Genomic DNA, 56,629 nt, shown 5'->3' with positions numbered 1-56,629 from the left:
GATCGCCTGCTGCGGGTCCAGCGAGGACAGGACCCGGCGGAGTTTCAGCATCACTGCCTGCTCCTCGGGGCTCATCATGAGCTCGTCCTTGCGGGTGCTCGACTGGTGGACGTCGATCGCGGGCCACGTGCGCTTCTCGGCGATCTTGCGGTCGAGCTTGAGCTCGGCGTTGCCGGTGCCCTTGAACTCTTCGAAGATCACCGTGTCGCCCATGGAGCCGGTCTCGACCAGCGCCGTGCCGATGATGGTCAGCGACCCGCCGTGCTCGATGTTCCGCGCCGCGCCGAGGAAGCGCTTCGGCGGGTACAGCGCCGTCGAGTCGATACCGCCGGAGAGGATCCGGCCGGACGCGGGCGACGAGTTGTTGTACGCGCGGCCCAGACGGGTGATCGAGTCGAGCAGCACGACCACGTCGTGGCCGAGCTCGACCAGGCGCTTGGCGCGCTCGATCGCGAGCTCGGCGACCGTGGTGTGGTCCGACGGCGGGCGGTCGAAGGTCGAGGCGATGACCTCGCCCTTCACCGAACGCTGCATGTCGGTGACCTCTTCGGGCCGCTCGTCCGCGAGGACCACCATGAGGTGGCACTCGGGGTTGTTCGTGGTGATCGCGTTGGCGATCGCCTGCAGCACCATCGTCTTACCGGCCTTCGGCGGCGAGACGATGAGGGCGCGCTGGCCCTTGCCGATCGGGGCCACGAGGTCTATCACCCGCGTGGTGATCGCGTTCGGCTCGGTCTCCAGACGCAGGCGCTCCTGCGGGTAGAGCGGCGTGAGCTTGTAGAACTCGTCGCGCTTCGTCGCGTCCTGCGGGCTCATGCCGTTGACGGTGTCGAGGCGCACCAGCGGGTTGTACTTCTCGCGGCGCTGCTGCTGCTTGCCACCCTGGCCGTTCGGCTCCTCGCCGCCGCCGCGGCTGGGCTTGACGGCGCCGGTGATGGCGTCGCCGCGGCGCAGACGGTGCTTGCGGACCTGCGACATCGAGACGTAGACGTCGTCGGGGCCGGCGAGGTAGCCGGTGGTGCGGATGAACGCGTAGTTGTCGAGGATGTCGAGGATCCCCGCGACGGGCACGAGCTGCTCGTCGTTCTGGACGCCGCCTCCGGCGCCGGCGCGCTCGGGAACCTCGTCGCGGCCGCCGCGCTGGCGGCGGTCGGAGCGGTCGCGGCGCTTGCGGCGGCGGTTCTCGCCGTCGCCGTCGCGCGGGCCGCGGTCGTCGTAACCGTCGTCCTCGTTGCGGCGCTCGCGGGTCTCGGTGCGGGCCTCGGACTGCTCCGAACGCTCGGCGCGCTCGGAACGCTCCGGGCGCTCGTCGCGGCGGCCGTTCTCACGGTTGCCCTCGCGGCCTTCACGGTTCTCGCGACCGTTCTCGCGGGAGCGGCGACGGCGCTGCGGGCGGTCCTCATCGGACTCGATCGTCGCGACGGAAGACGACTGGCCTTCGGACTCAACGGCTTCGGTCTGACGCTCTTCACGGCGGCGCGGCTGCGGCGGACCGGCCGGGCGGGTCGCCCGGCGGGCGGCGGTGCCGCCCTTGGCCTCTGCACCCTCGGAGCCGTTGTCGGCGGGGGCGGCGTCGACTGTGGTCGACGGGGCCTCGGCGATGGGCGTTTGGTCAGAGTCAGGCACTGGCGGGGCCTCCTTTTCCGCGCTGGCACCGCCGGGCTGCGAGCCCGCATCCTGCCGTTCCTGGATGGCGGCGATCAGCTCGCTCTTGCGCATCCGGCCAACGCCGGTGATGCCGAGCGATTGCGCCATCTGCTGGAGCTCGGGCATCAGCATAGAGGCCAGACCGGTTCCTGCCCGACGGCGCTTCTTGGTCTCCGGAATCTCTTCCGAAGCCGAAGCCGCATCGCTCATCCGGTCCGACGTCGTGCCGGTGGTGTCGCTCAATGGATTCCTTCCCTGGCGGAACTTCGAAGTGGATTCGAGGAGTTTCCGCGTCTTTCAAATAGCCGCAATGCCGATGTTCTGGTCTGCGTCCCGCCATCGCTTCGACCGCTTCCGGCCACACTGTGGCCTCGGCGGTTGGAAGACGACGGTTGACACTGGGTGCAACACCCCTGGGCTGTCCGCTGAGCAGACGGTCCTGATCGTGGTGACAGCCTCTGGGCCTGCGACTGGACAGCTTGCGATGAATGATCGTGCACGTTGAGACACGTGATTGCGATCTCCGCTGATTGCGATCCTCGCCTTTGCGATCCGATCCGGGCGGAGGCCCGGCGCCACAAGCGGACAGCGACTGTTCCTTGGTCGAAACCGTGCCATGCCACGCTGGAGCTATGCAAAGTCACAAATCCATGGTTGAGGGTGATGACCCAAACAAGAGATCAGGCGTGCGCTGGATGCGCCGCAGCTGTTGTGACCACAAGCATAAGCAAGGCTTCGAGCAGTCACGACACCGGGTGGTCGTCTAACTGGAATGGTAGCGCACTCTTCCCATTCACAACAACGGACCCGAGGATCACTCGTTCGGGGAGGTCGCGACCTGCACGGCGCCGTCGGCGACTTCCAAGCGCAAGGCCTCGAAGCCCGCGGGGACTTCGGGGACGCGCGTGTCGTCCACGGTCAGTGCGAGCACGGTCGGACCCGCACCGGAGATCGCGGCCGCGATTCCGGCGGAGCGCAATGCCCTCAACAAATGGGTGCTCTCCGGCATTCCCTTGGCCCGGTACGACTGGTGCAGCCGGTCGTCCGTGGCGTCGAAGAGGCGCGAGGGGTGGTGCGTGATCGCCGCGGCGAGCAGCGCGGCCCGGGAGAGGTTGAACACCGCGTCGGCGTGCGGGACCTTCTCGGGCAGGGCGGCGCGGGCGACCGAGGTCAGGCCCTTCGTCTGCGGCACGAACGCCCACGGGTGGACGCGCGGCGACGGCTCGAGACTGACCGCCTTCGCACCGTCCTCAGTGGTGTAGGCGATGGTGAAGCCGCCGAGGAGGCACGGCGCGACGTTGTCCGGGTGGCCCTCGATCTCACTGGCGAGCACGAGTTTCTCCGAACGGGTCATACCCGCGCCGGCGAGCGCGTCGGCGAGCATGATGCCCGCGACGATCGCGGCCGAGGAGGAGCCGAGCCCGCGGGCGTGCGGGATCCTGTTGCGGCACTTGATCTTCAAGCCCGGGGCCGAGAGGCCGAGGTGTTTGAAGGTGCGCAGCATCGTGGCGGCGACGAGGTGGCGTTCGTCGAGCGCGACGGTGCCCTCGCCTTCGCCCTGGACTTCGACGGCGACGGTGGTGCCGCTCGTGGCCTCGGCCGTGACCTCGTCGCAGAGGTCGAGCGCGAGGCCCAGCGAGTCGAACCCGGGGCCGAGGTTGGCGGAGGTGGCCGGGACGCGCACGGTGGCGCGGGGGCCAGTTGCGAAGGCCTCCAACTACAGGCCCAGGGCGGTGGCGGTCTTGACCACGTCGACCGGGACGGTCTGCGGCTGCGGCGCGGTGGAGACGGCCCAGTCGGGGTCCTTGAGGCCGTTGCCGGTCACAGTGCAGACGATCGTCTGTCCCTTCTCGACCCATCCGGCCTCGGCCTGCTTGAGCAGTCCGGCGACCGACGCGGCCGAGCCGAGCTCGACGAAGACGCCTTCGTTGCGGGCGAGCAGCATGTACGCGGAGTGGATCTCGCGGTCGGTGACGGCGATGATCTTCCCGCCGGACTCCTTCTCGGCGTCCAGGGCCTTCGTCCAGGACGCCGGGTTGCCGATGCGGATCGCGGTGGCGATGGTCTGCGGGTGCTCCACGACGTGGCCCTCGACGATCGGCGCGGCGCCGGCCGCCTGCACGCCGAGCATGCGGGGCCGCTTGGTGGCGTTGCCCTCGTTCGCGTCCTCGGTGTAGCCCATCCAGTAGGCGCTGATGTTGCCCGCGTTGCCGACCGGCAGCACGTGGAGGTCCGGAGCGTCACCGAGGACCTGCACGATCTCGAACGCGGCGGTCTTCTGGCCCTGGAGGCGCACCGGGTTGATCGAGTTGACGAGCGCCACCGGGTAGTCCTGCGAAAGCTTGTCCGCGACCATGAGGCAGTCGTCGAAGTTGCCTTCGAGCTGGATGAGCTTCGCGCCGTGCACGAGGGCCTGCGCGAGCTTGCCGAGGGCGATCTTCCCGGCCGGGACGAGCACGGCGCAGGTGATCCCGGCGCGCGCGGCGTACGCGGCCGCCGAAGCGGAGGTGTTGCCCGTGGAGGCGCAGATGACGGCCTTCGCACCGTCCTCGACGGCCTTCGAGACGGCGAGCGTCATGCCGCGGTCCTTGAAGGACCCGGTCGGGTTGAGGCCTTCGACCTTGAGGAAGACGTCGCAGCCGGTCTTCGCGGAGAGGATCGGGGCGGGCAGCAGGGGCGTGCCGCCCTCCTGCAGAGTGACGACGGGGGTGGCGTCGGTGACCGGGAGCCGGTCGCGGAATTCCTCGATGAGGCCGCGCCACCCCGGGCGCATCGGACTAACGGACATCTCGTCCTATTCTCCTTCGACGCGCATGACCGAGGTGACTTCGTGCACCGAGGTCAGTTGCGACAGTTCCGCTACGGTGTCCGACAACTGCTTGTCGGCCGCCGTGTGGGTGACGACCACGAGCCGGGCCTCATCGCCCTGGCCGGATTGATGGACGGTGGCGAGGCTGACGCCGTGGTGGGCGAAGGTGGCCGCCACGCGCGCGAGCACGCCGGGCTCGTCGACCACGTCGAGGCTGACGTGGTACCTGGTGCGGGCCTCGCCGATGGGTTTCACCGGCAGGTCCTGGTAGGCGGCCTCGGGCGGGAAGGCGGTGATGCCCCCGCGCTTGTTGCGCGCCACGGCCACGATATCGCCGAGCACCGCCGAGGCGGTCTCGGTGCCGCCCGCTCCCGCTCCGTAGAACATGAGGCGGCCGGCGGACTCGGCCTCGACGAACACCGCGTTGTACGCGCCGTTGACGTTCGCGAGCGGGTGCGTCGCCGGGATCATCGCCGGGTGGACGCGCACGGACACGCCGTCGGCCTCCCGGGTCGCGATGCAGAGGGGCTTGACGACGCGGCCCTGGGCGGCGGCCGACGCGATGTCCGCGGCGGAGACGTCCCGGATGCCCTCGCGGTAGACCTCGCCGAGATCGATGTGCGTGTGGAACGCGAGCGACGCGATGAGCGCGGCCTTCGCGGCGGCGTCGTAGTTGTCGACGTCGGCGGTCGGGTCGGCCTCGGCGTACCCGAGCTCGGTGGCCTCGCGCAGCGCCTCCTCGAAGGCGGCGCCGGTCTGCGACATCTGGCTGAGGATGTAGTTCGTGGTGCCGTTGACGATGCCGAGCACGCGGTTGATCGTGTCGCCGTGCAGCGACTCGCGCAGCGGGCGCATCAGCGGGATCGCGGCAGCGGCGGCGGCCTCGTAGTAGAGGTCCGCGCCCCCCGCCTTCGCGGCGGCCGACAGGGCCGGACCGTCCTCGGCGAGCAGGGCCTTGTTCGCGGTCACGACCGACTTGCCTTCGGCCAGCGCGGTGGTGATCCAGGTGCGGGCGGGCTCGATGCCCCCGGCGACCTCGACCACGATGTCCACGTCGTCGCGTTTGACGAGGCCCAGCGCGTCGGTGGTGAAGAGTTCCTTCTCGACCGGCAGGTGCGAGCGGTCGCGGTCGAGGCGGCGCACCGCGATCCCGACGATCTCGACGGGCTCCCCTACTCGGGACGCCAGCTCCTCCCCGCGCGTTCGCATGAGGCGCACGACTTCACTGCCGACGTTGCCGCATCCGAGTAGCGCGAGTTTCATCGCTGGTGTTCCTCTTCCTGTTGGGTTGGAGCCGTGTCTAGCCGACGTCGAGCCGGAGCAGGTCGTCGACGGTCTCACGCGCCAGGATCACACGCGCCTCGCCGTTCCGGACGGCGACGACCGGCGGGCGGGGCACGTGGTTGTAGTTCGAGCCCATGGAGCGGCAGTAGGCGCCGGTTCCAGGGACCGCGATCAGGTCGCCCGGCGCGACGTCGGCCGGGAGGAATTCATCTTTAACAACAATGTCGCCCGCTTCGCAATGCTTTCCCACTACTCGGGCGAGGGCGGGCGTGGCGTTCGAGGAACGTGACGCGAGCGTCGCCGAGTAGGTGGCGTCGTAGAGCGCGGTGCGGATGTTGTCGCTGATGCCGCCGTCGACCGAGACGTAGAGGCGCGCGGCGTCCCCGGCGAGGGTCACCGGCTTGACGGTGCCCACCTCGTAAAGGGTGAACATCGTGGGGCCGACGATGCTGCGGCCCGGTTCGATGGACAGGCGCGGGACCTCGATGCCGGCGGCCGCGCACTCCTCGTCGACGATCTTGCGCAGGGAAGCGGCGATATCCGCGGGCGGCTGCGGGTCGTCCTGGCTCGTGTAGGCCATGCCGAACCCGCCGCCGAGGTCCATCTCCGGGATCGCGATGCCGAAGTCGGTCTGGAGCTTCGCGTGGAGGCGGGCGACGCGGGCGGCGGAGATCTCGAACGCGGCGGTGTCGAAGATCTGCGAGCCGATGTGGGAGTGCAGGCCGAGCAGTTCGAGGTGCGGCGCCTCGATGACGCGGCGCGCGGCCTCATAGGCGGCGCCGCCGGCGAGGGAGAAGCCGAACTTCTGGTCCTCGTGGGCGGTCGCGATGAACTCGTGCGTGTGGGCCTCGACGCCGACGTTGACGCGGACCATCACGTTCGGGCGCTTGCCGAGCTCGGCGGCGATCGCCTCGATCCGCGCGATCTCGGTGAACGAGTCCGCGACGATGCGGCCGACGCCGATCTCGACGGCCTGGCGCAGCTCCGCGAGCGACTTGTTGTTGCCGTGGAGGCCGAGGCGAGCGGGCTCGAGTCCGGCGGCCAGCGCGACCGCGAGTTCGCCGGCGGTGCAGACGTCGACGAAGAGGCCTTCCTCGGCGGCGGCGCGCAGCACGGCCTTGGAGCAGAACGCCTTGGAGGCGTAGAAGACGTCGGCGCCGTCGAAGGCCTCGATCCAGGCGCGGCAGCGGGCGCGGAAGTCGTCCTCGTCGAAGACGTACGCGGGCGTGCCGAACTCGGCGGCGAGCCGCTCGACGGAGATCCCGCCGATGTGCAGGACGCCGTCGTCGGCGCGTGCCACGTTCTGCGCCCAGAGCTGCGGGAGCAGCGTGTTCACGTCCTCGGGGACGCCGAGCCAGCCGGGGCGCAGCGCGGAGTAGTCGAAGTCGCCGTGCAGTGCGCCGGCTTCGTGGGTCCGCATTACATCCGCTCCGGGGCCGAGACGCCGAGCAGGCCGAGCGCGTTGGCGAGCACGACGCGGGTGGCGTCGACGACCCACAGGCGCGCGGTGTTCACCGGGGTGGCCTCCTCGTCCGGGAACGGCAGGACGCGGCAGTCGTGCTGGAAGCGGTGGTAGGCCGCGGCCAGTTCCTCGGCGTAGCGGGCGACCCGGTGCGGTTCGCGCAGCGCGGCGGCGGTGGCGACGACGGCCGGGAACTCGGCGAGGGCCTTGAGCAGGTCCGATTCGCGCGGGTGGTCCAGGAGCGAGGCGTCGTAGGAGTCGCCCTTGTCGAAGCCGCGCTCGGCGGCGTTGCGGAGCACGCCGGAGGTGCGGGCGTGGGCGTACTGCACGTAGTAGACCGGGTTGTCGTTGCCGTGCTTCGTCCACAGGTCGATGTCGATGTCGATCGTCGAGTCCGAGGAGTAGCGCGCGAGCACGTACCGGGCGGCGTCCACGCCGATGGCCTCGACGATGTCGTTGAGGGTGATGACGTTGCCGTAGCGCTTGGCCATCCGGACGGGCTGGCCGTCCTTGAGGAGGTTCACCATCTGGCCGATGAGGATCTCGAGCGTGCCCGGCTTGTCGCCGAAGGCCTGGCTCATGGCCTGCATCCGGCCGATGTAGCCGTGGTGGTCGGCGCCGAGCATGAGCACGAGCTTGTCGAAGCCCCGCTCGCGCTTGTCGAGGTAGTAGGCGCAGTCGGCGGCGAAGTAGGTCCATTCGCCGTTCGACTTCTTGAGCGCCCGGTCCTTGTCGTCGCCGAACGTGGTGGTGCGCAGGAAGACCGCGCCTTCGGACTCGAAGATGTGGCCCTGCTGGTCGAGGCGCGCGACGGCGGCGTCGAGCTCGCCCTTGTCGTGCAGGTCCTTCTCGTTGAAGTACACGTCGAAGTGGGTGCCGAAGTTGTCGAGGTCCTGCTTGATCTCGGCGAACATCAGCTCGACGCCGACCTCGTGGAAGACCGCCTGCGGGTCGTCGGTCTCGAGCGCGTCGGGCCGGACCTTGAGGACCGCCTGGGCGATGTCGTCGATGTAACCGCCGGCGTAGCCGTTCTCCGGGGTCGGCTCGCCCTTGGCGCTGGCGAGGAGCGAGGCGGCGAAGTTGTTGACCTGCACGCCGGCGTCGTTGAAGTAGTACTCGGAGGTGACCTTCGCACCGGAGGCGCGCATGACCCGGGCCAGGGCGTCGCCGACGGCGGCCCAGCGGGTGCCGCCCACGTGGACGGGACCGGTCGGGTTCGCGGACACGAACTCGAGGTTGATGTGCTCGTCGGCCATCGAGGCGTTGTCGCCGTAGGACGGCCCGGCCGCGATGATCTTCCCGGCGATCTCCCCCGCGGCGGCCGCGTCCAGGGTGATGTTCAGGAAGCCGGGGCCGGCGATGTCGACCTTGGCGACGCCGTCGGCGGCGGCGAGGTTCTCGGCGATCTTCTCGGCGAGCGCGCGCGGGTTCGTGCCGGCCTTCTTGGCGGTCTGCAGCGCGATGTTGGAGGCGTAGTCGCCGTGCTTGGGGTCCCTGGGTCGCTCGACCGCCGTTCGGGCGGGGATCACGGCGGCGTCGAGGGCCAGGGCCTCGAACGCGGCGCGTGTCGCGGACAGCACTTTCTCTGCGAGCGTCTCAGGAGTCACCCGGTAATCGTAGACGCCGCGGATCGCGGCCCGCGAGTGATAAACCCCCGTGTGGGCTGCACCGGTAGGTTGCTTCTGTGCAACCTCGACGGAAGGCTTCGAACATGCGCCCGCTTCACTACCGCTGGACCGCCCTCGCCGCCGCCCTCGCGCTCGGCGCGCTGGCGGGATGCGCCTCCGATCCTGGTGGCGCCGACGGCGAGGCCGCGGCCGAGTCGACCGCCGCCTCTGCGCCGAGCGCGATGGACGGGGTGGAGAGCTTCTACGGGGAGTACGGCGACTACGTCTCGGTGATGACGGCGATCCAGGACGGGAAGGTCACGGCCGAGGAGCTCGAGTACCCGTTCGTGGCGCAGCAGGAGCACGTGGACACGCTGAACACCTGGGACGGCCAGAGCCCGGTGTACGAGCTGAAGCCGCCGGCCGGCGGGAGCCACCTCTCGGTCTGGCAGACGTGCACCGGCTCGGTGTACGACGGGCCGATCGCCGACGGGAACGCGGTGCACTCGATGGAGCACGGCGCGGTGTGGCTGACGTACGACCCGGAGCTGGTCGAGCCGGCGGACGTCGAGGCGCTGGCGCTGCTCATCGGCGCCCGCGACTACAGCCTGATGAGCCCGTATCCGGGCCAGGGGGTCGCGGTGTCGCTGCAGTCGTGGGGGAACCGGTACCAGACCGAGGACCCGTCCGATCCGAAGATCGGCGAGTACCTGGACACGTACGTGCTGAACGAGCGGTTCAACCCGGAGCCGAACGCGACCTGCTCGGGCGGTGTGACGGCGACCGCGCCGCAGTAGGGGCGGGGGTGCCCGTTTCGCAGCGCGCTCTAAGGGAGTGCCCTGGACCGACCAGGTAAGGTGGCGTACGCGAGTGGACTTCACACCGGGCCCTCCCCGGCTCCGCTCCGGCTCATCCCGACCTCGACGAATAAGGCTCTCCCCGCGATATGGCATCGAAGAAGCAGACCGCCAGCAAGGGCTCCGGCAAGAGCACCGGCAAAGGCGCAGTCGTTGAACAACGCTCGGCCGGCAGGAAAGACGCCGCCAAGGGCGAAAGCAAGGGCCTGAGCAAGTCCTCGGCGCCCGCGAACGCCCGGAAGGGCCGCGCCGTCCAGGTCAAGCAGCCGAAGCCGTGGGGTCTGATCGCCACGTTCACCGGCGTCGGCGTCGTGGCGCTCGGCCTGATCGGGGCCGCCGTGTTCGTCGTCTGGGACCGCAGCCAGCCGCCGGAAGGCATCACCTCCTACTACGGCGACTACAAGAACTACTCCGAGGTGACCGAGGCCCTCCAGGACGGCGACGTCAAGGAGGAGGACCTCAAGTACCCGTGGGTCGTGCAGCAGACCCACATCGACGGCGAGGACCCGACCGCGGTCCCCACGTACGAGATCACCCCGCCCGCGGGCGGCGACCACCTCAGCCAGTGGCAGACCTGCACCGGCTCGGTCTACGACGCGCAGATCGCGGACGGCAACGCCGTCCACTCCCTCGAGCACGGCGCTGTCTGGCTGACCTACGACCCGGCGCTCGTCGACGGCGACGGCATCAAGACCCTCGCCGCCAAGGTCGAGGGCCGCGACTTCTCGCTGATGAGCCCGTACCCGGAGATGGGCGTGGCCGTCTCGGTGCAGGCGTGGGGCGTCCAGTACAAGACGGACGACATCAACGACCCGAAGATCGACGAGTTCATGGACTTCTACATCCAGAACGCCGACAACGCGGCCGAGCCGGGCGCGCAGTGCGCCAACGGCCTGACCACGACCATGGCCGACCAGCAGATGCCCACAGGCTGACGACACGCGCGAACCTTTCGGGGCGACGCTCGTTAGGCAAGTGAGGGAACGGGCGCTCTCATTCGGGGAGCGCCCGCCGAGAGAGGACGACGAATGAGCCGCTTGTGGCGCAGGCCCGCATTGCTGATCGCGATCACGGCCGTGCTGATGCTCGCCGCGGGCTTCGGGGTCGGCTGGGTCTCCGGCACCTCGGCGCCGGGCAACGACTCGGTCGAGGCCGGCTTCGCGCGCGACATGCAGACGCACCACCAGCAGGCCGTCGAGATGGCCATGTACGAGTGGCAGAACGGCTCGGACCCGGCGATGACGACGGTCGCGTACGACATCGCCACCACGCAGAGCACCGAGATCGGCATGTACCGCACCTGGCTGCGCGACTGGGGCGTCCAGCTCTCCAGCGGCGAGCCGATGGCGTGGGCGGGCGACGAGCACTCGCACGACAGCGAGGAGACCGGCGGGCTCATGCCGGGCATGGCCACCCAGGAGCAGATGGACGAGTTCAAGTCCCTCACCGGGAACGAAGCCGACGTCATGTTCGCGGACCTCATGATCGCCCACCACATCGGCGGCGTCGACATGGCCAAGCTCGTGCTCGACCGCACCGACAACGACCTCGTCGCGACCGCGGCCCGGCGCACCATCAGCCAGCAGCAGGCCGAGATCGAGAACCTCGAGAACCACCGCGACAACATCCTGAACGCCGTCGAAGAGTAGGGACGCCGCTGTGAGCCAGGACCAGTGGGGACCTCGATACGGCGACCCGGCGCACCCGACCACGGGGGAACTCCCCCGGGTCGGCGACGGCCGCACCGACGAGCAGCGCACGATCCAGGTCGACACCGTCGCCGAGCCGCCGCCTCGCAGCGAGTCGCGCTCGCGGTACCGCTACAGCTGGGAGAGCTCCGCGCCGAGCGACGACGACACCCGCAGCGCGCACTCCGAACCCCGTTACGGCGCTTCGGAACCGCACCAGGCGTACTCCCAGCCGCACGGCGAGGGCTCGGCCCCGCGCCACGGCTCGGAACCGGGCTTCAACAACTGGTCGGTCCCCCGCGTCGGCCGCGAGAGCTCGGCCTCCGGCCTCACCGGCGAGCACTCCCGCCCCAGCCTCAGCGGCTACCGGCCGGGCGACACCGCCCAGTTCGCACGCGTCGGCGACGGCCTCCGCGGCTCGGTCGGCCCCGTCTCCGTCCAGGTCGACCACATCCGCGTCGACAACGGCGTCAACGGCGACACGCAGCTGCTCTCCACCGCGAACTTCATGCGGCCCAAGGTCGAAGAAGCACTCCCGCCCGCCGAGCAGGCCCCGCAGCCCGAACCCGGCACCGGCTCCATGCCCGCCATGCGCCACCAGATCGGCCCCGACTGGACCCAGACGCCCCTGCGACTCCTCGCCGCGGCCGTCGTCGCCACCGCCGTCCTCGGCGCCTCCGCCGCCAGCCTCATCTCGATCGGCAACTGGATCAACCCTTAGCGGCTGTCGCACCCGTGCGGGACCATGGTGGTGTCGAGAGGAGCCCACCATGCCGACCTGGGACGACGTCGTGACCATCGCCTCCCGCCTCTCCGAGGTCGAGGTGACCACGAGCTGGCACACCCCCTCCCTCAAGGTCAAGGGCCGATTCTTCGCCCGCCTCCGCACCGAGGCCGAAGGCGGCCTCGCCCTCGTCTGCGACCCCAGTGAGAAAGCCGCCCTCCTCGCCTCCGCCGACCCGGCGTTCTACACCACGCCCCACTACGACGGCTACGCGATGATCCTCGTCCACCTCGACAAGATCGACCCGGAGCGCCTCACCGAACTGATCGAGGACGCCTGGCACCTCAAGGCCCCCGTACGCGTCCGCAAGGCCTACGAACAACCGTGAACGCAATGGGCCCGAGCCGCATTGCGGCTCGGGCCCATAAAAGTCAAAGGCACGTACTCAGTCGAAGATCTCCTCCGCGCGGGAGGCACTGAAGGCGCTGGTGAACCAGCGCTCCGCCTGATCCGCATCGGTGCAGGCCAAAATCCGCTCCCGAACGGCCTCGGACACCTCGACGCCGCGGAGTTCGAACATCTCGAGCACGGCTCTCGCCATGCCGCGCGCCTCACCGCGAGCCTCGCCACGCGCTTCGCCGCGCGCCTCACCGCGTTGTTCGAGCTGACCGGCATAGGTCTCGCGGTACTCCTCGTACCTCAGGCTCATTTGGTCCTCCAGAATCTCGCAGGCAGCTGTTGAGAGCAGTTGGAACGCCCAACCAGTGTACTTCTTGCGGTCGGGCTCGGAAAGTTCGTTGAGGCGGCGGCCGAGGTCGCGGGCGATGGATTCGGTCCCCGGCCCCTTGTCCTTTGTCGCTGCGATCAGGATCAGCAGTTCGACCGCTTCCCTCGTGTCGAAATCAGCGATGAACCGAACCAAGTCCCCCGGCCCGATCACATCGGGGCGCAGAACGAACTCTGGCGGCCCGATCTTGATGAGCTGGCCGGCCCATTTCGCGGTCGCTTCATTGGTGCAGATGACCAGCAACTGCACCTGGCACCGGAGTCGAGACCGCAGGTTGGTCAGGTACATCGGCCAGGTGTAGGGCTTGTCCCTATCCTCGCTTCGCTGGATCTCGGTGATGATGGCGCAGACCGGCTTGCCGAAGGCGTCGCGAAACACTGCGACGTTGTCGCAGTTCAGTTCGAGCGGATCACAGTTCGTCAATGCTTCAGACTCTGACACCGCGCTGGAGTAGAACGGGACGGTTGATCCGACCGCCTTCGTCAGCAGTTCAGCCGCGATCTCGGGTCGATCTTGGAAGAGGCGGATGGGAATCTCATGGTTATGAGTGACCATGACATGAAACGGTATTGGGACTCAGCGCACGATTCGCGTTTCAACACTCCGGCACGAATCCAGTTCTACGTGACACCAGTCACCAAGCCCCACAATGAGTTCGGGCCCAACTGCTTTCGCGGTCGGGCCCGAATCCGTTGTGGGGCTTAGACGATGATGCCCGCGCCGACGGTGCGGTTGTCGGACTCATCGATGATGATGAAGCCGCCGGTCGCCCGGTTGCGGCGGTAGTCGTCACACAGGAGCGGCTTGGTCGTGCGGAGCGTGACGCGGCCGATCTCGTTGAGCCTCAACTCGGTCGCGGTCTCGTCGCGGTGGAGCGTGTTGACGTCGAGCTGGTACTGGACGTCCTTCACGATCGCGCGCACGTCGGCCGTGGTGTGCTTGACGGCGTACTTGCCGCGCAGCTTGAGCGGGCGCGCCTCGTCCATCCAGCAGACCATCGCCTCGATGTCCTGGGACACCCGCGCCTGGTTGCCGGGGCGGCAGAGCATGTCGCCGCGGGAGACGTCGAGCTCGTCCTCGAGACGCACGGTGACGCTCAAGGGCGGGAAGGCCTCGTCGAGCGGGCCGTCAGCGGTCTCGATCGACGCGATACGCGAGGTGAAGCCGCTGGGCAGCACCATGACCTCGTCGCCGGGCTTCATGACGCCGGAGGCGACCTGGCCCGCGTAGCCGCGGAAGTCGTGGTTGTCGTTGGAGTGCGGCCGGATCACGTGCTGGACCGGGAAGCGCACGTCCACGAGGTTGCGGTCCGAGGCGATGTGGACCTTCTCCAGGTGGTGGAGGAGGCTCGGGCCGTTGAACCACGGCATGTTCTCGGAGCGGTTGACCACGTTGTCGCCCTTGAGGGCCGAGATCGGGATGACCGTCAGGTCGGGGACCTCGAGCTTCGTGGCGAACGCGGAGAACTCGTTCTCGATCCGCTTGAAGACGGCCTCGTCGTAGTCCACGAGGTCCATCTTGTTGACGCACAGCACCATGTGCGGCACGCGCAGCAGCGAGCACAGGAACGCGTGGCGGCGGGACTGCTCCACGAGGCCCTTCCGGGCGTCGACCAGGATCAGCGCGAGGTCGGCGGTGGACGCACCGGTGACCATGTTGCGCGTGTACTGGATGTGGCCGGGCGTGTCCGCGATGATGAACTTGCGCTCGGGCGTGGAGAAGTAGCGGTACGCGACGTCGATCGTGATGCCCTGCTCGCGCTCGGAGCGGAGGCCGTCCGTGAGCAGCGCGAGGTCGGTGTACTCGTCGCCGCGGCCGGCGCTGACGGCCTCGACGGCGTCCCACTGGTCGTCGAAGAGCGCCTTCGAGTCGAACAGGAGGCGGCCGATGAGGGTCGACTTGCCGTCGTCCACCGAACCGGCCGTGGCGAAGCGCAGCAGTTCGTGCGTGTCCTCGCGGGAGGTCAGCGTGTCCGTCATTAGAAGTAGCCTTCCCGTTTCCGGTCTTCCATCGCGGCCTCGGAGGTCTTGTCGTCGCCGCGGGTCGCGCCGCGCTCGGTGATGCGCGTGACCTCGACCTCGGCGATGATCTCGTCGATCGTGGTCGCGTCCGAGCGCACGCCGGCCGTCAGGTTCGCGTCGCCGACGGTGCGGTAGCGGACCTTCTCGGAGAAGACCACCTCGCCCTCGCGCGGCTTGATGAACTCGTTGACGGCGTAGAGCATGCCGCCGCGGTCCACGACCTCGCGCTCGGAGGCGAAGTACACCTCAGGCAGCGGGATGTCCTCGGAGCCGATGTAGCGCCACACGTCGAGCTCGGTCCAGTTCGACAGCGGGAACACCCGGATCTGCTCGCCCGGGTGGACCCGGCCGTTGTACAGGTTCCACAACTCGGGGCGCTGGTTCTTGGGGTCCCACTGGCCGAAGTCGTCGCGGAAGGAGAACACGCGCTCCTTGGCGCGGGCCTTCTCTTCATCGCGGCGGGCGCCGCCGAACAGGGCGTCGAACTGGTACTTCTCGGCAGCTTCCAGGAGCACGGGGGTCTGGATGCGGTTGCGGGTGCCGTCCGGCGGCTCGACGACCATGCCACGGTCGATCGCGTCCTGCACGGAGGCGACGATGAGCTGCACGCCGGTCTCGGCGACGCGGCGGTCGCGGTAGTCGATGACCTCCGCGAAGTTCTGGCCGGTGTCGACGTGCATCACCGGGAACGGGATCGGCGCCGGCGCGAAGGCCTTCTGCGCCAGGTGCAGCATGACGATGGAGTCCTTGCCGCCGGAGAAGAGCAGCACGGGCCGCTGACAGGTGGCCGCGACTTCACGGAAGATGAAGATCGCCTCGGCCTCCAGCGCGGCGATGTGGCTGATGCGGTAGTCGCTCACCGGCGCAATGCTCCTCTCGGCTGACCCCGTTCGGGGTGTTCGTTTGTCGGGTCCGGTCGGGGACCGGGTGGTCAGTTCGTCCCTCGAATGGCCTCGAGCGCGGGCCCGGCCAGGTCGGGGCGGCAGACCAGCAGGTCCGGCAGGTACGGGTCGGCATTGTTGTACTGCAGCGGGGCGCCGTCGATCCGCGTCGCGTGCCAGCCGGAGGCGAGGGCCACCCCTACGGGAGCGGCGGAGTCCCACTCGAACTGCCCGCCGGCGTGCACATAAGCGTCAACTGTACCGGCGACCACGGCCATGACCTTGGCTCCGGCGGAGCCCATCGGCACGAGTTCCGCGCCCAACGCGGCGGCGACGGCCTCCACCTCGGCCGGTGGTCTGGTGCGCGACACGGCGATACGCGGCTTCCCCTCGCGAAGCGCGGGAACCGCGTACACCTCATCAGTGCGCAACGTCACAGATTGTGCCGGAAGCGCGACGGCGGAAGCGGTCAGTCCAAGGCCCCGCTGCCAGAGAGCAACGTGCACGGCCCAGTCGTCCCGCCCGGCCTCGGAGTACTCACGAGTCCCGTCAAGTGGATCGATGATCCAGACGCGATCAGCCCCGAGCCGCTCAGTCCCGACCCGCCCGGTCTCGCCCTTGCCTTCCTCGGAAAGCACGGCATCCCCGGGCCGCTCGGCGGCGACCCTTCCAAGCAGGTAGTCATTGGCCTGCTGATCCCCAGCGGCCTTGAGCGCCTTGGGATCCGAGAACCCCAACACATCCCTCAACTTCAGGAGCAACTCCCCGGCGCCGCTCGCCAACTCAGCCGCGAACGCGACGTCAGCAGCGGAAGCGGCCGCAGGCGTAGCGGTGGGAACTCCGGTAACCGAACCGGAACCAGGGGCGTCAGACATGCGCGCCAGTCTACGCTGCAGCCCAACCCCGCCCAAATATTGGGCCACCCGATCCCAACATCCAGAACCCCTCGCATTTCCTACCCATCCCGAGCTTCAGGCAGAGCGCGCAGAGCATCGTGTCAGCGCGCATTTCTTTCTTCGGAGGAGAAACCGGGAGGTCAGGAACTCTCACGCCAGGAGGCCGAGTACAGACCCGTCGTGGAACGCGATGCGGTGGTAGTCGGCTTTGACGCAGTTCATCGGCTTCTCCTTGTGCACTCCCTGGTAGGAAGCGATTGAGGCGGGGAACTCCGACACCGTCGAGCAGGCCATCGGGTATGGGGGGAATTCTTCCTTGCCTCTCAGCGTGCGCCCCAGGTCTCTGAGTCCGTCCATGAATGTCGACTCCTTCAAACTCGGGTCTGCGGGGACCAGTTTGAAGACTGCGAGACGACGATCGGTCAGGATGACACCGCTCTGAGGAGACGTCAGAGCGTCTGCGATTTGCACGGCCAGACCCGCCGGTGAGGCACTCGCGACGACCACGCCGACCCTCGGCTTCCCCTCCTCACCCGTCGGCTTGCCGCGAACGGCTCGACCGGGAACCTCGAAGCTGAAGGTGAAGGTCTCCCTCGCCGTGTACACGACGTTCGTTTCACCATGCACGAGATAGGTACTGCCCAGCAGCGACGGCAGGTCCCGCCCGATCTGGAAATCGCGGTACTTCATCTGGATTCACCGGCCAGCAGCTCGTAATGGAATTTGGGTGTCATGCCGAGTCCCGAACTTCCTCGAAAACCGGCGCGCGACGTTGGGCTGGAACCGGATCTGGTCATGCAGAGCCCCACCGGCTTTGCCAGAGCAAGCGACCTTGTGCGCCCGAAGGAGTCGGACAAAGAATCACCTCCGCCAATAGGTCGGTCGCCACCAGTACAGCACTTCGTAGTCACTCGGCCAATTACCGGATGCATCGCCTGAGGGCTCAAAGTTGTCGATCTCCGGGTCGGCATATCGGAAACCGGTGTCCCGTCCTTCGTTGGTGCGCGGCGCTCTGACTCGTGCGACGAACTCTTCGTTGACTGCCCCCAAGCGCTGGTAATTTCGTTGCGACTCAATCAGGCTCAATCTATTCGCCCCACCCTGGTAGTCAGGCCATCGAAGTTGAACGACGTCATCCTCCCACCGACATATCTCGCAGATCGCTGAAGAACCCACTGAATCATGGACCAGGAATCCGCAGCACGGGCAAGGGAATTTCTTGATATGTATCATTCAGCGACTTCCGTTCCAGGTTGACGCGTCCAGTAGCCTTCCGGATCAGGATGTGGGATGAAGAAGGTGATAATACCCCTCGGGCCAGATCTTCCGAACTCACCCGTAGCGGGATCGAAATAGTAAGCGGTGTCCCCAGTGACCTTGATCTTGACACCTGGACGTCGACCACCATCCGTTGTCATCAAATCGATTGCCGCATACTGGTAGTCCGCCATACTGTCCCATTCCGCGGTTGGGTCGTCCTTATGGCTGTCGTAATGAGATTCAAGGTTATTATCCGCCCACTTGTCAGGGTGGTTTGGATCAGTCGGCGGCGTCTGTCCATCCGCTGTGCCGTCGGACTCAGGCGAGTTTCCAGTTCCGTCCGAGCCACCCGAAGCTCCGGCTTCAGCTTGGTCGTAGTCAGTCCTGACCGCTTGCTTGCCGGAGGTGAACCCTTGGACCGGAGGTCTAGGGGCCGGCGGACGCCCGCCTGGGCCATGGCCGCCGGGTTTCGGAGGGCGAGCGAAAGCCAAGCCGATGGCGATTACGGCGAGGAGCTTGAAAAGACTGCGCATGGAAGTTCCCTCCTAACCGTCGAGGAGTGCTTGCAGAGCTTGGAAACTCTGCACAAGGGCCATGATCACGCCAGTGAGCAGAGCGACCAGGTTAAGGACCATGCCGGTCGCCTGGGTCGCCACGAGCGGAATACCGACCCCAGTGGCGATGAGACCCAGCCAGACAGGGAGCCTGACTAGGAGCGTGGCGATCAGCTCCGCGATAAGGTCCCGCACCAACTCCCGCGTGATGGTCACCAGCGTTGCTGCTCCCTCGGTGGCCGCCCGCATCGCCGAGCACAATCCCGCGAGTCCTTCAGTGCCAGAAACGTTGAGACTCATCATCGTTCGATAAGCGTCGGCCGCATCGCCGGTCCATGCCGAGGTGTCAGCTTCGATGTAGGAGTAGAGCTCATCCGCGATCGCTTGGACTTCGACGGCCATGTTGTCCCAGGTCTGCGCATGCGCCGTGAGGATGTCTGCGTCGCCAGTCAGGTCAGTGAGATAGTCGCGCAGCGGTTCGACGGCCTCGATCAGCCACGACACCCCGGTCGAAGCGATGGTTCCGATCGGGTCCAGGTACGCGCCCACCCCTTCCAGCCCGGTCATGAATCCGGCGAGGAGCGCATCGACCCAGCGGTCTTCGTCGATGGCGACCACGACGTCGGCGATGCTCTCGATGATCCCCGAGCCCTTGTACCAGGTATGCGAGTCCTGGACGTCAGCCACCAGGTTGTCGCTCATCTACAGCTCCTCTGCAAGGTCATCGATATCTGAGGCAACCGAGGAATCGGCGTCTTCGTAGAGGTCCGCAGAGGCGTTAAGAGCCGTCACGTGAGATTCCAGGTTGTGTTTGCCCTGGTCAATCAACTCATCGACATCGCCGTGTTTCTCTTCGAGCAACGGTGCAATCCAAGCGCACAAGGGCCCGAACGCGTCATCAGCTTGAGTAACCGCGGCCGAGGCCGAGCGAACGGCCTCAAACCGTTCGATCAGGCTGTTGATGTGGGCTGTGTGCGCGCGGAGGTCTTCAGGGTCGACAGCGTATCCGTCGCTCATTGGGGCCGGTCTTCCATGTCAGCAGCAAGCCGCTCCCTCAGGCTCGCAGCGACTGCCTTGCCCGTTTCGGAGTCGGCTCCCACAGTCGCGGCGATGACCTCCTGTGTCTGTTCCACAATGCGCAGCTTGGCTTCGGCGATCGTCTCCATGATGGTGCGTGAGACGAACTCGGGGTGCATGCGCTGAATTCGTGCGGAAAGCTCGATTGCGGAGAGTCCTCCGGTTGAGTCAACCGCGACCGTCACGATGCCGTTCGGGTCGGTCAAGATCACTGACAGTTGCTTCATCTGTTCGGCCATCTGCTGCGTCTGTTCAGCCATCCGCTCGAACTTCGCCTTGCGCTCCTCCAAGCGCTCCCGGGCGGCGGCAGGATCGAGGACACGACCAAGGGTTTGACGTAGGGCTGCGGGATCGGGGGTGGTCAAGCGACATTCCTTTCAGACGGAACCAGGGCAGGCGGTTCTTGCGGCGGATGAGACAGGCGAGTTCCGATGGTGAGGGTTTGGACGCTTGCGCACAATTTACCGAATGTACGCAAACGTTGGGGTACACGTCGCGAATCCTGAGACGTTGTCGTGCAACGAGTTCGGGAGAGAACCGCGTACAAGCATGCCCGCCCAGGTGAATTTGCGACGGGCTTGGGCGGGGACGGGGATTGGGTTGAGGGGTCGGCAAATAGCGCGGCGGCCGGGTCCTCTCGGGCTCGGCCGCCGCTGTTTGTCTATTGCGGATTAGGCGAGAGGGTCGTTCTCGTCGTTGAAGCGGGCGAGGCCCCAGACGTCTTCGTCTTCAGTGAGCCAGGTGCCGGTGTCGGCATCCTCGTCTTCGCCGAGTCCGTTGGCACCGCGGCCGCCGCCCATCATGCCTCCGGCGCCGGCCTTGCCGCCCGCTCCGGCGGTCTTGCCGAAGAGGCCCTGGCCCTTGCCGAGACCGCCCGCGCCGGCGCCACGCCCGGCGCCGCCCGCTCCGGTCATGCCGGACATGCCGCCCGTCCCGCCGGCTGCGGGACCGAAGAGGCCGGAACCCGGACCAAGGCCGCCACCGCCGAAGCCGCCGCCGCCACCTGCACCCATGCCGGTTCCGGTGCCGAGACCGGAGCCGGGCAGTGTGCTCGTGCCAAGGCCGCCGGAGGCGAGACCACCGGAGGTTTCGTCATCGTCCCCGGTGGTCGACTCCCAAGGGTTGGAGCCGATGTCGGTTCCCGTGTTCGAGCCGCTGCTGAGATTGCCGCCGCCGAAGTTGCTCGAACTGGCGGGAGGCGTGAGGCCGGCACTTCCGGAGCTGTTCACATTGCCGTTCCAGTCCCCGCCGCCGGGCGGTGAGTAGCCGGAGCCGGAGAGGTCGCCTGCAGAGTCGCGGAACGTCGTGTCGCCGGAAGGCTGGACCGTCGGAACGAATTCGGAGGTCGACGTCTCGGCATCCTGCCAGCGAGCGGTCACCGAGTCGTTCTGCTCGGTCGCCCGAGCTTCGTAGTCCTGCGATCCTTCCGAGTAGTCCTGCTGAGCCCGCTCGTTCGCGTCCTGTTCGGCCAGGCGCTCAGCCTCGGCCCGGAGAGATGTCTCCTGAGCAGGGGTCAGCGTGGTCGCTTCCGCCTTTTCGTTGGCGTCCATGCCCTTTGTGTCGATGCCGTTCACGTGCTCGGCCTTGAGCCGGGTGTAGTGGTACTCGGTCTGGTCGACAACGTACTGGTTCAGCTCGTTGGTGTACTCGCCGTCGAAGCCGCCCATCTCCATGGCGCCCTTGATGCCGTCGTCTTCTCCGTCGAATGAGCACCCGTCGGTGATCTCGCACTCGCCCGAGTGGAACGGAGGACGAACGTGGACCTTGGTGTCAGTGAACAGGCTGCCTTCGTCCTCGACCCAGTACTGCGGGGCCGGGTAAGGCAGCTCGCCGGAACCGGCACCCTGCAGGTTGTAGATCTCATCGCCCTTTTGGTTAAGCAGCCCGATCAAACCTGTTCTGTCCGTGCCGATGTCGGACGAGATCTGCTCGCAGTTGACGAAAACCGCCTCCATCTGCTCTGCAAAGGCATCGAAGTCGTTGCCCTGCCAGCCGTTCGAAAGCTCGGTCAGCTTCGACCGCAGAATCGGCTCGACTGCGGTCTCAGGATTGTCGGAGAACGAGATCCGGAAGAGATCCCAGCGCGAGGCGATCGCTTTGAGCGCGTATCTGTCCGGGTCGGCAGGTCGGATTTGCGCGACCAACGACTGGACTTCTTCTTGGCTTGGTGCGGCGGTGCCGGTAGCGACGCATTTGAGGTACGCCACCTGACCTTCAACCGGGATCGCCGAGACGAGCTTGACCCAGGCGTCTTCGGCAGGATTGTGTGTGTTCTGGCAGTCTCCGTTCGGGCATGGGTCGCCCCCGAGGTATGCCCCGTCGGCGCTGGCCTGCTGGCCATCGATGGCTTCCTGGCCTTCGAGGTCAGCGTTGCCTGCGTAGTCCTCGGTCTGGAATTCGATGTTGTCGCCCATGACTACTGGACCTCCGCAATCCGGTCGTTGATGGTCGTGTTGACCGCAGGCAGGTAGGTGTCGATGAACCATGCCCGCAGTTCTTCGTTGGTGAACGGGTAGTACGGATCCGATCCGCCGTAGACCCCGTAGTCCGTTGCGTAGTTCAGTTGGATGTGAAACACCCACTGCTCGTCGAGCGCGACGATTTCAAGCCAGTTCGCCTCAGCGCTACCCGTTCCCGCGACCAAAGCGCCCTTGTCCCAAGGGTCACCGAATTCCTGGTTGACGACGTCTGTCCACTTCGCTGAATTTGACTCAGCTGCGGAGAGACGGTCCTCGTAGGCGGTCGCAGCTTCGTCTTCACTCTCGGTGGGAACGATCTTGACCTTGATCTCCCCGTCCATCCCAAGGCCTTCCCAGCTACCCAGGTAGATAAGGTCGTTGCAGCCGATGGATTCAGGATCCAAGGTGTTCCCGATCTCTGAAACCGTCGGCTCACCACCAGTGGAAGTCGAGGAGCCGTATCCCTGGATCCCCATCTCATCGGTGATGGGCTGAAGGTTCCCGAGCACCTCGCATGCGTTCCACGTGGTCATCTCGTTGTACACGGGGTTGTCGCCGCCGTCTTCGCCGTTCGCGTCACCGGAGGTTTCGCTGCCTCGGTCCAAGAGGCTGCAGCCGCTCAAGAGCAGGGCGGCGGCGCCGGTCGCGGCGAAGGTCTTCAAGATTGTGCGCTTCATCAGTTCCGGGGTCCTAGGATTCGACGTCGGATTGGCTGGCGTTGAACTCGGCGAGGTTCAGTTCCTCGGAATCCGTGTGGACGCCAAGCGATTCGTTGATCGTGACGATCGCGCCGTAAAGGTCAGCACGCAGTTTCTGCAGGTTGTTCCACATCTCTTCGTGGGCGGCCGCGTAGTCGCTGCGGGCCTGCTGCGAAGAGTCGAGGAGACCGAAGCCGGGCTCGACGCCCAGCTCGTTGCCGGTGGCGAGCATCTGAAGCTTCTCGGTCACGAAGTTGAAGCGCGCCGCGAGTTCGTCGCGGTACGCCTCAAGGTAGGCAGGGTCGAGAATGCGCTGGGCCACGGCGGGGACCTCCGGGGTGTATTGGGCGAAACGTCTGCAAAACCATCTTGATTTTAACGGTCCGCTGCCACACCGTGTGATCGCGGTGTTCTCGCACAGTCGCCGAACGGGTGCAGACGCTTGCGGCGTGTCGTTGAAGATCAGTCGGCGGCCCGCAGTTCAGTCGCTGCACAGATTGGCGGGCCGCGCCTTCAAGCAGGAGAGAGGCATCGATCGCACCCTGCGGTGCCTTGAGTCAGTAGGCGCCTTGCGGGCGCAGGATTGCGGTCACTGTGCGGAGCAGGATGACGAAGTCCAGCGAGAGGTTCCAGTGCTCGACGTAGCGGAGGTCGAGGCGGACGGCCTCTTCCCAGGGGAGGTCGGAGCGGCCCGAGACCTGCCAGAGGCCGGTCATGCCGGGCTTGACCGCGAGGCGGCGGCGCATGTCGCTTTCGTAGGCGGCGACTTCGATGGCGAGCGGCGGGCGGGGGCCGACGAGGCTCATGTCTCCTCTGAGGACGTTGACGAGTTGGGGGAACTCGTCGATGGAGAAGCGGCGCAGGTACTTTCCGACCGTGGTGATGCGGGGGTCGTCCTTCATCTTGAAGAGGACGCCGTCGCCTTCGTTGAGGTGGGCGATCTCCGCGAGGCGCCGTTCGGCGTCGGTGTGCATCGTGCGGAACTTCCAGATGGTGAACGGCTGGCCGTCCTTGCCGATGCGTTCCTGCTTGAACAGGGCGGGACCCGCTGAGGTGCAGCGGATCAGGAGTGCGGCGGTGAGCAGGAGCGGCGACAGGGCCAGGAGGAGCATCGCGGCGCCGACGCGGTCGACGGCTTCCTTGGCGAGGCGGCGGACGCCGGTGAGGCGGGCGTGGTCGAGGTGGAGCATGGGGAGGCCGTCGACGGGGCGGACGGTGGTGCGGTCGCCGGCGACGTCGACGAGGGCGGAGGCGACGATGAGGTCGACTTCGCTGCGTTCGAGCTTCCAGGCGAGGCGGCGCAGGGCTTGGCCGTCGATCTCGGGGCAGCCCAGGACGATCACGGTGTCGGCGCGTTCGGCGGCGACGGCTTCGGCGATGCGGTCGAAGCTGCCGCGGACGCGGGTGTCGAAGTCCAGCAGGGCGCCTTGGGGTTCGTCGGTGGGCAGACAGGCGGCGACGACCTTGAGGCCGTGATAGTGCTCGCGGCGGAGCTGGACGATGAGGGCGGCGACGGAGGACTCGTGGCCGACGAGGACGACGCGTTTCATGCAGCGGCCGTCACGGCGCATGTGGTGGAGCCATTTGCGCCAGCCGAAGCGGGCGACGATGGAACAGGCTGCGGCGGTGGGGATCGCGATAAGGACGAAGACCCGGGAGGTCGGAAGTTCGAATCCATAAGAGACGATCGCCACGGCTGCGGTGAGCGCGACGGCGGCGTGGACGGTGCGCTGGTACTCCTCGGTGCCGACGAAGAGGTAGCGCTTCTCAAAGGCCCGGGAGAGTCCGAGTACCGCGATCCATACGGCGGGCAAGGCGATCAGGGCGAGGGCGTAGACGCGGGAGCCGTCGTTGACGTGGCCGAAGCGCGCGAAGAAGGCCAAGGCCGCGCCGATGAGGCCGGCGGCGATGTCGGAGCCGATGATGCCCGCGAAGTACTTGCGCTGCCAGGCAGGTGGGCCGCCGTAGGGCCGGGTCGCTTGGGGTCCTATGGAATAGACGCGGCCCTTTGCGGGGCTGTCCTGCGCGCCTTCGAAAGCCGAGTCCGCAACCACTGTCATGACCGGATAACGAACGACTCGACAATGAGTGACGGGAATGTCACCCTTCGGAGTAGATGAATTTCGTCCGCTTTGGAGGGACGGCGCTGAGCCGGCGGTGCATTACTGCGCTTCCGGTTCAACTCGCTTCGCAGCGTTGAACGCGTTCTGGGCCAGGACGAAGCCCTTTTCGATGATCGCCTCGACCGCGTCGGCGGCGAGTTCGATGTTGAGATCGACCTCGGGCCGTTCGGCTTTGGCGAAGTCCTTGAGGACGTAGTCGGCGGCGTCCTGGCGGCCCGGCGGGCGGCCGATGCCGAAGCGGACGCGGGCGTAGTCCTTGGTGCCCAGCACCTTCGTGAGCGAGCGGAGGCCGTTGTGGCCGCCCTCGCCGCCGCCGCGCTTGAGGCGGAGTTCGCCGAAGGGGACGTCGAGTTCGTCGTGGACCGCGATCACCGATTCCGGGGCGACCCCGAAGTACTGGGCGAGCGGGCCGACGGCCTCGCCGGAGAGGTTCATGAACGTCAAGGGTTTGACGAGAATGACGCGAGGCCCGCCTACCCCCAAGCGGGCCTCGCAGACTTCGGCGCGGGCCTTGCGGGCCACGGCGAAACGGCCGCCGACGCGCCGGGCGAGCGCGTCGACGACCATGAAACCGACATTGTGGCGGTTCGCGGCGTACTTCGGCCCGGGGTTGCCCAGGCCGACCACGAGCGTCGGGGTGTCGGTCATGTTCTGGTCTTACTCGGCGGCGGCGGCGGCTTCGGCCGGGGCGGCTTCTTCGCCTTCGGCGGCTTCGGCCTCGTCCTCGGTGGCCTCGCCGCGCGGCTCGCTCACGGTGGCGACGGTCTGGTCGCCGTCGGTGAGGATGACGATGCCGTCGGGCACGGCGATCTCGGAGACGAGACGCTGCGAGCCGATGGCCAGGCCCTCGAGGTCGACCTCGATGGACTCGGGGATGTGGGTGGCCTCGGCCTCGACCGACACGGCGGTGAGCTCGTGCACGACCAGGCCGCCCTTCTCCACCTCGCCGGTGAAGGAAAGCTGGATGTCGGTGGTGATCTTCTCGCCGCGGCGGACGATCAGCAGGTCGGCGTGGACGATCTCGTCACGCAGCGGGTCGCGCTGGATGTCCTTGGGGATCACCAGCTCGCGGGTGCCGTCGGTGACCTCGATCGCGATGAGCTGGTTGGCGCCGCCCTTGCGGATGGCGGCGGCGAGCTCGAGCGAGGGAAGGGAAATGTGGAGCGGCTTCTCGCCGTGGCCGTAGACCACCGCGGGAACCTTTCCAGCCCGGCGCGTACGGCGGGCACCGCCCTTCCCGAAGTCAGTGCGAGGCTCGGCGCTGATACGAACTTCGGACACGGAAATACTCCCCTGTTTTTTAAGCAACATTTCATGCGGCGCTCGACGCTCACGTCGGCATTCAGAAGGGCTCGCAGCCCTGAAAAAGACCTACGCCTTTGCGTCGATTACGGCGCCCTCTGGAGGACACCCTCGCCGTCGGCAACCCCACCAGAGTACTACGCGCATCAGATCAGGCTTGACACGGGCGTCGATGTGTGACTTACGAGAGACCGCCGAAGAGGGTGGTGACGGAGCCGTCGTTGAAGACCTCCCAGATGGCCTTCGCGACGAGCGGCGCGATGGACAGGGTGGTGATCTTCTCCAGGTCCTGGGCTTCCTTGGGGAGCGGGAGGGTGTTGGTGACGATGACTTCGCTGACGGGCGCCTTGGCGAGGCGCTCGACGGCGGGGCCGGACATGATCGCGTGGGTGGAGGCGATCACGATGTCCTCGACGCCGGACTCGGCGAGCATCTCGGCCGCGGAGCAGATGGTGCCGGCGGTGTCGATCATGTCGTCGATGAGAAGGCAGGTGCGCCCTTCGACGTCGCCGACGACCTTGTGGGCGACGACCTGGTTCGGTTTGAGCGGGTCGCGGGTCTTGTGCACGAACGCGATCGGGCAGCCGCCGAGGCGGTCGGACCAGCGCTCGGCGAGGCGCACGCGGCCGGTGTCGGGCGAGACGACGGCCATCTGGCGGTCGGCGTACTTCTCCTCGACGTAGCGCGCGAGCGTGCCCATGGCGAAGAGGTGGTCGACGGGGCCGTCGAAGAAGCCCTGGATCTGGGCGGTGTGAAGGTCCACGGTGAGGATGCGGTCGGCGCCGGCGGTCTTGAGCAGGTCGGCCATGAGCCGCGCGGAGATGGGCTCGCGGCCGCGGTGCTTCTTGTCCTGGCGCGCGTACGGGTAGAACGGCAGCACGACGGTGATGCGCTTGGCCGAGCCGCGCTTGAGCGCGTCGATCATGATGAGGGTCTCCATGACCCACTCGTTGATCGGCGCGGGCATGGACTGCACGACGAAGGCGTCGCAGCCGCGGACGGACTCCTGGTAGCGCACGAAGAGCTCGCCGTTGGCGAAGGAGTAGGCGCTCATCGGGGTCGGCGCGACCCCGAGGTGCTTCCCGATCTCCTCAGCCAGCTCCGGGTAGGCGCGCCCGGAGAACAGCATGAGCATCTTGGAGTTGACAGCGGACATGCTCGCCATGACGTGGGCTCCCCCAGTAGGTCGTCTCACCTGAACCTCGACGGTTCCAGTGTCCCCGACCCGGCCCCGAAGCGCGAGGGGACCGGGGGGTTTAGTGTCCCGTCACGCTTCCGACACTCCCGCCTCACCCTTCGCACGCCGCGCTGCCTTATCGGAGACGGTGCCGGGGCGCTTCTTGGCGACCCAGTCGGTGAGCGCGGTCTGGCGGGCGCGGGCGACGCCGAGGTCGCCGGGTTCGACGTCCTTGACGATGGTGGAGCCGGCGCCGACGTACGCGCCGTCGCCGATCGAGACGGGGGCGACCAGCGTTGAGTCGCAACCGATGAAGGCGCCTTCGCCGATCTCGGTGCGGTACTTCTTGACGCCGTCGTAGTTGGCGGTGATGACGCCGCAGCCGATGTTGGCGTCCGCGCCGACGGTGGCGTCGCCGAGGTAGGCGAGGTGGTTGGCCTTGGCTCCGGCGCCGATCTCGGCGTTCTTGGTCTCGACGAACGCGCCGATCTTGGCCTTCTCGGCGAGCTTCGAGGCGGGGCGCAGGTGGGCGAACGGGCCGACGTGGGCGCCTTCGCCGATGTGCGACTGGTCGGCGTGCGAGCGGACGACGACGGCGTCCGCGCCGACGATCGTGTCCGTGAGCGTCGTGTCCGGGCCGATCTCGGCGCCGGAGTCGACGGCGGTGGCGCCCTTGAGCTGCACGCCGGGGCGCAGGGTCACGTCGGGGGCGACCTTGGCGGTGGCGTCGATCCAGGTGGTGGCCGGGTCGTCCATGGTGACGCCGGACTTCATGAGCTCGGTGTTGATGCGGCCCTGGAGGATGCGGCGGAGGTCGGCGAGCTGCGCGCGGTCGTTGCAGCCGAGGGTCTCGGTCGGGTCGTCGACGACGACGGCGCCGACGGTGTGGCCGGCCTCGCGGGCGAGCTCGATGATGTCCGTGAGGTAGTACTCGCCCTGGTCGTTGGCGGTGGAGAGGCGCGCGAGCTGGGTGCGCAGCACCTCGGCGTCGCACGCGAAGGTGCCGGAGTTGATCTCGCGGATGGCGAGCTCTTCGGGGTCGGCGTCGCGGTGCTCGACGTTGCGGAGGACGTTGCCCTCGTTGTCGCGCACGATGCGGCCGAGGCCGTGGGGGTCGTCGACGACGGCGGTGAGGACCGTGACGCCGTTGCCCTTCTTCTCGTGCACCTCGACGAGCTCGGCGATGGAGCTGGAGCGCAGGAGCGGGGCGTCCCCGAAGGCGACCAGGATGGTGCCCTTGAGCTCCGGGTAGGCGGCCATGGCGATGCTCACGGCGTGGCCGGTGCCGAGCTGCTGGTCCTGGAAGACGGACTCGGCCTCGGGGGCGACCTCGGCGAGGTGGGCGCGCACCTGGTCGGCGGCGGCGCCGACGACCACGATCTGGCGCTCGGGCCGGATGGCCCTCACACTGCGGAGGACGTGGCCCACCAGGGAGCGGCCGAGCACTTCGTGCAGGACCTTCGGTTTGGTGGACTTCATGCGGGTGCCCAGGCCAGCGGCCAGGATGATCGCCGAACGCTCACTGCTCATGATGGGCCATGGTAGTCGGTGGCCGCGTGGTGAACGGCCCGGCCCGGACCCGCGCGCCGTCCGCCAGTCGTCACCGAATCGTTACGAATGGAACACGTTCTCCATCGCCCTGACACTTGTGCGAGCTGCGTCACTCATCATATGTTGCAGACAACAACAAACCTCGGAGGTACCTCTCATGCACCTTCTCAGCAGCTCCCGACCAAGGCTCGTGATCGCCGCCGCCACCGGCGCGGTCCTCGCCCTCACCCTCACCGCCTGCGGTTCCGACGGCGGCGGCTCCGACGACAAGCCGCTCATCGGCGTCATCCTCCCCGACTCCGCCTCCTCGGACCGGTGGGAGACCGCCGACCGCAAGTACCTCGAAGCCGCCTTCGAAGCGGCCGGTGTCGACTACGACATCCAGAACGCGCAAGGCAGCCGCGAGGACTTCCAGACCATCGCCGACCAGATGCTCACCAAGGGCGCGGACGTGCTGGTGACTGTGAACCTCGACTCGGGCACGGGCAAGACCGTGATCGAGAAGGCGAAGTCGCAGGGTGTGGCCACCATCGACTACGACCGGCTCACCGAGGACGGCGGCGCCGACTACTACGTGAGCTTCGACAACGAGCAGGTCGGCGTCCTCCAGGGCGAGGGCCTCGTCAACTGCCTTGAGGGCGTTGAGAAGCCGCTCGTCGCCGAACTCAACGGCTCCCCCACGGACAACAACGCGACCCTGTTCAAGAACGGCTACGACTCGGTCCTCCAGCCGCTCTACGACGCCGGGACCTTCGAGAAGGGCCCCGACGAATCGGTGCCCGACTGGGACAACGCCCAGGCCGGCACGCTCTTCGAGCAGATGCTCACCGACACCGGGACCCAGGTCGACGGCGTGCTCGCCGCCAACGACGGCCTCGCCCACGCCGTGATCACCGTGCTCGAGCGCAACAACCTCAACGGCACGGTTCCGGTCACCGGGCAGGACGCCACGATCCAGGGCCTGCAGAACATCCTCACCGGCGACCAGTGCATGACCGTGTACAAGGCCGTCGAGCAGGAGGCCAACGCGGCCGCCGACCTCGCCGTCGCGCTCGCCAACGGCGAGAAGCCCGAGACCGAGGCCAGCGTCACCGACCCGGTGAGCGGTGCCGAAGTGCCCTCCGTGCTCCTCGAACCGGTCGCCATCACCATCGAGAACATCCAGGACGTCGTCGACGACGGCTACGCCGACCCGGCCGAGCTGTGCGCCGGCGAGTACGCGGCGCTCTGCACCGAGCACGGCATCGGATAGGAGCTCACGTGCTGCTCGAACTCACCGGACTCTCGAAGCGCTTCGGACCGGTCGAGGTCCTCTCCGACGTCGATCTCGCGATCGACGCCGGAGAGGTCTGCGCCCTGGTCGGCGACAACGGCGCCGGAAAGTCCACACTGGTCAAATGCGTCGCCGGGATCCACGGCATCGACGGCGGCGCGATCACCGTGGACGGCGAGGCGCGCCACATCACTGGCCCGCGCGACGCGGCCGCCCTCGGCATCGAGGTCGTCTACCAGGACCTCGCCCTGTGCGACAACCTCGACGTCGTCGAGAACCTGTTCCTCGGCCGCGAGAAGATGCGCGGCATGATGCTCGACGACGACGCCATGGAGCAGTTGGCCGCCGAGACGCTCTCCTCGCTCGCCGTGCGCACCATCCGGAACCTGCGCCAGCCCGTGGCGAGCCTGTCGGGCGGCCAGCGCCAGACCGTCGCCATCGCCAAGGCCGTGCTGTGGAACTCGCGGCTCGTCATCCTCGACGAGCCGACCGCCGCGCTCGGCGTCGCCCAGACCCGGCAGGTCCTCGAACTCATTCGGCGCCTCGCCGACCAGGGCCTGGCCGTCCTCTACATCTCCCACAACCTCAACGACGTCTTCGCCGTCGCCGACCGGATCGCCGCTCTCTACTTGGGGCGCATGGCGGCCGTGCTCGACGCCGCCGACGCCACCCAGTCGCAGGTGGTCGAACTCATCACCAGCGGCCGGTCCGGGACCCTCGGGCTCGGCGCGGACACGAATGGAGCCCGGACGTGAGCACGACAGCGCAGGCGAACGACGCCGAGACCCGGCCCGGGGCCGGGACCGAGCCTGGCGCGGTGCGCGCCGTCGCCGATCATGTGCGCGGGTACTGGGCGGAGGTGCGCTCGGGCGAGGTCGGGGCGCTGCCGGCCGTCGCGGGGATCATCGCGCTGTGCGTGTTCTTCGGGATCTCGCAGCCCGTGTTCCTCTCCGTGGGGAACCTCGCGAACCTCTTCGGGCAGGGCGCGGCCGTCGCGTGCATCGCGATGGGGCTCGTGTTCGTGCTGGTCATCGGCGAGATCGACCTCTCGGCGGGGTTCGCTTCGGGCGTGTGCGCGGCGATCATGGCGGTGATCCTCACCGACTGGGGGATGCCGTGGCCGCTCGCGATCGCCGCGGCGATCGCGACGGGCGTCGTGATCGGGCTGCTGCTGGGGACGCTGGTGGTGAAGCTCGGCATCCCGTCGTTCGTGGTGACGCTCGCGGCGTTCCTGGCGTTCCAGGGGATCGTGCTGATGATCCTCGAAGAGGGCAGCAACATCACGATCCACAACGAGACGGTGAAGGCCGTCGCGGGCGGGAACCTGGAGCGCTGGCAGGGCTGGACGCTGCTGGTGCTGACGATCGCGGCTTACGCCGCGCTGCAGTTGAACCGGTGGCGGCGGCGGGTGGCGCGGTCGCTCGTGCACGAGCCGCTCGCGGTCGTCGTGGCGCGGGTCGCCTCGCTCGGGGCGCTGCTGACGGCGACGGTGTTCCTGCTCAACCTGGAGCGCTCGGCGAACCCGCAGATCATCTCGCTGACGGGCGTGCCGGTCGTGATCGTGCTCCTCGGGGTGCTGTTCGCGGTGTGGACGTTCGTGTTGCACCGCACCAGGTTCGGGCGGCACCTCTACGCGGTGGGCGGGAACCGGGAGGCGGCGGTGCGCGCGGGCGTGAACGTCGACCGGGTGCGCATCGCAGCGTTCGTCATCTGCTCGGGCATGGCCGCGATCGGCGGCATCGTCGCCGCCTCGCGCGCGGCCTCGGTCGACCCCAACACGGGAGGGTCCAATGTGCTCCTGCTTTCTGTCGGGGCGGCCGTCATCGGCGGTGCTAGCCTCTTCGGTGGCAAGGGCACGGTGCGGGCGGCCCTGCTGGGAGGAGCGGTGGTGGCGATCATCAACAACGGCATGGGCCTCATGGGCTTGAGCGCCGGCGTGCGGTTCGGCGTGACCGGCGCGGTGCTGCTGCTCGCGGCGGGCGTGGACGCCATGTCCCGGGGCCGGGGCAAGCTCTTCGGCAGGCACTGACCGGTGGCCCTGCCCCCGGCCGTGGAGCTGCGGCGGCGCAACCGCGCGGCGCTGCTCCAGCAGCTCCACCGGCACGGCCCCCAGACCCGCGCCGCGCTCACGGAGGCATTGGGGCTCAACCGCTCCACGATCGGCGCGCTCGCGACCGAGCTCGCCGAGTCCGGGCACATCGAGGAGACGACGGGGCAGTCGACCGGCTCGGCCGGCCGGCCCTCGACGCTCGTGGCGTGCGTGCCGCAGTCGATCACCGTGGCGGCGGTCGAGATCCGCGCGGACCGGCTGCGGTTCGCGCTGGTCGGACTCGGCGGTGAGGTGCTGGAGCGGTCGGAGACGGCGCTCGACGAGGGCGCGGACCCGATGACGGCCGTCTCGGTGATCACCGGCGGGACGGCCGCCGCGTCGGCCGAGGCGGTGGCGGCCGTGCCGGGTCTCGTCGACGAGGGCACGGTCGCGCACTCGACCGAGCTCGGCTGGATCGACCGGGACGCGGCCGCGGATCTGGAGGCGGCGACCGGGCGGGAGTGGCAGGTGGTCGACACGGCGACCGCCGCGGCCGTCGGCGAGTGGACGCGCGGCGACGCCCGCGACTCGCGGAAGCTCCTCTACCTGCACGGCGGCCGGGGCTTGACGGCCGGCCTCGTGATCGAGGGCCGCGCGCAGCGCGGCGGGTCGATCCAGTTGGGGCACATCGTGGTCGAGCCCGGCGGGCGGGAATGCGCGTGCGGGCTGCGGGGGTGTCTGGAGGCGGAGATGGAGGCCTTCGGCTTCGGCGAGGACTTCGAGACCACGACCCTCGCGGCGGGCATGGGCGACGCGGCGGCACGCGATCGGCTGCGGCGGTTCGGCGAGGATCTCGGTTGGGCCCTGGGCGCGGTCGTGACGGCGACGGGCCCGGACGAGATCCTGTTCGGCGGCTGGCTCCGAGAGCTGTACCTGTCGACGGCGGCGCCGGTCCGCTCGGCGCTGGCGGAGACGACGCTCCCGCATCTGCGCTCGAAGCTCCGCCTGCGCACGCCGGTGCTCGGCGACGAGGGCGCGCTCATCGGCGCGGCGGAGACGGGATTCGCGGCACTGTTCGACCAGATGCGTTGACGCCGCCCCTGGCACCCAAGTCATATGCACTCTAGGGTGCGACCATGGCGAGAGGAGACGGCATGATGACGATTACGGCCAGTGAAGCGATGAAGAATCTGTTCCCGCTCATCAAGAAGGTCAACGACGACCATGCCCCGTTCGCATCTCCTCGAAGAACGGCAACGCCGTGCTCATCTCCGAGGAGGACTACACGGCATGGCAGGAGACGATGCTCCTGCTCCGGTCGCGCCGCGACGCCGAGCGGCTGATGCGGTCGATCGCCGAGCTGGACGCCGGAGGCGGCGCGGTCCGCGATCTGATCGAGGACGAGGACGAGGACGAGGACGAGGACGAGGACGAGGACGACTGAGTGAGGACGGCCTTTCGGAAGCCACCTGGGGGGACTACGTCTGGGTGGGCCGAGACCGGCCGCAAGATCGCAAAACGCGTCAACCGCTTGATCAAGGAGATCAAGCGTGAGCCCTTCGCCGGCATCGGCAAGCGCGGACAGGGCCGCTCTGCGAGGGGTGCCGGAGCAATGCTGGAAGGGATCTGGCTGGCCCGCCAGGACTCGAACCTGAAATGACTGAACCAAAATCAGTAGTGTTGCCAATTACACCACGGGCCATCACGCGCAGGGCGAAACCTCGCGCGCGCAGCAATCTTAGCAACCGGTGCGGCCGCCGCCGCCCGGAGGAACCACCACCGCTACCCGTCCGACCACACATGCTCGGGCACTTGGGCGAGGAGGTCGATGAGGAAATCGGCGAAGGGCAGGATCTCGGCGGTGCGGACGCCGCCGGGCCGGAAGGTCATCAGCCAGGCCCCCTCGAAGCGCCAGCCGAAGGAGCGCGCCCGCCAGTCGGCGAGCATCCACTCCATCGTGCGGGAGTGCAGTACATCATGAGCGAAGCGCGGGCTGTCCGAGACGACCCGGAAGACGTCGTTGAACGCCTGGTTCTCGAACACCAGGTCCTCCTCGAACGTCCGGCTCAGGTCGCTCTCCAGTCGGATGTCAAGGAACGGGCGCGGGGTCGGCAGCGCGATCGCGACCACCTGGAAGCTCCCGGCGTGACTCTCCCAGGCCGCATTGGCGGCCCGGCATTCGTAGGCGAACAGGGAGTGGCCCCGGTAGGCGCCACGCATGACGTGCGTGCCGACCCAGCTCTTGCCGTGGACGCCGGGCGGCTCCAGGAAAGGGCTGCGGAGGGAGGGTTGGCCGGTGTTCGGGTCCCGGTACCAGTAGGCGAGGCCCTGCCGCTGCGCGAACGCGTGGACCTCCCATGACCGCCACCGTTCGTATTTCCGCTTCCGGTCGGCGGCCCTTATCGCGAACACGGCCGGAAGGGCCGACGCCACCACTATCAGCGCGAACACGACGCCCATCGGCCGCCACCCTCCGATCCGCGGGGTATGCGAAAGGGCCGCGTCGCGCGACGCGGCCCTTTCCACTGCTAGTTGTTCGCCCAGACGTGTCTGGGCACCTGGCCGAGGATGTCGATGAGGAAGTCCGCGTAGAAGAAGACCTCCTCGAGCTTGAGCCCTCCCGACCGGAACGTCATGAGCCACGGCCCCTCGAACCGCCACGAGTACGAGCGCGCGCGCTGGTCCTGCAGCATCCACTCCATGGTGCGGGCGTGGATGATGTCGTACGCGAAGCGCCGGTTCGGGGACTTGATCCGGAAGATGTCGTTGAACGCCTGGTTCTCGAAGTCGATGTCCTTCGCGAACCGCTTGGTCAGGAAGTTCTCCTGGCTGATGTCCAGCAGCGGCCGCGTCGTCGGCAGGCCGATCGCGACGACCTGGTGGTTGAAGGTCTTGCGCTCCTTGCCGCTCCCGGTCGAGTACTGGTACTGGAAGAACACGATGTGCACTCCCTTGTACATGCCGCGGAAGACGTCGATGCCCTTGCGCGAGTGGCCCTGGTTGAACGGCTCCTCGGTCGAGAGGCCGGTCACCGAGTTGTCGCCGGGCTCGTAGTGGAAGCCGTACTGGGCCGCCCAGGCCCGGTACATCGCGATCTTCTTCTGCCTTGCGCGCCAGGCGAAGTACACGCCGACGCCGACCACGATGAGGCAAAGGACATACGCCCACCAGGGCATGTCGCTACTACTGCTGCTCGCAGCGAGCAGTGTCTCGTTCACTGGGGTGGTTCCTTACGGGCTTTGGGGGATCGTCGCCGTACTACCGGCCGTAGGGCTGCTGGCCGTATCCGGGCTGCTGCGGCTGCTGGGGCTGCTGCGGGTAGCCCGGCTGGGGCTGGCCGTAGCCGGGCTGCGGGGCGCCGTACCCGGGCGGGGGCTGCTGGCCGTAGCCGGGCTGGGGCGCGGGCTGGCCGTAACCGGGCTGCTGCGGGGGCTGCTGGCCGTAGCCGACCTGCTGCGGCTGGCCGTACGGCATCTGGCCGGGCGCCGGCTGCGGCGGCATCTGCTGCTGGGCCGGAGGCTGCTGCATGTAGGCGGGCTGGCCCATGTCGCGCATCTTCGGCGCCGTGCGGGCGGCCGGGTTGTCCAGCTCGAAGTACTCCTCGGGCTGGAAGCCGCCCATCTTCGCGGAGATCGAACCGGGGAAGACCTGCAGCGCCGTGTTGTACTCGCGCACGTTCGCGTTGTAGAACCGGCGCGGGGCGGCGATGCGGTTCTCGGTCTCGGTGATCTCCTGCTGGAGCTGCAGGAAGTTCTGGTTGGTCTGCAGGGCGGGGTAGGACTCCTGCATGTGGATCACGCCGCGGATGGCGTTCCCGAGCTGGCCTTCGGCCTGGCCCTGCTGGGCGTGGCCCGCGTTCGGGTCCTGCCGGGTCTGCATGGCCATCGCACGCGCCTCGGCGACCTGGCGGAGCGTCGCGTTCTCGGAGCCCGCGGCCTGCTGCACGACGTACATCAGGTTGTCCAGCAGGTCGTAGCGGCGCTGGAGCTCGACATCGATCTGCGCCCAAGACTCCTGGGTGATGTTGCGCATTCGCACCAGTTTGTTGCGGCCGCCGAGAGCGGCGAACACCAGGATCAGGCCGATCAGCAACAGGAGGATCAGGATCCAGACGATTGGGTTGCTCATAGAGCGTGAGCTTAGTGCATCTACGCCAACGGGAGGGCACCGCGCAGGTGCCCTCCCGTTGGTCAAGAATATGGTCGGAATCAGCCCAAAGCGTTTTCCACGACCGCCACGAGCTCGGCCGCGACCGTCTGCGCCAGCGGCTCTTCCGAAGCCTCCACCATGACGCGGACCAGGGGCTCAGTTCCCGAGGGCCGCAACAGGACCCGGCCGTCGGAGCCGAGCTTCGCCTGCCACAGCGCCACCGCGCTGCGCACGTCCGCATGGTCGATCACGGACTTGTCCGTCACCCGCACGTTCACCAGCACCTGGGGCGCCGGGGTGAACACGGAGGCGAGCTCGGCCAGGGTCTTGCCCGTGGCCGCCATGCGCGCGAGCAGCAGGATCGCGGTGAGCGTCCCGTCGCCGGTCGTCGCGTGGTCGGAGACGATGATGTGCCCCGACTGCTCGCCGCCGAGCGAGTACCCGCCCTCGCCGAGCCGCTCGAGCACGTACCGGTCGCCGACCCCGGTGACCTCGAGCTTGATGCCCGCCGCGCCCATCGCCTGGTGCAGGCCGAGATTGCTCATGACCGTGGTGACGAGCGTGTCGCCGCGCAGCTGCCCGGCCTCTCGCATCGCCAGCGCCAGGATCGCCATGATCGCGTCGCCGTCCACGTCGTCGCCGTTCGCGTCCACCGCGAGGCAGCGGTCGGCGTCGCCGTCGAGCGCGATGCCGACGTGCGCGCCGTGCTCCACGACGGCCGCGCGCAGCCCGCCCATGTGGGTCGACCCGCAGTCCTCGTTGATGTTGAGCCCGTCCGGGTCCGCGTTGATCGTGACGACCTCGGCGCCCGCCCGGCGCAGGGCCTCGGGGGCCGCGCCGGTCGCCGCGCCGTTCGCGGGGTCGAGCACGACCTTGACGCCGTCGAGCGGGTGCGGGCAGACCGCGACCAGGTGCTCGATGTACGACTCGACCGGGTCGACGGAGCGGACGATGCGGCCCACGCCGTCGCCCTGCGGCAGCGGCGTGGTGTCGCTCATGGCCGCTTCGATGGCGTCCTCGACGTCGTCGGGGAGCTTGCGGCCGCCGGCCGCGAAGAACTTGATGCCGTTGTCCGGCATGGGATTGTGCGAGGCCGAGACCATGACGCCGAAGTCGGCGCCGGTCAGGGCCGTGAGGTGGGCGACCGCGGGCGTGGGAAGGATGCCCAGGTCGATGACTTTCACGCCCGCCGCGGCGAGGCCGGCGGCGCTGGCGGCGGCCAGCATCTCGCCGGAGGCTCGGGGGTCGCGGCCGATGACGGCGACGGGGCGGTGGTCAACCGCACCGAGGACCCGCGCGGCGGCGATGTTGAGGCGGAGTGCCAGGTCGGGCGTGAGGTCGGCGTTCGCCCGCCCCCGTACGCCGTCGGTGCCGAACAGTCGTGACACGGTGTGGCTTCCCATCGTTGTGGCATAAAAAAACGGGGGCCGCCGAGGATGTCCTCCTCGGCAGCCCCGTTCGCTTGCGTAGACTAGCGTGCTTCCCCGCTCGCGGGGAAGACGTGCTAGCGCTTCGAGTACTGCGGTGCCTTGCGGGCCTTCTTGAGGCCGTACTTCTTCGATTCCTTCTCGCGCGCGTCGCGGGTCAGGAAGCCGGCGGCCTTGAGGGCCGGGCGGGTGTTCGGGTCGATCTCGACCAGGGCGCGGGCGATGCCGAGACGCAGCGCGCCGGCCTGGCCGGTGGCGCCGCCGCCGTGGATGTTGACCAGGACGTCGAAGTTGTCGCCGGCCTCGACGGTCACGAAGGGCTCCGCGACGGTCTGCTGGTGGACCTTGCTCGGGAAGTAGTCCTCGAGGGTCTTGCCGTTGACGACGTACTTGCCGGTGCCGGCGACCAGGCGGACGCGGGCGATGGCGCGCTTGCGGCGGCCGACGGTCTGGATCGCGCGGTCGGCGGGCACCGCGGGGATGCTCGGCACGGACGGCGCGGCGGCGACGTCCGCGGGGACGTCGACGGGAACCTCGGGGACCTCGACGGCCTCGGGGGCTTCGGTCTCGACGACCTCGGCGGCTTCGGTGGCCTCGGTGGCCTGGATCTCGTCACTCATGTGGAATGCTCCTCTTCCGCCCGCGCCTACTGCGCGATCTTCTTGATCTCGTACGGCTTCGGCTGCTGGGCGGTGTGCGGGTGGCCAGGACCCGCGTAGACCTTCAGCTTCTTGGACACGGCGCGGCCGAGCTTGTTCTTCGGCAGCATGCCGAAGACGGCCTTCTCGACGACCTTGTGGGGGGCCTTCTCCATGAAGTCGGCGTACGACTTCTCCTTGAGACCGCCCGGGAAGCCGGAGTGGCGGTAGGCCTTCTTGGTCTGGAGCTTGTTCCGGGTCAGGACGACCTTCTCGGCGTTCACGATGATGACGTAGTCACCGGTGTCCGCGTTCGGTGCGAAGGTCGGCTTGTGCTTGCCTCGGAGCAGATCGGCAGCGTGCGTCGCGAGCCGGCCCAACACCACGTCGGTCGCGTCGATCACGAGCCACTGCGGGTCAATGTCACCCGGCTTAGGGCTGTACGTGCGCACAGGTTTACCTAGCTTTCGTTGTCGGTGTGGAACGAATCCCGCAGATGAGGGCGGGACCGCCTGAATCCCCAGCCTCGGCGAAGCGAGCCGTGAATTGACTCAGCCTGAGACGGCGCACCCGCCGCAGCGCGGCCGGTGTGGGATTCGTTGGACAGCGCCTCCGCTTGCGAACCGTGGAACGGCTCGGTGGAGGCACTCGAACAACAGCTACCGAGTGTACGCGGTGGTGGCGGCCCCCCTGAAGGCGGCCGCCGTGACCTCGGCTACAGCACCCGCGGGCACGCGTCAGTAGCCGGTACCCCGCTTGACCTGGGCCCGCTCGACCTCGTGGGTCGCACCCTTGTCGTCCAGGGTGCGGCACGCGTCGGCGATGTCCTGGCTCAGGCGATCGATCTGCTCGCGGCTCAGCGTCTCCTTGACCAGGGCGCGCATGATCTTCACCCGCTCCGCGTTGGGCGGGAGGGTGTACGCCGGCACCATCCAGCCGCGCTCGGCCGAGAGCTGCCAGGCGACGTCGGACTCGTCGTAGGCGTGCTCGCCGGCGAGGCGGAACGCCACCAGCGGCAACTGCTCGGCGTCGCCCCCGATCACTTCGAAGCGGCCGCCGCCGCGCAGGTTGTCCGCCAGCGCACGGGCGTTCGTCTGCATCGCCTTCATGACGTAGGTGTAGCCCTGGCGACCGAGCCGGACGAAGTTGTAGTACTGCGCGAGCACCATCGACGCGCCGGTGGAGAAGTTCAGCGTGAAGGTCGCGTCGGTCTTGCCCAGGTAGTTCTCGTAGAACACGAGGTCCTTGGGCAGGTCGGACTCCTCGCGGAAGACCAGCCAGCCGATGCCGGGGTAGACCAGGCCGTACTTGTGCCCCGAGACGTTGATCGAGCGGACCTGTTCGAGCCGGAAGTCCCATTTCGAGTCGGGGTAGAGGAAGGGCCACACGAACGCGCCGCTGGCGCCGTCGACGTGGATCGGGATGTCGAGGTCCCGCTCTTTGCGGACCTCCCGCAGGAGCTTGTCGATCCCGACGACGTCGTCCTTGTGGCCGGTGAACGTGGTGCCGAGGACGGCGACGACGCCGATCGTGTTCTCGTCGAGGTGGGGCTCCACGTCCTCCGGGCCGATCGTGTACTTGCCTTCGGCGAGCGGCACGATCCGCGGTTCGACGTCGAAGTAGCGGCAGAACTTCTCCCACACGACGTGGACGTCCCCGCCGAAGACCAGGTTGGGTCGGTCGACCGGCAGATCGGCCGCCAGGCGGCGCTCCCGCCACTTCCACTTCAGCGACAACGCCCCGAGCATGATCGCCTCGGACGAGCCCTGGGTCCGGCATCCGGTCGTCTTGCCCGGCGCGTTGAAGAGATCGGCGAGCATGCGTACGCAACGCTGCTCGATCTCGGCGGAGATCGGGTACTCCGCATGGTCGATGAAGTTGCGATGGAGATTCTCGGCGATGATCCGCTGCGCCTGCGGCTCCATCCAGGTGGTGACGAACGTGGCGAGGTTTCGCTGCGGGTCGCCCTCCATGGCGAGATCCACATCCAGCAGCCTCATCGCGTCCGTCGCGGACATGCCCTCCTCGGGGAAGTTCTCCGAGGGAGCGGGCACGGTCAAGAACCGGTTGCCGAACAGGGCCGCGTCGTCGCGCTTGGTCATACGACGATTCAACAGCGCCGGAGCCCACCTCGGCGAAGAACAGGCGAAGACGGAGCGGCCGTCGGCGTCCCCGATGCCGGGGCCGCCGACGGTCGCAGCGGATCAGTCCACCATCGGCAGGTACAGCCGGTTGCCCTGTGCGGCGAACTCGGCGGACTTGGCGAGCATGCCGGCCGTGACCTCATCCGCGCTGGTCACTTCACTGTCGGGGCCGAATTGTTCTTTGATGCTGCTGCTGATCTTCATGGAGCAGAACTTGGGGCCGCACATGGAGCAGAAGTGCGCGGTCTTGGCGGGCTCGGCGGGGAGGGTCTCGTCGTGGTACTCGCGGGCCCGGTCGGGGTCGAGGGCGAGGTTGAACTGGTCCTGCCAGCGGAACTCGAAGCGGGCCTTGGAGAGCGCGTCGTCCCATTCCTGGGCTTTCGGGTGGCCTTTGGCGAGGTCGGCGGCGTGGGCGGCGATCTTGTAGGCGATCACGCCCTCTTTGACGTCCTCGCGGTTGGGCAGGCCGAGGTGCTCCTTGGGGGTGACGTAGCAGAGCATCGCGGTGCCGAACCAGCCGATCATGGCCGCGCCGATCGCGGAGGTGATGTGGTCGTAGGCGGGGGCGACGTCGGTGGTGAGCGGGCCGAGCGTGTAGAACGGGGCCTCGCCGCAGAGCTCCTGCTGGAGGTCGACGTTCTCCTTGATCTTGTGCATCGGGACGTGGCCGGGGCCTTCGCACATGACCTGGACGTCGTACTCCCATGCGATGTGGGTGAGCTCACCGAGGGTGCGGAGCTCGGCGAACTGGGCGTCGTCGTTGGCGTCGGCGATGGAGCCGGGGCGCAGGCCGTCGCCGAGGGAGAACGCGATGTCGTACTTGGCGAAGATCTCGCACAGCTCGCGGTAGTGCGTGTAGAGGAAGTTCTCCTCGTGGTGGGCGAGGCACCAGGCGGCCATGATCGAGCCGCCGCGCGAGACGATCCCGGTGACGCGGCGGGCGGCGAGCGGGACGTAGCGCAGGAGGACCCCGGCGTGCACGGTCATGTAGTCGACGCCCTGCTCGGCCTGCTCGATGATGGTGTCGCGGTATACCTCCCAGTTGAGCTTCACCGGGTCGCCGTTGACCTTCTCGAGCGCCTGGTAGAGCGGGACGGTGCCGATGGGGACCGGGGAGTTCCGCATGATGTGCTCGCGGGTCTCGTGGATGTGCTTGCCGGTGGAGAGGTCCATCACGGTGTCCGCGCCCCACTTGGTGGCCCACGTGAGCTTCTCGACCTCGGCGGCGACTGAGTCGGAGACGGCCGAGGTGCCGATGTTCGCGTTGATCTTGGTGAGGAAGTTCTTGCCGATGATCATCGGCTCGGTCTCGGGGTGGTTGACGTTCGCGGGCAGGATCGCCCGGCCGGCGGCGATCTCGGCGCGCACGAACTCGGCCTCGAGGCCTTCCCGGACGGCCACGAACTCCATCTCGGGGGTGACGATGCCCTGCTTGGCGTAGTGGAGCTGGGTCGGGCACTCGAGTTCGGCGCCTTCATGGACGATCGTGCTCGCGGCGGCGCCCGCGCGCTCGGCGATCCACGCCTCGCGCAGCTTCGGGAGGCCGACCTCGGGGTCGGACCCGGGCCCGGAGGTGTCGTAGAGCCGGATCGGCGCCTCGCCGCCGCTCAGCTCGACCTGGGTGAACGGCACCTGGATGTCGGGCCGCGAGCCCTGGGCGTAGACCTTGCTTCTGGCGTTCATGCTGTCTCCTTGCAGTTGTTCGATCCGAAAAATTCGATCGCTCGGCTCATGCGCGCTGTTCGAAACGGCGGCACGGAAATGTCAGACCCCTGTGTCAGGGTTCAAGCCGGGGCCCGGCGCACGGCGATAAGCGCCTTCGGCGTCCCCGAAAACGGGCGGTTCACCGGCATCTCGCGACCCGCCTCGCCGGTGCGGGGCCCGGCTTGGTGGCGGCCGCTGCGGCGCCACCGAAAGACCGGCACCGATCCGGCCGCGCTTCCGCGCGCGACGGCATCCGCCTCGCCGCCAACTGCACCGACTGCGCACTCCCCCGCCCGGCGGCCACGCGTCCACGTACGCAGGCTGCTCACAGCGCTGCGCTCTTTCTTCCGTGGTGGTGATGGACCGGTCCCGGTCCGAGGCCGAGCCGCCATTCGGCCGCGGCTTTCAGCGCCTCGGTGACGTACGCCTTCGCTCCCGCGACCGCTTGCGGCAGTGGATGCTCCAGCGCGAGCCGGGCCGCGATCGCCGCCGCGAGCGTGCAGCCGGTGCCGTGGTCGTTGCGGGTCGCGACGCGCGGCGCGGCGAGGTCGAGCATCTGGCCGTCGCACCACAGCACGTCGATCGCGGTCCCCGAAACGCCCGCCGCCTCTGCGTTGCGCTCGGCCGCGCCCTCTTCCCGGTGTCCGCCCTTGACCAGCACCGCCCGCGGCCCGTAGGTAGCCAGGGCGCGGGCGGCCTCGCGCATGTCATCCACCGTCTCGATCTCGCGGCCGAGGAGCTGGCGCGCCTCGATCAGGTTGGGCGTCAAGATGGTCGCGAGCGGGCCGAGCCGCGCGAGGTACGCGGCCGGGTCGCCCGCGAACAGCGAGTCGCCGGTGGTGGTGACCATGACCGGATCGACGACGAGGTTCGGCAGCCGCTCGTCCTCCCCGTACTTCGCGACGAGCTCGAGCAGCGCACCGCCGCCGAGCATCCCGGTCTTGACCGCCGCGACGGAGAAGTCGCCGAGGACCGCGTCGAGTTGGGCGCGAACCAGATCCACCGAGACCGCTTCGGCGGCCGTGACGCCGCGCGTGTTCTGGGCGGTGATCGCGGTGATGACGCTGGTGCCGTGCACGTGGTGCGCGGCGAACGTGTGCAGGTCGGCTTGAATGCCGGCGCCGCCGCCCGAGTCCGAGCCCGCGATCGTCAGCGCGACGGGCGGCTGCCGGTGGACGCGGTTCACAGGTCGGCCATCCCGTCGAAGCTCGACGAGGCGTTGGCCAAGTGCCGCTTGGGAATCCGACCGGCGAGGCGCGCGGCGCGGCCGGCGTTCACGGCGTCGCGCATGGCGGCGGCCATGAGCGCGGGGTCGGCGGCGCGGGTGACGGCGGTGGCGAGGAGGACGGCCGAACAGCCGAGTTCCATGGCCAGCGCGGCGTCGGAGGCGGTGCCGATGCCGGCGTCGCAGATGACCGGCACGTTCGCGTGCTCGCAGATCAGGGCCAGGTTGTGCGGGTTGCGGACGCCGAGCCCGGTGCCGATCGGCGCGGCGAGCGGCATGACGGCCGCGCATCCGGCGTCCTCGAGGCGGCGGGCGAGCACGGGGTCGTCACTCGTGTAGGGCAGGACGGTGAAACCGTCGGCGACCAGGGTTTCGGCGGCGTCGAGGAGTTCGACGGGGTCGGGCAGGAGCGTGTCCTCGTCGCCGATGACCTCGAGCTTGATCCAGTCGGTGCCGAAGGCTTCGCGGGCGAGCTTGGCGGTGCGCACGGCCTGTTCCGCGGTGAAGCACCCGGCGGTGTTGGGGAGGAGTTCGACGCCGCAGCGCTCGATGACGTCCAGAATGGACCCGGAGGCTCCGGGGTCGACGCGTCGGAGCGCGACGGTGACGAGTTCGGTCCCGGACGCGGTGATCGCCTCGGCGAGCTGCGCGTGGTTCGCGGCGCCGCCGGTGCCGAGGATGAGGCGCGAGGTGAAGGTCTTGTCGGCGATCTTCAGGTCGGCGTCGGTGCGGGTGGTGGTGCGCTGGTCCATGGCTAGCCTCCTTGGGTCGCGGTGAGTACTTCGACGGCGTCGCCGTCGGCGAGAGGCCGGTCCCATTCGGAACGCGGCACGACCTCCCCGTTGAGCGCCACGGCGATCCCGCGGCGGGCGGTGGTGACGGCCGCGACGGCGTCGGTGATGGTGGCGATGCCTTCGCGCGCTTCGCCATTGACCTCGATGTTCATGAGTCAGCCTCCTGAGCGGATGTGCGATCGGCCACTTCGGACCCTTGGGCGGGTCCGTGAACCCCGGTGCTGTCGGACCCCTCGGCCACCCTTGATTCGGGGGCACCTGAAAACGGAGCCTCAGAGCGCTGGCCGCTGCCCGCGAACGGCACTTCGGCGCGCTGGTCGCGGCCTTCAAGCGGCCGTTGGCGCTGTTCCCTCGGCGATCCGAAACGCAGCGGATCGAAGGCTGCCGGGACCGCGTCGTCCTTCCCTGCGAGCAAGGCGGCAACGGCGGCAGCGGTGGCGGGGATGAGGGCGATGCCGTTGCGGTAGTGGCCTGTCGCGGCCACGGTCCGGGCGTCGAGGCGGCCGATGAGCGGCAGGTTGTCGGGGGTTCCGGGGCGGAAGCCGACGCTGACCTCGTCGAGGTGGTACTCGGCGATCTCCGGCACGAGCTCGATCGCCCGGCGCAGCAGGTCGTGCACGGCACCTGCGGTGCCCGTGCGTCGATCGAATCCCCGCTCATCGCTCGACGCGCCCACGACGATCTCGCCGCTCTCGCGAGTCACGATGTAGATCGGGTGGCCTTTCACGAAGCCGCGCACGGTGGTCCGAGGAACCGGCTGGTCGCCGACGGCTCGCAGCCGCAGCACTGCGCCGCGAACAGGTCGGACCGGAAGCTGCCATCGCAAGGCCTCTGCGGAGGCGTCCTCGCGGCGCGCTCCTGCGAGATCCACGCACGCTTCCGTGTTGCCTGCACCCGAACCCGCTTCACCCAGGGCGCCGAGTTCCGTCGCCCCGCCGGTGACACCGCCATGCGACGCGATGACCTCGCCGGGCTCGCCGGGCTCGCCGGGCTCGCCGACGAACCTCTCCGATCCGCATCCGGCCGCGATGACCACCTGATCAGCGTCGAGGGCCGAGAGGTCCTCAACCCGCTCCGCACGGAACTCGACCCCGGCACGCTGGGCCGCGATCAGTAGTGCGTCATGTACTACTCGTGGATCGACGGCGCGGTCCTCGGGTGCGAGGACGCCACCGCGCACTCGATGGCTCAGCAGCGGCTCGACCTTGCGCGCGGCACGCGCCGTCAAGGGCTCGACGTTCCTCGCGGTGAACCGATACAGCTCGGCCTGCCGGTCGATCTCGGCGCGGTCGCCGTCCTCGACACCGACCACCAGCGTCGGCACATCGCGGAACCCGACGTCGAGCCCGGAGGCCGCTTCGAGTTCGCGGGCGAAGTCAGGCCAGGCGTCGGCCGACGCGGCCATGAACGGGCCGAGGGCTTCCTCGCCGTAGTGGGACTCGGTGACGGGCGCGATCATCCCTGCGGCAACGCGCGAGGCGCCCGAGCCCGGATCCGGGTCGTGCACGACGACCTCGGCGCCGGCCTGAGCGGTCCGCCACGCGATGGCGAGTCCGATCGATCCGGCACCGACGATGGCGATGCGCATCAGGCTTCGCCCGTCCCTCGGAGGAGGTGCACATCGGGCGGCGCGGCCGACGTTCCCGCTTGGTCCGACGAGGCGATCGAGCGATCTGCTGCAGTTTGCGGCGCAATGAGTTCGACGACCCCGGTCGCGACGGCGCCTTCGCGGGACCTCGCGCGTTCGCCGCTTCCGCGGCCGACGGCCGTCCCGGATCGCCGACCGGCGTCGCCGCCGATTCGACGTCCGCCGCGCCCTATGCCCGCCACCGGGTTCGGGCTCTCGCCGACGGCTTCAAGGAGTTCGGCCGTCGCTTCACGCGGGTCCGCGGCTGTGGAGATCGCTCCGACCACCGCCACGCCGTGGGCCCCCGCCTCGCGGCACAGCGCCGCGCGCTCAGCGGTGATGCCGCCGATGGCGATGACCGGGAGGTCGACGGCCTCGCACACCGCGGCCAGGCCTTCCAGCCCGATCGGTTGCGGCAGACCGGCTTTCGTCGTGGTCCCCCAGACCGGACCGACGCCGAGGTAGGTCGCCCCCGCCCGTCGCGCGGCACGCGCCGATTCCGGGTCGCGGGCGGTGCCGCCGATGACCGATGCGGCCGGGAGGATGCGCTGCGCGGCATCGATCGGGAGGTCGTCCGCGCCGAGGTGGACGCCGTCGGCGCCGACCGCCAGCGCGAGGTGCACGCGGTCGTTGACCAGGCACGCCGCGCCGTACTGGTCGCAGAGGGCGGCGATCGCGGTCGCGAGGTCGAAGGCCTCGCGGTCGGTGTAGTGGTCCTCGGGCCGGACCTGGACGAGCCGCGCCCCGGCGATCAGCGCCGACTCGATGACGGCAAGCGGATCGGGTTGCGTCTCAAGGCCGCGGGTGTCGGTGATGACGTGAAGTCGGGGTAGACGAGTAGCGCGCATAGCTCCTTCTCCCTGCGCCAGCATGATCTGGATCAGGTTCGACGGTCGGGACTACCCAGTCCCCTCTCAGCCCGATGCATCGGACTCCCGTGGGTTTATTCGTTTACGGCCGCTACGCTACGTCATCGCGAGCGGCCCTCGCAAGGGGCGTGTCAGGAAGTGGACACACTCCGGTGTGCGGTCTGCCGCCCCCGTGGCGGCGGACCGGGTCCGGTCACGCCCCGCCCGCGTGGCGGCGGAAGCGCTCGACGATGTCGGTCCGGACCCGTTCAAGGCCGTTCGCGGTCTCCTCGAGTCGCCACAGCCCCATGGTGAGTCGGTGCGCCTCGCGCGGCTGCTCGGAGTGGCGGTAAGTCCATTCGTACATGTCGAACAGGGGCCACCACGTGTATCCGACGACGTCGACGCCGGAGGCGCGGAGGTCGTGCAGGGCGGCCACGGATTCGTCGAGCCAGTCGATGCGCTCCTTGACCGAGCCGGTCACGCACGTCTCGGTGAGCATGACCGGCGCCCCGTACCGGGCGTGGGCCTCGCGGAGGAGCTCGTTCATGCCGGTGACGCCGTCGTCACGGGTCGGACGCGGGTCGCGGAAGCCGCCGCCGTGGAAGACGCCGGCTTCGAAGACCTCGGTCGAGTGGCGCGGGTAGTAGTTGACGCCCATGACGTCGGGCAGCACGGGCGCTTCGGCGAACCAAGCGAAGTCGGCGTCGTCCCATCCGTTGGCGCGCAGGTGCTTCTCAAGTGGATGGTCGGTGCCGACGCGGCCGGTGACGAGGTCTTCGACGAGGAAGACCTGTTCTTTGAGCCGGGCCGCGTGCTCGCGGTGTTCGGGGGCGTCGGTGTCGCCGACGTAGCGCATGCCGGCGTCGACGTGGACGAACACGGCGCGGTCGCCGAGCACGTCGCGCATGGCGCGCTGGGCGAGCACGAAGCCGCGGGCGAGCTGGCCGACCATGGTGCTGAGCCCTTGGGGCCCAGAGAGGTACGGGGGCCAGTAGGCGTACTCGCCGGAGAACAGGGCGTGGATCATCGGCTCGTTCACCGGCGTGTAGTCGGTGACGCCGAGGTGCGCGTAGCGTTCGGCCACACGAGCCGAGTACTCCGCGACGAGCTTCGGGTAGTCCGGGTGGGCGAACTGCCTGTCGAGCCACAGTGGAGTGCCGTAGTGCATGAGGTCCACAATGGGCCGCAGGTTCAGCTCGGCGTAGCGGTCCATGACCCGGTCGAGCCACTCCCAGTCCCAGCGGCCGGGTTCGGGCTGGATCCGGTGCCACGGCACGCCCCAGCGCACCAGCTCCGCGCCGGCCTCGACGGCGAGGCCGAGGTCGGCGTGCCACCGCTGGTAGTGCTCGGTGAGCTCGTACTCGTCGATCGGCCGCTCACCCGGTCCGGCCTGGGGCACGAAGGTGTCCTCGACACCGACGGCGAAGTGGAATCCGCCGTCGCGGTGCCAGTTGGGAGAGCCGGTCATTTGAGTCCTGTCGTTGCGATGTTCTCGATGAAGCGCCGCTGGATGAAGAGGAACGCGATGACGAGCGGCAGGATCGCGATGAGCGAGCCGGCCATCATCACGCCGTGGGGCACGATGCCGCTGGGCCCGGTGAGCTGGGTCAGGCCGGAGGTGATGGTGCCCATCTCGGTGTCGGTGGTGAACACCAGCGGCCACAGCAGGTCGTTCCAGTTGTTGACGAAGGTGAAGAGCCCCAAGGTGAGCAGGGCGGGAACGGCGTTGGGGAGCAGGACGGACCAGAAGATCCGGAACTCCCCCGCGCCGTCGATGCGCGCGGCCTGGTCGATGTCGCGCGGGAGCGCGAGGAAGAACTGGCGCAGGAAGAAGATCCCGAAGGCGTCCGCGGCGCGCGGCGCGATGAGCCCGGTGTACGTGTTCACCCAGCCGAGGTCGGCCACGAGCTGGTAGAGCGGGATGAGCGTGGCCTGGAACGGGATCATCAGGGTCGCGATGATGACGACGAGCAGCACCCGACGCCCGGTGAAGTCCAAGCGCGCCAAGGCGTAAGCCGCGAGCGAGTCGAAGAGGAGCGCGAAGATCGTGACCCCGCCGGCGAAGACGAAGCTGTTGCCGACGAGCCGCGCGAACGGCAGCTCGGAGGTCACCGTCTTGAGGTTGTCGAGCGTCCACGCGTCCGGCAGGAGGCTCGGCGGGTAGGCGTTGACCTCGGCCGCGGGCTTGAACGCGGTGAGCACGATGATCGCGATCGGCAGCAGCACGATGGCGGTGACCACGATGAACGCGATCGTCGCGAGCACGGTCGAGGGCCGGAGTTCCCGGAGTCGCGTCCTCATGCCAGGTCCTTTTCTTTGCGGCCGAAGAACACGAACTGCACGAGGCTCAGCAGCAGGGTCGCAGCGAGCAGCACATAGGACAGTGCCGAGGCGAAGCCGATGTCGAGCTTGCGGAACCCGGATTCGTAGATCTCCATGACGAGGGTCTGGGTGCTGCCGTAGGGGCCGCCGCCGGTCATCACGTAGATCTGGTCGAAGGCCTGGAGCGCGGCGATCATCGCGAAGATGAGGACGAACGCCATCGTGTTGGACAGCAAGGGGAGTGTGACGTTGCGCAGGCGCGACCACGCGCCCGCGCCGTCCATGCGGGCGGCCTCGTAGATCGAGGTCGGGATGTCCTGCAGCCCGGCCAGGAAGATCACGAAGTAGAACCCGAAGAGCTTCCAGACGGCCACGAGCACGACCATCGGCATCGCCAGGTGCGGGTCCTCCAGGACGTTGCCGAGCTGGATGCCGAGCCCGCGCAGCCAGTAGTTGAGCAGGCCCACCTGCGGGTCGACGAGGTAGCTCCAGGCGAAGGCCGCCACGGAGAACGAGACGACGAACGGCACGAACAGCGCCGTGCGGAAGAAGCCGCGGAACGGCAGGCGCGGGTTGTTGAGCAGCAGCGCCAGCGCGAGCGCGGCGGCGACCGCGATCGGCGTGAACAGCACCGTGTACAGCGCGGTGTTGGTGACGGCGTTGAGGATGTCCGGGTCGGTGAAGACCTGGACGTAGTTCTCGAGGCCGATGAACTCGGGTTCGCCGAAGCCGCTGGCGTCCGTGAAGGACAGCCTGAGGGCCGAGAGCATCGGCCAGATCGTGAACGCGCCCAGGATGAGCAGGGCCGGGGCGAGGAACGCGGCGGCTTTGAGGCCTCGGCCCGCGGGGCCGTCGGCGCGGCGCCGGCCGCCCAGCGGTGCGGGCGGGCGGTAGCGGCGGCCCGTCGGTGGTGCGGTGGTCATGGTCTCCTTCACTCCCCTTGGGGCGGCGGGGACGCCGAGGGGCGGCGTCCCCGCCGTTCGCGGTCCGGTCTCGGGCCGCGGCGGTTAGTCGAGTGCGCCCTGGACGGTCTCCTGCGCTTCGGCGAGGAGCCCGGCGATGTCCTCGCCGGCGACGGCGCGCTGGGTCAGTTCGTCGATGGCGGCGAGCACGTCGACGCTGTTGACGACGCCCGGCAGGAGCGGGCGCCCGAGGTCGGCGATCTCGGTGAGGGAGGCGACGACCGGGTTGGAGTTGACGGCTTCGGCGGGCACGTCGCTGCGCAGGGGCGGCCAGCCGGAGCCGAGCGACCAGGCGGCGGCGTTGTCGTCGTTGAGGAAGAACGCGAAGAACTTCTCGGCGGCGGCGCGGGCGTTGTCGTCCGCGTCGACGGTGACGGCCATGGCGACGCCGATGGCGGAGGCGGCCTGGGCGACCGGGCCGGCCGGGATCGGGGCGATCGCGTACTCGATGTTGTTCTCGGTGGCGATCGAGGCCATCCAGGGGCCGCCGATGGTCATGGCGGCCTTGCCTGCGCTGAAGAGCTCGTCGGCGCCCACGCCGTCGACGCCGGTGGGCGAGATCTTGTCATCCACAATGGCCGAGCGCCAGAACTCGAGGGTCGCGGCGTTCTCGGGCGAGTCGATCACGGCGTCCACGACTTCGGAGACGATGTCGCCGCCGTTGCCGTAGAACAGGGACGGCCAGAGTCCATTGGCGACGGTGGCGTGGTCGGGCAGGACGACGCCGTACTGCTCGGGCGTGCCGTCCCCGTCCTCGTCCACGGTGAGCTGCTTGGCGGTGGCGACCCATTCGTCCCACGTGGCCGGGAACGCGGTGACGCCGGCGGCCTCGAACAGCGCGGTGTTGTAGTAGACGGCCAGCGGCACGAAGCCGGTGGGCACGGCGTACTTGCGGCTCTCGATCTCGACCATGGCGACCGCGCCGGGGAGGAGGTTCGCGGTGTTGGAGGACTCGTCGTTGTAGAAGTCGTCGAGTTCGGCGAACGCGCCCTTGTCCGCGTAGACGGGCAGGCGCTCGGCGGGCATGGCGACGATGTCGGGGCCCTCGCCGGCGGACAGGGCCGTCAGCAGGGTGTCGTCGATGCTGGCCCAGGTCTTGACCTCGGTGTTGATCGTGATGTCGGACTGCGAGGCGTTGAAGTCGTCGACGATGCCCTGGAGCACGTCGCCGTCGGCCTCGGTGTAGCCGTGCCAGAACGTCAGCGTCGCGGGGCCGCCGGTCTCGCCGCCGCCCGAGCAGCCGGAGCCGAGGAGCGCCAGCGCGGCGCTCCCGGCGCCGCCGATGAGGACCGTCTTGCGTTTCATGTTCAGTTCCCTCCCAACGCGACTGCGCTGTCTTTTGGTTAGGTACAACGTCGAGGGGGCCCTGTACTGGGGAACCATCTTGTACAACGTTGTAATTACGGGAATCGTACGCACGCCCGTCGTCGACTGTCAACGGGACCCACGGTTCGTTTCCACTTCGTTTCCGATCCGTGATCAGATCCGAGAGCAGGGGCTTGACCTGCGGGCATTGATGGTCTTACGATGTCCCGCACGCATGATACAACGTTGTAAAGATTGGAAGTCGCATGCGAAGCCCTCAACTCCTCGCCTTCAGACGGGGCGGCGCGATCCTCGCGGTCGCCGCGTTCCTCCTCACCGTCGCGGCCGTCGCGATCGGCTGGGCGCCCGCGCCCGCCGCGGCCGTGACCACCGGCAACGGCGCGCTGGTCTACTCCCCCGCCGCCGGCAGCTCGTTCAACCCCGAAGGCGGCACGCCCGCCGGGACCACCTACGCCAAGATCATCGTGCTCAAGAACTCCGGCGGCGCGAACGGCACGCAGCTCGTCACGTTCGACCAGCTCGTGCTGCAGAACGGCGTGCAGGTCTACCCGATCTACCGCTCGACCAACGACGGCGCGAGCTGGACCAAGGTCGCCGAGGTGAACCCGAGCGCGACCTTCCCGGCGCTCACCCGCACCGCGCAGCCGTTCCTGTACGAGGTCACGCAGACCACGGGCGACTTGACCGCGGGCACGATCCTGTTGGCGGGCATGGTCATGCCCGAGGACCGCTCGTCCAGCCGCCTCGTCGTGTACAAGAGCACGAACCAGGGTACGAGCTGGAGCTACCTGAGCACCATCGACTCCGGCGGCCCGGCCGTCTACGACCCGTCGCCGTCCTCGACCACGACGACGGTGTGGGAGCCCTCGCTCGCGATCGACGGGAACGGCGGCCTCGCCGCGTACTTCTCGGACGAGCGCCAGAAGGCGAACGGCGTGCTCCAGGCCGTCTCCTACCGCCGTTCGACCGACGGCGGCAAGACCTGGGGCTCCCTGGTCAACGTCTCGGCGCCGACCAACCAGAGCGACCGGCCCGGCATGATCACCGTGACCAAGCTGCCCGACGGGCGCTACATGGCCACGTTCGAGGTCGTCAACCGGCCGAGCCAGTCCCAGAACACCGCGCCGGTCTACTACAAGATCTCGGCGGACGGCCTGAACTGGGGCACGACCAACAGCATCGGCACGCAGATCAAGCTCGCGAACGGGCGCGGCATCGGCTCCTCGCCGTACGTCAAGTGGGTGCCGACCGGCGGTCCCAAGGGGATGGTCGTGGTGGCGTCCAAGTGGTCGCTCGACGGCAGCGGGAACATCGACGGCGGCCAGAACTTCTACGTCAACTACAACCTCGGCGACGGCCCGTGGGAGCGGCTGCCGATGGCGGTCACCTACGACGCCAGTGACACCCAGGGCGGGAGCTTCAGCGGCTTCGCGCAGGGCATCGACTACAGCGCCGACGGCCGCACCCTGTACCAGGCCGTGAACGTCGAGAACACGACCACCGACCTGAACGACATCCGGGTCGGCTCGATTCCGCTCGACGCCCAGCAGTACGAGGCCGAGAACGCGACCCTGAACGACGTCTCCACGGTGACGCATGTGCAGGCCGCCAACGGTTCGAAGGTCGGCAACATCAACAACGCCGGCAGCTACGTCCAGTTCACCGTGAACGTGCCGACCGCCGGGACCTACACGATGAACGTGCGCTACGACAACGGCTTCGGCTCGACCGCGACGCATTCGGTGAGCGTGAACGGCGGCTCCGGCTCGTCGATCAGCTACCCCGCCACGGTGGACTGGGGCCGGTACGCGTGGGCGCAGAAGACCGTGACCCTGAACGCCGGGACCAACACGATCCGGTTCACCAAGGGCACCAACTTCGCCGAGCTCGACGCGATCCACCTGTACTCGAGCTCAGCTCTCGCGCCGGTCTTCCAGCTCGCCAACCGCAACAGCGGCAAGTACCTGGAAGTGCTGAGCGCGTTGACGACCGACGGCGCGGCCGTCGGCCAGTGGGGCGACACGAACAACGCCACGCAGCGGTGGGCCGTCAGCGGCGGCGCCACGGTGCAGCTGACCAACCGCAACAGCGGCAAGCTCCTCGAGATCCCGTCCGGGCAGACCGCCGACGGGGTGGACGCGGTGCAGTGGGGCCCGACGGGCAGCTCGACGCAGTCGTGGAACGCCGCGACCAGCGGCGGCTGGTGGACGTTCGCGAACGCCAACAGCGGCAAGCTGCTCGAGATCAACGGCTGCTCGACCGCCGACGGCGCGGTGGCGCAGCAGTGGACCGCCAACGGCGCGACCTGCCAGCAGTGGCGGCTCGTGAAAGAGGGCATCCAATAGACGGCCTCCGGGGGCGGCGGGTCGAGTGCCCGCCGCTTCCGGTCGGCCCGGACGTGTTGCGGCGCAGGCTCACAGAACCTGCAGGCAGGCCGCGCCTTCGGATTGCACGGAGCGAGGATCGGCCGCGTGCGACGCCGGACTCGGACCGGTCGCTCCTCCGAGGCGTCCGGCGCTCAGTTCCTGGGGGCCGACTCGCGTTCGACGATCGTGAAGTCCGCCAGCTCGGTCTGCGGCGGCTGCTTCGGCCCCTCCTCGGCGATGCGCGCGAGCAAGGTCTCGAGTGCCGTGCGCGCCAGCCACTCCCGGCCCGGGTCCACTGTGGTGAGCGAGGGGATCGAGTAGGCGGCCTCGTCGAGGTCGTCGAAGCCGATCACGGCCACGTCCTCGGGGACGCGGCGGCCGGCCTCCTGGAGCACCCGCATCGCGCCGAGCGCCATGGTGTCGTTGAAGCCGAAGACCGCGTCGAACGGCACGTCGCGGTCGAGCAGCTCGTGCATCGCGCGGGCGCCGTCGGCGCGGTGCCACAGGGTCGCGCGGACCACGAGCGAGGCGTCGTACGGCACGTCGTGCGCAGCCAGGGCCTCGCGGTAGCCGCGCAGGCGGAGCCGGGCCGAGCCCATGACCTCGCCCTCGTACTCGCCGATGACGGCGATCCGGCGGCGGCCCGAGGCCAGCAGGTACTCGGTGGCCGCGCGCGCGGCCTCGGTGTTCCGCATCGTCACGTGGTCGCACGGCCAGTCGAAGGTCCGCTCGCCCAAGAGCACCAGGGGGAACAGGACGTCGAGCGCGTCGGCGTCCTCCTGGCCCATGCCGAGCGGGCTGAGGATGAGGCCGTCGGTCATGCTCAGGCGGGGACTGCGCAGGAGCGCGAGCTCGCGGTCGCGGTCGCCGCCGGTCTGCTCGACGACCACCGTCAGGCCGGACTCCTCGGCGGCGGCGATGACCATCCCGGCGAGCTCGGCGAAGTAGCTCAGGTTGAGCTCGGGGACGGCGAGTGCGATGGTGTCGGTGCGGCCGGAGCGCAGGCTGCGGGCGTTCAGGTTCGGCTTGTAGCCGAGCTCGGCGATCGCGCGCTCGACCTTCTCCCTGGTCGCGGCGCGGACATGCGGGTAGTCGTTGATGACGTTCGAGACGGTCTTGAATGAGACGCCCGCCAGTTTCGCGACATCGCGCAAGGTCGCCGCCATCGCACCTCCTCGTTCCGCCGAAATTCTACAACGATGCAAACCGGTCCTGCCGGACCGCTCCCGCCAGATCGCCCCGCGTTCGGGGCGGACCCGGCGACATCTTATCCGCACATTTCGATCAACCGATACCTCGGCATCCGCCGACCCTCTCACGCATCCGGAGACGATGATGTCCACAGCCATACCGCAAAGAGGCCGCTCGCTGCTGGCCCTCGCGGTGGCCGCCGCCCTGGCCGCCCTCGGCCTGGTCGCCGCGACCCCCGCGCCCGCCCAAGGCGCCGTCACGACCGGCGTCTGGTTCACCATCACCAGCGCCCATTCCCACCTCGCCCTCGACATCGAGGGGTCCTCCACCGCCGCCGGCGCCGGTCTCGTCCAGTGGGGCCGCAACGCCGGCACGAACCAGCAGTTCCGGTTCGTCGACGCCGGGAGCGGCTACTACAAGATCCAGGTCCGGCACACGAACATGGTGCTCGACGTGTGGGGCTGGGACGCCGCCGACGGCGCGACGATCGCGCAGGCGACCGACCAGGGCTTCACCAACCAGCAGTGGTCCGTGACCGAGCACGGCGACGGCTCCTTCAGCTTCATCAACCGCTTCTCGGGCAAGGCGCTCGACCTGTGGGAGTGGTCCACCACCGCGGGCGCCCGCGTCTCGCAGTACACCTACAACGGGCTCAACGCGCAGAAGTGGTTCCTCAGCGAGGCCGCGAACACCGGTGTGGCCAACCCGATCCGCTCCAACGGCGCCGACCCCTGGATCGAGTACTGGGACGGCTACTACTACATGTCCACGACCACCTGGGACTCCACGGTGATCATGCGCCGGGCGACCACCCTGGCCGGGCTCAAGACCGCGACGGACTCGGTGGTGTGGAACGACTCCGGCAACGCGAGCCGCTGCTGCTCGCACTGGGCGCCGGAGTTCCACCGCATCGGCGGCGTCTGGTACCTCATGTACACCTCCGGGAACTCCCAGACGAACTTCGACGGCCAGCGCCTCCACGTGCTGCGCTCGACCAGCTCGACCCCGATGGGGCCGTACGAGTTCATGGGCACACCGCTGCCGAACCAGTGGAACATCGACGGGTCCTATCTGGAGCTCAACGGTTCCCTGTACCTGCTGTGGTCGGAGTGGGTCGGCGCGAACCAGTCGATCCGGATCTCGCTGATGTCGAACCCGTGGACCGTGACCGGCTCGCAGGTGACCATCGCGACGCCGTCGCTCTCGTGGGAGACCGTGGGCGCCAACGTGAACGAGGCCCCGGTCGTGCTCCAGCACGACGGGAAGACCTACATCGTCTTCTCGGCCTCGTCGTGCACGACCGACGCCTACAAGCTCGGCCTGCTGACGTACGACGGCGGCGCGGTGCTCTCGGCGTCCTCTTGGGACAAGAGCCCGAACCCGGTGCTGTCGCAGGGGAACGGCGTGTTCGGGCCGGGGCACAACGGGTTCTTCACCTCGCCCGACGGGACTCAGAACTGGATCGTCTACCACGGCAATCCGCAGAGCGGCCAGGGCTGCGGCTCGAACCGCGAGACCCGGGTGCAGCCGTTCACGTTCAACGCCGACGGCACCCCGAACTTCGGGACGCCGGTGGCCGGCGGCATCGTCCTGAACCCGCCTTCGGGCGAGTGACCGGAAGAGCGGCGGGCCGGGCGTCGTGCTCGGCCCGGCCGCTCGCCGGCGGGGGGGGGGGGGGGGGGGGGGGGGGGGGGGGGGGGCCCCGCGGGGGGGGGGGGGGGGGGGGGGGGTGGGGGG

The 56,629-nt window shown here is 68.5% G+C and carries 53 protein-coding genes, 1 tRNA gene, 2 pseudogenes and 1 riboswitch (1 of these 57 cut by a window edge); of the genes and pseudogenes, 13 read left to right on the top strand and 43 right to left on the bottom strand.

Going from position 1 to position 56,629, the window contains the following annotated elements; genetic code table 11:
* From rho to argS, 6 genes are all read right to left on the bottom strand, one after another.
* Positions 1–1,857 carry the 5' portion of a transcription termination factor Rho gene (gene rho / locus O2L01_RS07725; RefSeq protein ID WP_416259802.1) on the bottom strand. Its footprint begins 84 nt before the window's first position, so the window shows 1,857 of its 1,941 coding nt (coding positions 1–1,857); it begins with the start codon at positions 1,855–1,857; its stop codon lies off the left edge, out of view.
* A 604-nt stretch (positions 1,858–2,461) separates the two neighbouring features.
* On the bottom strand, positions 2,462–3,364 hold the full coding sequence (thrB, locus tag O2L01_RS07720; RefSeq protein ID WP_270121334.1) for a homoserine kinase: 903 nt from the start codon (positions 3,362–3,364) through the stop codon (positions 2,462–2,464).
* Complete coding sequence (thrC, locus tag O2L01_RS07715; RefSeq protein ID WP_344469146.1) at positions 3,365–4,420, bottom strand: threonine synthase; 1,056 nt, start codon at positions 4,418–4,420, stop codon at positions 3,365–3,367.
* Positions 4,421–4,441: 21 nt separating this feature from the next.
* Positions 4,442–5,719 carry a homoserine dehydrogenase gene (locus O2L01_RS07710; protein WP_270121332.1) on the bottom strand — a complete coding sequence of 426 codons (1,278 nt, stop codon included), beginning with the start codon at positions 5,717–5,719 and terminating at the stop codon, positions 4,442–4,444.
* Between the two features lie 37 nt (positions 5,720–5,756).
* On the bottom strand, positions 5,757–7,160 hold the full coding sequence (gene lysA, locus O2L01_RS07705) for a diaminopimelate decarboxylase (RefSeq protein WP_270121330.1): 1,404 nt from the start codon (positions 7,158–7,160) through the stop codon (positions 5,757–5,759).
* The gene (gene argS / locus O2L01_RS07700; protein ID WP_270121329.1) at positions 7,160–8,809 is read right to left on the bottom strand and encodes an arginine--tRNA ligase; all 1,650 of its coding nucleotides are present in this window, start codon (positions 8,807–8,809) and stop codon (positions 7,160–7,162) included. The genes lysA and argS overlap by 1 nt, the downstream gene beginning before the upstream one ends.
* Positions 8,810–8,913: 104 nt before the next feature.
* Here argS and O2L01_RS07695 point away from each other — a divergent pair, with 104 nt between their 5' ends.
* The 5 genes from O2L01_RS07695 (at position 8,914) to O2L01_RS07675 (ending at position 12,466) form a co-directional block, all read left to right on the top strand.
* Positions 8,914–9,606 (top strand): DUF3105 domain-containing protein, encoded by a 693-nt coding sequence (locus O2L01_RS07695; RefSeq protein WP_270121328.1) that lies wholly within the window; start codon positions 8,914–8,916, stop codon positions 9,604–9,606.
* Positions 9,607–9,755: 149 nt separating this feature from the next.
* Positions 9,756–10,601, top strand: coding sequence for a DUF3105 domain-containing protein (locus tag O2L01_RS07690; RefSeq protein ID WP_270121327.1), 846 nt, complete (start codon positions 9,756–9,758; stop codon positions 10,599–10,601).
* 93 nt (positions 10,602–10,694) lie between these two features.
* The gene (locus O2L01_RS07685) at positions 10,695–11,315 is read left to right on the top strand and encodes a DUF305 domain-containing protein (protein ID WP_270121326.1); all 621 of its coding nucleotides are present in this window, start codon (positions 10,695–10,697) and stop codon (positions 11,313–11,315) included.
* A 10-nt stretch (positions 11,316–11,325) separates the two neighbouring features.
* Entirely contained in the window at positions 11,326–12,075 is a 750-nt protein-coding gene (locus O2L01_RS07680) for a hypothetical protein (protein WP_270121325.1), read from the top strand.
* Between the two features lie 49 nt (positions 12,076–12,124).
* Complete coding sequence (locus O2L01_RS07675) at positions 12,125–12,466, top strand: MmcQ/YjbR family DNA-binding protein (RefSeq protein ID WP_270121324.1); 342 nt, start codon at positions 12,125–12,127, stop codon at positions 12,464–12,466.
* A 57-nt stretch (positions 12,467–12,523) separates the two neighbouring features.
* On the opposite strand, the gene O2L01_RS07670 is transcribed toward O2L01_RS07675, so the two are convergent.
* From O2L01_RS07670 to glmU, 18 genes are all read right to left on the bottom strand, one after another.
* The gene (locus O2L01_RS07670; RefSeq protein ID WP_270121323.1) at positions 12,524–13,420 is read right to left on the bottom strand and encodes a hypothetical protein; all 897 of its coding nucleotides are present in this window, start codon (positions 13,418–13,420) and stop codon (positions 12,524–12,526) included.
* A 146-nt stretch (positions 13,421–13,566) separates the two neighbouring features.
* Positions 13,567–14,844: a sulfate adenylyltransferase subunit 1 gene (locus O2L01_RS07665; protein WP_270121322.1), complete on the bottom strand. Its 1,278-nt coding sequence runs from the start codon at positions 14,842–14,844 to the stop codon at positions 13,567–13,569.
* Positions 14,844–15,746, bottom strand: coding sequence for a sulfate adenylyltransferase subunit CysD (cysD, locus tag O2L01_RS07660; protein ID WP_270121321.1), 903 nt, complete (start codon positions 15,744–15,746; stop codon positions 14,844–14,846). The genes O2L01_RS07665 and cysD overlap by 1 nt, the downstream gene beginning before the upstream one ends.
* Positions 15,747–15,817: 71 nt before the next feature.
* Positions 15,818–16,642 carry a 3'(2'),5'-bisphosphate nucleotidase CysQ gene (locus tag O2L01_RS07655; protein WP_270121320.1) on the bottom strand — a complete coding sequence of 275 codons (825 nt, stop codon included), beginning with the start codon at positions 16,640–16,642 and terminating at the stop codon, positions 15,818–15,820.
* A 171-nt stretch (positions 16,643–16,813) separates the two neighbouring features.
* On the bottom strand, positions 16,814–17,353 hold the full coding sequence (locus tag O2L01_RS07650; RefSeq protein ID WP_270121319.1) for a hypothetical protein: 540 nt from the start codon (positions 17,351–17,353) through the stop codon (positions 16,814–16,816).
* Between the two features lie 171 nt (positions 17,354–17,524).
* Positions 17,525–17,896: a CPCC family cysteine-rich protein gene (locus O2L01_RS25635; RefSeq protein WP_344469059.1), complete on the bottom strand. Its 372-nt coding sequence runs from the start codon at positions 17,894–17,896 to the stop codon at positions 17,525–17,527.
* Positions 17,893–18,456, bottom strand: a complete 564-nt coding sequence (locus O2L01_RS07645) for a hypothetical protein (protein WP_270121318.1) — start codon at positions 18,454–18,456, stop codon at positions 17,893–17,895. The genes O2L01_RS25635 and O2L01_RS07645 overlap by 4 nt, the downstream gene beginning before the upstream one ends.
* 12 nt (positions 18,457–18,468) lie before the next feature.
* Positions 18,469–19,179, bottom strand: a complete 711-nt coding sequence (locus tag O2L01_RS07640; protein ID WP_270121317.1) for a WXG100 family type VII secretion target — start codon at positions 19,177–19,179, stop codon at positions 18,469–18,471.
* On the bottom strand, positions 19,180–19,494 hold the full coding sequence (locus O2L01_RS07635; RefSeq protein ID WP_270121316.1) for a type VII secretion target: 315 nt from the start codon (positions 19,492–19,494) through the stop codon (positions 19,180–19,182).
* Entirely contained in the window at positions 19,491–19,919 is a 429-nt protein-coding gene (locus O2L01_RS07630; protein ID WP_270121315.1) for a YbaB/EbfC family nucleoid-associated protein, read from the bottom strand. Before O2L01_RS07630 ends, O2L01_RS07635 begins: the two co-directional genes overlap by 4 nt.
* Before the next feature lie 306 nt (positions 19,920–20,225).
* Positions 20,226–21,968, bottom strand: a complete 1,743-nt coding sequence (locus O2L01_RS07625; RefSeq protein ID WP_270121314.1) for a hypothetical protein — start codon at positions 21,966–21,968, stop codon at positions 20,226–20,228.
* 2 nt (positions 21,969–21,970) lie between these two features.
* On the bottom strand, positions 21,971–22,690 hold the full coding sequence (locus O2L01_RS07620) for a hypothetical protein (protein ID WP_270121313.1): 720 nt from the start codon (positions 22,688–22,690) through the stop codon (positions 21,971–21,973).
* A gap of 13 nt (positions 22,691–22,703) precedes the next feature.
* Complete coding sequence (locus O2L01_RS07615) at positions 22,704–23,033, bottom strand: hypothetical protein (protein WP_270121312.1); 330 nt, start codon at positions 23,031–23,033, stop codon at positions 22,704–22,706.
* A gap of 235 nt (positions 23,034–23,268) precedes the next feature.
* Positions 23,269–24,771 carry a sugar transferase gene (locus O2L01_RS07610; protein WP_270121311.1) on the bottom strand — a complete coding sequence of 501 codons (1,503 nt, stop codon included), beginning with the start codon at positions 24,769–24,771 and terminating at the stop codon, positions 23,269–23,271.
* Between the two features lie 102 nt (positions 24,772–24,873).
* A complete protein-coding gene (pth, locus tag O2L01_RS07605; protein WP_270121310.1) occupies positions 24,874–25,482 on the bottom strand; it encodes an aminoacyl-tRNA hydrolase in 609 nt (202 codons plus the stop codon).
* A 9-nt stretch (positions 25,483–25,491) separates the two neighbouring features.
* Complete coding sequence (locus O2L01_RS07600; protein ID WP_374727626.1) at positions 25,492–26,115, bottom strand: 50S ribosomal protein L25/general stress protein Ctc; 624 nt, start codon at positions 26,113–26,115, stop codon at positions 25,492–25,494.
* A gap of 202 nt (positions 26,116–26,317) precedes the next feature.
* Positions 26,318–27,301 carry a ribose-phosphate diphosphokinase gene (locus tag O2L01_RS07595; protein ID WP_208495346.1) on the bottom strand — a complete coding sequence of 328 codons (984 nt, stop codon included), beginning with the start codon at positions 27,299–27,301 and terminating at the stop codon, positions 26,318–26,320.
* A 102-nt stretch (positions 27,302–27,403) separates the two neighbouring features.
* On the bottom strand, positions 27,404–28,843 hold the full coding sequence (gene glmU, locus O2L01_RS07590; protein WP_270121307.1) for a bifunctional UDP-N-acetylglucosamine diphosphorylase/glucosamine-1-phosphate N-acetyltransferase GlmU: 1,440 nt from the start codon (positions 28,841–28,843) through the stop codon (positions 27,404–27,406).
* A gap of 178 nt (positions 28,844–29,021) precedes the next feature.
* Between glmU and O2L01_RS07585 the strand changes: the two genes are divergently transcribed.
* From O2L01_RS07585 to O2L01_RS07560, 6 genes and pseudogenes are all read left to right on the top strand, one after another.
* Positions 29,022–30,116, top strand: a complete 1,095-nt coding sequence (locus O2L01_RS07585) for a sugar ABC transporter substrate-binding protein (protein ID WP_270121306.1) — start codon at positions 29,022–29,024, stop codon at positions 30,114–30,116.
* Positions 30,113–30,892, top strand: a complete 780-nt coding sequence (locus O2L01_RS07580) for an ATP-binding cassette domain-containing protein (protein WP_344469150.1) — start codon at positions 30,113–30,115, stop codon at positions 30,890–30,892. Before O2L01_RS07585 ends, O2L01_RS07580 begins: the two co-directional genes overlap by 4 nt.
* Positions 30,889–32,166, top strand: coding sequence for a sugar ABC transporter permease (locus O2L01_RS07575; protein WP_270121304.1), 1,278 nt, complete (start codon positions 30,889–30,891; stop codon positions 32,164–32,166). Before O2L01_RS07580 ends, O2L01_RS07575 begins: the two co-directional genes overlap by 4 nt.
* Positions 32,167–32,169: 3 nt before the next feature.
* Positions 32,170–33,258: an ROK family transcriptional regulator gene (locus O2L01_RS07570; RefSeq protein ID WP_270121303.1), complete on the top strand. Its 1,089-nt coding sequence runs from the start codon at positions 32,170–32,172 to the stop codon at positions 33,256–33,258.
* A gap of 65 nt (positions 33,259–33,323) precedes the next feature.
* Positions 33,324–33,610 (top strand): annotated as a pseudogene (locus tag O2L01_RS07565) (type II toxin-antitoxin system Phd/YefM family antitoxin).
* Positions 33,611–33,826 (top strand): type II toxin-antitoxin system YoeB family toxin, encoded by a 216-nt coding sequence (locus O2L01_RS07560; protein ID WP_270121302.1) that lies wholly within the window; start codon positions 33,611–33,613, stop codon positions 33,824–33,826. It abuts the pseudogene before it with no gap.
* On the opposite strand, the gene O2L01_RS07555 is transcribed toward O2L01_RS07560, so the two are convergent.
* From O2L01_RS07555 to O2L01_RS07470, 18 genes and pseudogenes are all read right to left on the bottom strand, one after another.
* A tRNA-Gln gene (locus tag O2L01_RS07555) sits at positions 33,794–33,868 on the bottom strand. The two genes, O2L01_RS07560 and O2L01_RS07555, sit on opposite strands and share 33 nt — an antisense overlap.
* A gap of 80 nt (positions 33,869–33,948) precedes the next feature.
* Positions 33,949–34,626, bottom strand: coding sequence for a hypothetical protein (locus O2L01_RS07550; protein WP_270121301.1), 678 nt, complete (start codon positions 34,624–34,626; stop codon positions 33,949–33,951).
* 68 nt (positions 34,627–34,694) lie between these two features.
* On the bottom strand, positions 34,695–35,384 hold the full coding sequence (locus tag O2L01_RS07545; RefSeq protein ID WP_270121300.1) for a hypothetical protein: 690 nt from the start codon (positions 35,382–35,384) through the stop codon (positions 34,695–34,697).
* A 40-nt stretch (positions 35,385–35,424) separates the two neighbouring features.
* On the bottom strand, positions 35,425–36,294 hold the full coding sequence (locus O2L01_RS07540) for a LemA family protein (protein ID WP_270121299.1): 870 nt from the start codon (positions 36,292–36,294) through the stop codon (positions 35,425–35,427).
* Positions 36,295–36,374: 80 nt separating this feature from the next.
* Positions 36,375–37,703, bottom strand: a complete 1,329-nt coding sequence (gene glmM, locus O2L01_RS07535; protein ID WP_270121298.1) for a phosphoglucosamine mutase — start codon at positions 37,701–37,703, stop codon at positions 36,375–36,377.
* 116 nt (positions 37,704–37,819) lie between these two features.
* Positions 37,820–38,362, bottom strand: a complete 543-nt coding sequence (gene rpsI / locus O2L01_RS07530; RefSeq protein ID WP_344469061.1) for a 30S ribosomal protein S9 — start codon at positions 38,360–38,362, stop codon at positions 37,820–37,822.
* A gap of 26 nt (positions 38,363–38,388) precedes the next feature.
* On the bottom strand, positions 38,389–38,832 hold the full coding sequence (gene rplM / locus O2L01_RS07525; protein WP_208495357.1) for a 50S ribosomal protein L13: 444 nt from the start codon (positions 38,830–38,832) through the stop codon (positions 38,389–38,391).
* Between the two features lie 285 nt (positions 38,833–39,117).
* Positions 39,118–40,482 carry a glutamate decarboxylase gene (locus tag O2L01_RS07520; RefSeq protein ID WP_270121297.1) on the bottom strand — a complete coding sequence of 455 codons (1,365 nt, stop codon included), beginning with the start codon at positions 40,480–40,482 and terminating at the stop codon, positions 39,118–39,120.
* Between the two features lie 102 nt (positions 40,483–40,584).
* On the bottom strand, positions 40,585–42,207 hold the full coding sequence (gene thiC, locus O2L01_RS07515; protein ID WP_270121296.1) for a phosphomethylpyrimidine synthase ThiC: 1,623 nt from the start codon (positions 42,205–42,207) through the stop codon (positions 40,585–40,587).
* Positions 42,208–42,553: 346 nt separating this feature from the next.
* Positions 42,554–43,414: a bifunctional hydroxymethylpyrimidine kinase/phosphomethylpyrimidine kinase gene (gene thiD, locus O2L01_RS07510; protein WP_270121295.1), complete on the bottom strand. Its 861-nt coding sequence runs from the start codon at positions 43,412–43,414 to the stop codon at positions 42,554–42,556.
* On the bottom strand, positions 43,411–44,205 hold the full coding sequence (locus O2L01_RS07505) for a thiazole synthase (RefSeq protein WP_270121294.1): 795 nt from the start codon (positions 44,203–44,205) through the stop codon (positions 43,411–43,413). Before O2L01_RS07505 ends, thiD begins: the two co-directional genes overlap by 4 nt.
* A 2-nt stretch (positions 44,206–44,207) precedes the next feature.
* Positions 44,208–44,399 (bottom strand): sulfur carrier protein ThiS, encoded by a 192-nt coding sequence (gene thiS, locus O2L01_RS07500; RefSeq protein WP_270121293.1) that lies wholly within the window; start codon positions 44,397–44,399, stop codon positions 44,208–44,210.
* A complete protein-coding gene (locus O2L01_RS07495) occupies positions 44,396–45,835 on the bottom strand; it encodes an FAD-dependent oxidoreductase (RefSeq protein WP_270121292.1) in 1,440 nt (479 codons plus the stop codon). Before O2L01_RS07495 ends, thiS begins: the two co-directional genes overlap by 4 nt.
* A gap of 260 nt (positions 45,836–46,095) precedes the next feature.
* Positions 46,096–46,722: pseudogene (gene thiE / locus O2L01_RS07490) on the bottom strand (thiamine phosphate synthase); the annotation flags it as partial.
* Positions 46,715–46,821, bottom strand: a riboswitch (TPP riboswitch). It overlaps the preceding pseudogene by 8 nt.
* 115 nt (positions 46,822–46,936) lie before the next feature.
* Positions 46,937–48,193: a family 1 glycosylhydrolase gene (locus O2L01_RS07485; protein WP_270121290.1), complete on the bottom strand. Its 1,257-nt coding sequence runs from the start codon at positions 48,191–48,193 to the stop codon at positions 46,937–46,939.
* On the bottom strand, positions 48,190–49,026 hold the full coding sequence (locus O2L01_RS07480) for a carbohydrate ABC transporter permease (RefSeq protein WP_270121289.1): 837 nt from the start codon (positions 49,024–49,026) through the stop codon (positions 48,190–48,192). Before O2L01_RS07480 ends, O2L01_RS07485 begins: the two co-directional genes overlap by 4 nt.
* On the bottom strand, positions 49,023–49,970 hold the full coding sequence (locus O2L01_RS07475; protein ID WP_270121288.1) for a carbohydrate ABC transporter permease: 948 nt from the start codon (positions 49,968–49,970) through the stop codon (positions 49,023–49,025). The genes O2L01_RS07480 and O2L01_RS07475 overlap by 4 nt, the downstream gene beginning before the upstream one ends.
* 84 nt (positions 49,971–50,054) lie before the next feature.
* Entirely contained in the window at positions 50,055–51,314 is a 1,260-nt protein-coding gene (locus tag O2L01_RS07470; RefSeq protein WP_270121287.1) for an ABC transporter substrate-binding protein, read from the bottom strand.
* 266 nt (positions 51,315–51,580) lie between these two features.
* Between O2L01_RS07470 and O2L01_RS07465 the strand changes: the two genes are divergently transcribed.
* On the top strand, positions 51,581–53,680 hold the full coding sequence (locus O2L01_RS07465; protein ID WP_270121286.1) for an RICIN domain-containing protein: 2,100 nt from the start codon (positions 51,581–51,583) through the stop codon (positions 53,678–53,680).
* A gap of 173 nt (positions 53,681–53,853) precedes the next feature.
* Here O2L01_RS07465 and O2L01_RS07460 read toward each other — a convergent pair whose 3' ends face one another.
* The gene (locus O2L01_RS07460) at positions 53,854–54,867 is read right to left on the bottom strand and encodes a LacI family DNA-binding transcriptional regulator (protein ID WP_270121285.1); all 1,014 of its coding nucleotides are present in this window, start codon (positions 54,865–54,867) and stop codon (positions 53,854–53,856) included.
* A 169-nt stretch (positions 54,868–55,036) separates the two neighbouring features.
* Between O2L01_RS07460 and O2L01_RS07455 the strand changes: the two genes are divergently transcribed.
* Complete coding sequence (locus O2L01_RS07455) at positions 55,037–56,506, top strand: family 43 glycosylhydrolase (RefSeq protein ID WP_270121284.1); 1,470 nt, start codon at positions 55,037–55,039, stop codon at positions 56,504–56,506.
* Positions 56,507–56,629 lie beyond the last annotated feature (123 nt).

This window comes from Glycomyces lechevalierae, assembly GCF_027622945.1.
In the GTDB taxonomy this organism is placed as follows: Bacteria; Actinomycetota; Actinomycetes; order Mycobacteriales; family Micromonosporaceae; genus Glycomyces; species Glycomyces rutgersensis.
This window is presented reverse-complemented; position numbering and strand designations above follow the sequence as displayed.

Coding starts and splice junctions, on each gene's coding strand:
- O2L01_RS07645 (WP_270121318.1), bottom strand. CDS start 18,456: ATGCGCAGTCTTTTCAAGCTCCTCGCCGTAATCGCCATCGGCTTGGCT.
- O2L01_RS07655 (WP_270121320.1), bottom strand. CDS start 16,642: ATGTCTGACGCCCCTGGTTCCGGTTCGGTTACCGGAGTTCCCACCGCT.
- O2L01_RS07470 (WP_270121287.1), bottom strand. CDS start 51,314: ATGAAACGCAAGACGGTCCTCATCGGCGGCGCCGGGAGCGCCGCGCTG.
- O2L01_RS07665 (WP_270121322.1), bottom strand. CDS start 14,844: ATGACGGACACGCTGACCTCCCGCGAGGACACGCACGAACTGCTGCGC.
- O2L01_RS07540 (WP_270121299.1), bottom strand. CDS start 36,294: ATGAGCAACCCAATCGTCTGGATCCTGATCCTCCTGTTGCTGATCGGC.
- O2L01_RS07505 (WP_270121294.1), bottom strand. CDS start 44,205: ATGGACCAGCGCACCACCACCCGCACCGACGCCGACCTGAAGATCGCC.
- lysA (WP_270121330.1), bottom strand. CDS start 7,160: ATGCGGACCCACGAAGCCGGCGCACTGCACGGCGACTTCGACTACTCC.
- O2L01_RS07695 (WP_270121328.1), top strand. CDS start 8,914: ATGCGCCCGCTTCACTACCGCTGGACCGCCCTCGCCGCCGCCCTCGCG.
- O2L01_RS07640 (WP_270121317.1), bottom strand. CDS start 19,179: ATGAGCGACAACCTGGTGGCTGACGTCCAGGACTCGCATACCTGGTAC.
- O2L01_RS07685 (WP_270121326.1), top strand. CDS start 10,695: ATGAGCCGCTTGTGGCGCAGGCCCGCATTGCTGATCGCGATCACGGCC.
- O2L01_RS07465 (WP_270121286.1), top strand. CDS start 51,581: ATGCGAAGCCCTCAACTCCTCGCCTTCAGACGGGGCGGCGCGATCCTC.
- O2L01_RS07520 (WP_270121297.1), bottom strand. CDS start 40,482: ATGACCAAGCGCGACGACGCGGCCCTGTTCGGCAACCGGTTCTTGACC.
- O2L01_RS07690 (WP_270121327.1), top strand. CDS start 9,756: ATGGCATCGAAGAAGCAGACCGCCAGCAAGGGCTCCGGCAAGAGCACC.
- pth (WP_270121310.1), bottom strand. CDS start 25,482: ATGACCGACACCCCGACGCTCGTGGTCGGCCTGGGCAACCCCGGGCCG.
- thrC (WP_344469146.1), bottom strand. CDS start 4,420: ATGCGCCCGGGGTGGCGCGGCCTCATCGAGGAATTCCGCGACCGGCTC.
- thiS (WP_270121293.1), bottom strand. CDS start 44,399: ATGAACATCGAGGTCAATGGCGAAGCGCGCGAAGGCATCGCCACCATC.
- O2L01_RS25635 (WP_344469059.1), bottom strand. CDS start 17,896: ATGATACATATCAAGAAATTCCCTTGCCCGTGCTGCGGATTCCTGGTC.
- O2L01_RS07480 (WP_270121289.1), bottom strand. CDS start 49,026: ATGAGGACGCGACTCCGGGAACTCCGGCCCTCGACCGTGCTCGCGACG.
- O2L01_RS07625 (WP_270121314.1), bottom strand. CDS start 21,968: ATGGGCGACAACATCGAATTCCAGACCGAGGACTACGCAGGCAACGCT.
- O2L01_RS07610 (WP_270121311.1), bottom strand. CDS start 24,771: ATGACAGTGGTTGCGGACTCGGCTTTCGAAGGCGCGCAGGACAGCCCC.
- O2L01_RS07585 (WP_270121306.1), top strand. CDS start 29,022: ATGCACCTTCTCAGCAGCTCCCGACCAAGGCTCGTGATCGCCGCCGCC.
- O2L01_RS07460 (WP_270121285.1), bottom strand. CDS start 54,867: ATGGCGGCGACCTTGCGCGATGTCGCGAAACTGGCGGGCGTCTCATTC.
- O2L01_RS07675 (WP_270121324.1), top strand. CDS start 12,125: ATGCCGACCTGGGACGACGTCGTGACCATCGCCTCCCGCCTCTCCGAG.
- O2L01_RS07495 (WP_270121292.1), bottom strand. CDS start 45,835: ATGCGCATCGCCATCGTCGGTGCCGGATCGATCGGACTCGCCATCGCG.
- O2L01_RS07485 (WP_270121290.1), bottom strand. CDS start 48,193: ATGACCGGCTCTCCCAACTGGCACCGCGACGGCGGATTCCACTTCGCC.
- O2L01_RS07670 (WP_270121323.1), bottom strand. CDS start 13,420: ATGGTCACTCATAACCATGAGATTCCCATCCGCCTCTTCCAAGATCGA.
- O2L01_RS07475 (WP_270121288.1), bottom strand. CDS start 49,970: ATGACCACCGCACCACCGACGGGCCGCCGCTACCGCCCGCCCGCACCG.
- O2L01_RS07635 (WP_270121316.1), bottom strand. CDS start 19,494: ATGAGCGACGGATACGCTGTCGACCCTGAAGACCTCCGCGCGCACACA.
- O2L01_RS07455 (WP_270121284.1), top strand. CDS start 55,037: ATGTCCACAGCCATACCGCAAAGAGGCCGCTCGCTGCTGGCCCTCGCG.
- O2L01_RS07620 (WP_270121313.1), bottom strand. CDS start 22,690: ATGAAGCGCACAATCTTGAAGACCTTCGCCGCGACCGGCGCCGCCGCC.
- O2L01_RS07650 (WP_270121319.1), bottom strand. CDS start 17,353: ATGAAGTACCGCGATTTCCAGATCGGGCGGGACCTGCCGTCGCTGCTG.
- O2L01_RS07595 (WP_208495346.1), bottom strand. CDS start 27,301: ATGGCGAGCATGTCCGCTGTCAACTCCAAGATGCTCATGCTGTTCTCC.
- glmU (WP_270121307.1), bottom strand. CDS start 28,843: ATGAGCAGTGAGCGTTCGGCGATCATCCTGGCCGCTGGCCTGGGCACC.
- O2L01_RS07550 (WP_270121301.1), bottom strand. CDS start 34,626: ATGGGCGTCGTGTTCGCGCTGATAGTGGTGGCGTCGGCCCTTCCGGCC.
- O2L01_RS07710 (WP_270121332.1), bottom strand. CDS start 5,719: ATGAAACTCGCGCTACTCGGATGCGGCAACGTCGGCAGTGAAGTCGTG.
- rpsI (WP_344469061.1), bottom strand. CDS start 38,362: ATGAGTGACGAGATCCAGGCCACCGAGGCCACCGAAGCCGCCGAGGTC.
- thiC (WP_270121296.1), bottom strand. CDS start 42,207: ATGAACGCCAGAAGCAAGGTCTACGCCCAGGGCTCGCGGCCCGACATC.